This window comes from Nitrosomonas sp. Nm84, assembly GCF_003201565.1.
Lineage (GTDB): Bacteria > Pseudomonadota > Gammaproteobacteria > Burkholderiales > Nitrosomonadaceae > Nitrosomonas.
Genome location: NZ_QJJP01000011.1, coordinates 49,825 through 104,844, shown reverse-complemented (window position 1 = coordinate 104,844; position 55,020 = coordinate 49,825). Strand labels below are relative to the sequence as shown.

The window sequence follows — 55,020 nt, the reverse complement described above, 5'->3', positions numbered from 1 at the left end:
CCAGAGATTCTATTCTCTGTTAATTCTGCGCCTTCTTGATGTGTCGTTGTCGGTTTTCTGTCTTTCTCAGCTCTTTTGAGTTTCCCGACAAGCCCTAAAAGTATATTCGCGTATTCTGCTATCAGAACTTTCTTCAATTCCTGAGATTATTTCCATAACATATCCATTTGAATTAGTAGAGATTCTGCTTTATGTCACTATCTCAATAGCATCTGAATTCAGAGCGTTACCATTTAAGCAATACCGTCAATAACGCTGATAATGTCGACAATCTTATGTGAGCTTTCATTGACAGATCGTATAAGTACGTACAATCTGACCATTCACGCCATCTTCCATTGAAAATGCGACTTCTTTCAAGTTGAATGCCTGTTCTCCTTTACACTGGTTCAAACCTAGCCATTGCCAACTGCAAAATCCGCGTCATTAATGATGTGTATTGCTCATCCTTGATTTTAAGAGGTGCGATTTTTGGTATTAATCGCGTTGCTAGGAATTGCGCTCAAATACCTTGTGTCTGCTTAACCAATTTACGCCACCCTCAAGTCGCGTCTTTGCAAATTTCTGAGAATGACAGGTTCCATTGAGCTTCTACGGATTTGATACCAAATATCTGGAATTTTTCCTAATTGCACTGATGATCCGGACAGTACGATCTTCATGGCAGCTTTAAATCCAGTATTAGAGTAGTTAAAACTGTACAAACCCCAGTCTCCGATATCTAACCATTAATACCAATAGTATGCCCATTGCAAAACTTGATTAGTTAAGACTGCGATCAAGTAATCCCATATCGCTACTACCCATCAGCTTTTCGATATCGATCAATATCAGCATACGCTCGTCGGCAGTTCCCAGCCCCATGATATATTCGGTATCAATGACCGGTCCCAATCCTGGTGCAGGACGCATCTGCTCGGCATCCAGACTAATCACATCAGATACGCCATCTACCACAATACCCATCACGCGATTAGCCACATTCAGGATAATCACCACGGTAAATTGATTATAGTCCGCATCATCCAATCCAAACTTGATCCTCATATCAACAATCGGAACAATCACTCCGCGAAGATTAACGACGCCTTTGATAAACGATGGCGCATTAGCTATTTGTGTAATTGAGTCATATCCACGTATCTCCTGCACTTTAAGAATCTCAATTCCATATTCTTCGTTGCCTAATCTGAAAGTCAAAAATTCATTAACCGTATGGTCTTTGACTGATCCTGATGATGCTGTTACCGAAGCAGCTATTTGTTTTCGTAACATGATCTTTGCTCCTTACTACCAAAATAGTTGGTTTGGATATGAGGATTCATTTTTCCTACACAATTTCTTGCTGTGATGACAATACTAATGCAGCAGTATCAAGAATAAGTGCCACCTTACCATCGCCCATGATGGTTGCACCTGAAACGCCTTGTACTCGCCGATAATTACTTTCAAGACTCTTAATAACAACTTGATGTTGTCCAACCAGGTCATCCACAAACAGTGCCGCTTTGCAACCTTCAGCTTCCAAGATGACAAGAATTCCTTCATGAACTGCAGTTACATTTGGGCGTAGATTAAAAACTTCATACAAAGCGATTACTGGCAAATATTCTCCACGTACTTGTACAACCCGACCATGACCACTTACAGTCTTAATATCGGCAGCGCTCGGTTGTAACGATTCGGTTATATAGTTAAGCGGCACGATAAACATTTGATCGCCAACGGCTACTGATAGTCCGTCAAGAATAGCTAATGTTAGCGGCAAACGAATCGATATGCGTGTACCCACACCGAATACTGATTCAATATCAATGCGTCCCCCCATACTTTGTATATTGCGTTTCACAACATCCATACCAACACCACGCCCCGACACATCTGTAACGGCCTCAGCTGTAGAAAAACCTGCTTCAAATATTAGCAACCATACTTCCTGATCAGTCATCCCATCATGTACGGGCAAGCCACGCTCTCTGGCTTTTGCAAGAATCTTCCCTCGATTTAAACCTGCGCCATCATCACTGACTTCAATAACGATACTGCCACCTTGGTGAAATGCGCGTAATGTAATCGTACCCTGCGCTACTTTCCCTACTGCAATTCGCCTTTCGGGTGTTTCTATACCATGATCCAGGCTATTTCTAACTAAATGGGTCAGTGGATCAGCAATTTTTTCAATTAGACTTTTGTCTAATTCTGTACTCTCACCAACTGTTTTCAATTCAACACGCTTATTCAGTTTCGAGGCTAAGTCACGCACGACACGTGGATATCGACTAAATACAAAGCTAATTGGCATCATCCGGATTGACATGACAGACTCTTGCAAATCTCGAGTATTTCTTTCCAACTGACTCATACCACTGTGAAGCTTCTCAAAAACTACCGGATCAAATTGAGAAACTGTTTGAGCAAGCATTGCTTGTGTAATCACTAATTCGCCGACTAAATTAATCATTTGATCTACTTTCTCAACACTAACTCGTATTGATGAAGCTTCATTGGCGGGAGTTGCTGTATTAGCTTTATTAGAAGGCTTATTAGATGCAGCTTGTAACTCATTTTTATTGTTACTAACGCTATGTTGCTGGGGCAAATTTAAATTGAATTCCGAGCCGTCTATATCTTTTGGTGCCGCTGGTGCCCCAGGGAAGAACCCATATCCCGGTGCAGGTGGCATTGGGGTCGTTGCACATACATCCTCTTCGACTAATGACTCGACATCGGCATGAGTTGCATCTGGAATTCTAGTCTCTGTTACGTTAACCTTAACACTATCAGATGAATCTACTTCAATTCTCAGGTTCGCTGGATCGACTACAAATGCAAGTGTCTCCCAAACATCTTCTTCGCTATTACTCGTAATAAGTTTCAGTTTACATAATTCTTTTTCATTCTTTGGTGTATTGTTTTCTACAATACCCAGTTGTTTCAAGTTAGCAAATAAATTTTCTATTGCCATATTACTCATGCCGTCGTTAGAAAATTCTATACAGTAAGTAAGTTCCGAAGAATCATCTATTAGAACTGGTCGAATTTCATCTATTGCAATTTCATTTTCCGCTGACAATATCTCAGCTTTGGTATTGATAATTGGAATCTCTCTAGCAGGTGCTTGTACCTCTTCACTCAGCTTCTTTAACTCCTCACAAATGGCGGCGGCCGCTGCAGGATCTGCTTGACCTTCTCCGCGATGCCCTGCCAACTGTTCTTTAATGACATCGCCAGCTTTCAAAAAAGCATCGACCATCTCACTTCGTACTTCGAGTTCTCCTTTGCGCAATTTATCCAGCAATGTCTCCAACATATGCGTTGTCTCCGTCATATCTGTAAAACCAAATGTGCCTGCCCCACCCTTAATAGAATGTGCAGCACGAAATATAGCGTTTAAATCCTCTAAGTCGGGTGAATTTACATCAAGCCTCAGCAAACATGTTTCCATATCCGCGAGTAATTCAGAGGATTCCTCAAAAAATATTTCATAAAATTGTTCGAGATCAGTACTCATAGGTAATCCTACTTTCAGTTGAATTGTTAGCTTAGCGCTTTAGGAAAATAAGCAAATTAAAAAAACAGAAATATAAAAATCACTTAATCTCTAGAATCAACCCGGTCACTCATATCAATCCGATCACTCATAACCAATTAATATTACACATAAAGTTAACCGATAACCTTGCTAATTACTTCGAGTAAACGCTTAGGATCAAAAGGCTTAACCAGCCAACCTGTTGCGCCAGCTGCCCTACCTTTTGCCTTCATTTCATCGCCAGATTCAGTAGTCAACATTAGAATTGGTATCGCCTTGTAATGAGATAATTTGCGCAATAACTCAAGTAACTTTAGTCCGTCCATGCGGGGCATATTAATATCTGTCAATACTAAGTTAACTTTATAAGCATTTGCTTTATCTAATGCATCTTGACCATCAACTGCTTCAATCACTTCATAACCTGCACCTTTAAGCGTAAAAGCGACCATTTGTCGAATTGATGCAGAATCATCTACCGCAAGTATCGTTTTAGCCATTTACCCCACTCCTCTTACTAATATTGTTAAATCCTTAGATAAAATGTGCATATCGCAAGCTCGCTTTATGTTAAAAAAGTTCGATATCGCCCATCTGCATGCCTTGCTGTACGACAGGCTTTCTTTTGCTTTTAGTATTTGCTAGATTAACTGCTCTTGAGATTCCTTCGTGAGTCACTTGCATCGTTGTCTTCTCACTCTTCCAATTACTTTGCCGATCAATGCGCTGTAGTTCCATGTTAAGTGTTTCAACTTGCCTCGCTGTATGTGCAAGCAACTGAGTAACTAAATCTCCAAATTGCAATGAAGTAATTGCCATCTCTAACTCTTGCTCAATTTTGTCAGCAATGATCATTTGTTTCTCTAGTAGCTCAATAATGGGTTTACTTCCTTCAGGAGCAGCCATTTTCTCAATAGCCAAGACCATATCATGATGTGATTTTGTCAATTTGCTGATATATCTAAAATTAATAACAAGATTATTTACCGCATCACTGATCAATCGATCAATCTGATTGAGTTCTACTTTAATACTCATAAAGTATTCGTCGGCTTCAGTATTACATAGAGCTTCATTTGGTAGGCCTACTGCCACTAATTGATCCGAGTTCTGATTGTCAGTTTTGCCGTCGCCTGGTTGCATCTCAACCATACTTTTCTCCTCATTGCTCAATAAAAACGCCGATGGATCAAATCTATTGAAATCCCTAAAATGCCTTATTCCCCGCAATTGCTCCGTTACCGATCACTCAAATCACGTTAAAATAATTATTAATCAATGCATTAACGGCATGACATAAAATAGCTTTAGCTCTAAAGAGCGGCAAAAAATATACTCAATTAGTCACTTCACCGATTCGATTCGCCCATCCAATTGCTTGTATTTCTATATCTGCCAATTCGCTTAAACTCAGGAAACCTAGCTGACTCAATATGGACTGAATTGTAGTAATTTCACCTTTCTCATTAGCTTCAATTAACTTCAGCTCTAAACCCAAACGTCCATCTCGGGTTAGTAATGCTTGACTCATATCATCGGGAATACCCAGTTTGTCTACTATTTGCTGCATCTCAATGCCTAGCAATGCATCAAGTAGCGATAAGATCCCAACCATAAATGCTCTTTCATGGTGATTTTTATCATGGGGACGTTCGGCCGTTGCAATTAATTCCATCAGTTTCCCGCGCACTGCAGCTGTTTGCATTAAAGCATTGGACATACCATCATCTGATTGATTAGCGCTATAAAGCAACAGCTGTACCCATCTCTGCAGCTGTTTACGTCCCAATATCATAATTGCATGTTTGATAGAATTGATTTTTTGTGGTAGGCCGCTGGCGACTGAGTTCACCATACGCATCAAGTTGTAACTAAGTCCTGGTTGATGTTTAAATTCCTTCTCGATCTCTTCAATTTCACTATCACTCATAACTAATGTCAGCAGCTTTAATAATGACATCTTTCCTGGATCAGCACGTTTTACTGACAAAACCTCAGGTTTTGCAAAATAATAGCCCTGAAACATCTGGAAACCCAATTGCATGCAACGTGCTTCTTGTTCACGATTTTCTACTTTCAGAGCCAAAAGCAGGACTGGCCAACGATTTAGTTCACTTACAAGTTCTGCGAGTTGATCTTTCTCAAGCGCCAGGATATCCACTTTCACTACACTGACTATAGGCAACAGTTGTTCAATTTTGCTGTTCATTGCGACAACATTATCAAGAGCAAATTGATATCCTTTTTGTTTTAATTCGTTACACCGCTGCATAAATTCCGCAGTAATTGATGGGGACTCTTTTATTTCTAGAATGACATGCTTGCAAGGTAATAAACTAATAATGTCGCTCATAATCAGGTCGGGATCTGCATTAACAAAACCGCGCTGCCGACCCAATACATTCTGGATACCTAGCTGACCGTACGCATTAACGATAACATTAGCTGATGCAGATAAATCATTTGTGACATGTGCTACCTCTTCAGTTTCCTCTTGTCTAAAAAGCAATTCAAATGCTACTAAATTATGATTACGATCTAGAATTGGTTGTCGACCAAGAAAAAAACCTCCCATTTGTTCCTCCGCTGTAATCTATTGTCCCAGACAAAATGTTCTAGCTCATCGGCTTCATTGAATCTTTCTTAAGATTATTTTGTTCCTAATAAAAATATATGTGCAGAACCTTTATCTTTTAAAAAAATCAAACGATTGAATAAAAAAGAAATGCGATTTTTTGAACTGCCATGCATTGCCCGAACCAACAATATCAACAGAGTATATTTTCGTCACTACAAATGATTGATTACACTAATGCCGGAATTGCGCGATTCTTCCCTGTACGTTTTGCCTGGTAAAGCGCCTGATCAGCACGATTTAATACTGAATGTTGATGCTCACCAAATGAACGTAATGCAACACCAGCACTAAACGTTATTGAAGTTAATTGATTATCGATCTGCAGCAAGCTATTCTTTATTAAATTATTTTGCAATCGATTAATAATGGTTAATGCCTCTTCCATTTCTACATCAGGCAATAGAATCACAAATTCCTCACCCCCAAAACGTGCCACAATATCTGTAGGACGCAATGTTTCTTTAGCAACAGTAACCAAATTAACCAGTACACTGTCTCCATAGGGATGGCCCAAGCTATCATTGATCTGTTTAAAATTATCCAGATCGATCAAAATCACACCAAGTGACTGTGCATTCCGATCAGCACGAGCTGCCTCACGTTTAAAAACATCATCTAAGCCACGACGATTGAACGCACCGGTCATTTGGTCAGTTTGTACGAGTCCCCTCAGCTGTTCTAGTTCACTTTTTAACGATTCAATTTTTTGCTCTGCATGTTTTACCTGTTCCTGTGCGGCAAATACTTCATCACTAAATCTCAAGCCCCTGGTTTCAGACAATACAATGTCAAGAATTCTAATAATTTCATCCGCGCTATTTGTTTTGCGAATCTGTTCAGCATAACATTCTACTTGCTTATAATAGTCTTCAGAATCAGCCATAGGTTTCTGCTCACTTTTAATAGCACCTGGTGATGATTTAACCAGTCTCAGCATTCCTCTCTGTTTTTGTTTAATAGCTTTTTGCATCGCTATCCTCCTCATTTGGCATCATGGAATGTCAGGCTATGCCAGTTCAGGGATAATTTGTTGGATTGCGAAGGAGAACCCATTCCGGTATAGACTGCCACGTGAACAAAGTTAGCAGAGCAGGTCAGAAATAGATTGAATGAATAAAAAGGGAAATCGGTGCTATTTACTGAAGAATATTGCAAACACTATAATTAACATTCAGTTACAAAAGTTACTCGGATATGAGTATTTGATTCTTTCCACCTTTTTTTGCACGATATAGTGCTTCATCGGCACGCTTAAAAGTATTTTCTTGTGATTCTCCTGGCTGGTGTTGAGCAACACCAGCACTGAAAGTAATCAATAAGCGCTTATTTTCATGTAGGAAAAACTTCTTGGTTAAATTGCGTCGTATTCTGGCCAGAACCTCAACAGCTTCTTTAAGCTCTGTGTTTGGTAGTAAAATCACAAACTCTTCGCCACCATAACGTGACACGATATCTTCAGGTCGCGTCGTATTTTTGACTGACTCAGCTAAATATACCAACACGTCATCTCCGACTGTATGACCATGTGTATCATTCAATTGTTTGAAATTATCAATGTCTAGTAGTGCATAACATAAAGGAATTTGGTGACGTGTCGCACGAGAAGTTTCACGTTCAAAAGCACTATCCAGGCCCCGTCGATTCAGTACACCAGTTAAATGATCTTCATGCACTTTTTCGCACATTCTTGATAACTCAGCTTCAAGCTGATTAATTTTATCCTGCGCTGAGCTGACCTCTGCACGGGCAGCGAGAAAGTCATTACGGTAATTTGATGCACTCTCTTGCATCTGCTTAGTCTCTTGCATGATTTCCACAAGAAATTGATTGAGTAGTTTTATGTCATCTACTTGATTAATTTGCTCGGAATAATATCCAAGTTTGTCGTGATATTCCCCTGTTGAGTCAGATAATTCCTCAATATTACTAATTAAGGAATTCACCATTTGTCTCATGATCGACTTGGCTTCATTCAGGCTTTGTTTTATGATTTCTTGATTCTGGATAATTTCTTCCAAGTAATGCTCAGCTTGCGCGATATTGCGCAGATCCAATGGGTTAGATATTGCTTCCTGCAACATCAGGATCTTATTCATAACCCACGGATCCTCCGACAATAAATAACCAGTACTATTTATCAGCAAATTCAATAACCTTAATAGGCCTTGTTGTAACTTGGTACCATTATCACTCAATAATTCTAATTTAAGACAAAATTGCTTAAACCTAAAAATACACCGTTCCATCTCCTGCTCATCTTGAATTTTCCTTAATTGCTGTGCAAGCAGTTTGGCTTCTTCAGCTAAGACAGGATCATTCATCTGAGAATCGGCAATGCTCTCCAGCATTTGTGCCTGTGGCTCCAGTAGTTGGGCGATAAAATAAGTAGCTGCATGCTGTTTCTCGGACTCAGTATTATCTGAGCTCTGGTTTTGAACAGATAACGAAACTGCTTCTAAATTATCAACTTGCTTTTGGGGAGATGCCAAGGGTTTTATCCATGAATCAATTAAAGCTTCCAGCTTGATATATAACTGTTCTGGATTTTGAGAAAATCTTGTGAGTACGTGACTGAGAGATGCTCGTTTTTTGGCGATAGTCAAAGTACCGTGGTTGCTCTCCATTTGCTTGAATAAAGCTTCTATTATGCCCCCCCATGGAACACGCGCTTTATTATCAAGCTCATTAAGCTTATTTTTTGAGGTAAATTCAGTTTCAACAAACTTAATGAACGTGGCTTTATATTTGTACCAATTCTTAGCCTCTAAAGCCTGTTCCAACGCATTAGCATATTTCAGTAAATTGGGTGTATGTCGTGGAAACTCTGATATTAATTCCTTCAAAATTTTTGCAGCGTTCTCAGAAATAGCACTCTCTGATTTACCTGCAATCTGATGATAGACCCTATGATAATTATCAGGAGTGGGAGGGATCTTAAGTGACGAAAGCTGCTGCAATGTTTCACGAGCAAGCATTAGAGGAGTCAGATTCCTATCTTGATTCATAGATATCATTCAAACACATAAAAAAATGAAAACCCTCTCAATTAAAACAAAATCAGCACAACACTTAATCAACTAGCTTATTTTTTATTGCATAGCGAATTAATTCTGAATTATTCGTTAACTTAAGTTTCTCCAATAATCGTGCACGGTAGACACTCACTGTCTTTGGGCTCAGAAACATTTCTGCCGATATCTCTGACAACGTCTTGCCTGCAGCAATAAAACACAATGTTTGGTACTCTCGGTCAGATAAAGTGGTGTAAAGTGGCTTATCTGCATCAATGTTGATAGTGTTAGCAAGTTCTTGGGCAACCGCTGGGCTCACATATTTATCACCTTTTGCTACCTGACGAATAGCGATAACAAGTTGCGCTGGTGCACTTTGTTTATTTAGATAACCCGCCGCCCCTGCTTTTAATGCACGAATTGCAAATTCGTGCTCATTGTGCATACTGAGCATTAATACTGCAAGGTCTGGCTTATCCTTTTTAACTTGTTTGAGAATTTCAATGCCATTTCTGTCCGGCAAAGAAATATCCAATAACATAACGTCGAAATGTTGTTGCCGTGCAATCTTGATTGCTTGAAATCCTGTCTCTGCTTCACCAGTTACTTTAATATCATCAGTTTCACTGAGTATCTGCTTTAAGCCTTGGCGAACAATTGCATGATCATCAGCAATCATTACACTTATCATGTATATCTCCAGCTACTCAAAGCCACGCAACTTTCTTTTCTTTCATCATATATTCAAATTGTGGTTTTTTTTAATTTACTCTCTAAACCAACCACATACCCAGTTTGTTGTTCCAAATTACCAGTAGGAATAAGAATAGTTACCTTAGTACCCTTTTTCGGATCTCCCGAAATGTGAAAACTCCCTTTTAACTGTTGACAACGTTCACGCATGCCCCGAATTCCAAAAGAATCCTGCTTCTCCATGTCAACACTCGCAATTCCACATCCATTATCGATTATTTCCAGAAGAATCAACTTATCCAACTCCACAAGCTTAACTTGAACGTGAGAAGCATGTGCATGCTTTGAGATATTCGTGAGAGTTTCCTGGAAAACACGAAAAATTGCTACTGCCAAATCCGAATCCAAAGGTATTTCTTCATTCCCACAGGATACCTTACAAGCAATACCGGTTCGGTCACTAAATTCTTTTGCCTGCCATTGAACAGCTGCTACGATGCCACAATCAAGAATACCTGGTCGCAAATCCAAGGAAATTCGACGCGTGCTATCAATGACACGGTCCACTAAACATTCAATAGACTTCGCTTTTTGCTGATAAAATTCAGGCTTTCTTAGCGTTGTATCCATACACGGAAACAGCTCACATTTAATTGCAGTCAACGTTCCCCCAATATCATCATGAATTTCTCGTGCAATTCGAGCACGCTCTTGTTCTTTGACTTTCTGCAAGTAAGAAGATAATTCGGCCAATTGCTCACGTGAGCGCGCAATTTCGCGCTCAGTCAATTTATTTCGCGTAATATTGATCATGATACCATCCCATATCGTCGCACCGTCAGTCATTTTTCTGGGTGTCGCACGCAAACTGATCCACTTGATATCAGTATCGCCTTTTACTTGAATACAGCCCTCCCAATTCCAAGTTGCAAGCTGCTCAGCTGATCTCATCATTAACTGATGGTAAGATTCTCTATCATCCGGCAAGATCAATGCCGGAAAGAGCCGTGGATTATCCATTAGCTTTTTTGGAAGCAATCCCAGCAATGTTTCACTGGCATCACTCACATAAGGAAAACCGATTTGATTCTTAGCGGTTAACAAGAATTGAAAAACCACACCGGGAAGATTGGATGTGATAGCCTGGAACAGTGTTTCACTTTTTTGCAGTGCGTTTTGTATAGTTATAAAGCGCTGGTAATTCTCTACTTCATGCAGGCTGCGCCGTATTGCAGGCACCAGTCTGGCAAGATTTCTTTTCGTCACAAAATCATAGGCACCTAAAGCCATGATGTGTTCTGCAGCCTCTTCACCCACGTGACTCGATACAATAATCAGAGGTATATCTAAATTTTGCTCTCTTATGGCTTGCAATACATCTTGAGCATTGAGTTGCGGCAAATCGTAATCAGATAGAATCACGTCCCAGTTTCTGATCAGAAGTGCGTCATGTAAAGCAATGGCAGTTGAAACACGCAGACAATCTGATTGGAACCCACCTTGAACGAGCATATTCGATACCCGTTCCGCATCCTCTTCAGAATACTCCACCATTAGTATTTTCAGTTTTTCTTCATTGACCATCTCAGACCTTTGCAGGTTGAAGCCGATAAACCACCAACCAGAATTAACTGCACCAATTAACTAGCTGAATCTTATCTTATTTTACAAGATAATCTGATTGCAAAGAAATAATTTTTATCGCAAACAAATGAGACAAACCAATTCATTAGACAAAAACATGAATTACAGAACTCTAAACTTTCCAAAACGATGTCCGATAACTGCAATCAACGGCGGTTATAAACCTTCTTGGATTGCAGGGAAAACCAACGGAACTGGCAATTATGCCAACACACATAGTCATTAAAAAGGAGAACCCAAATGCCACAAATTATTAACTCTAATGTAGCTTCATTAAACGCACAACGGAATTTAAACACATCTCAGACATCATTGAATACTTCGCTAACACGTTTGTCATCTGGTCTGCGTATCAATAGCGCCAAAGATGACGCTGCTGGTCTGGCGATTTCAGAAAGGATGACTTCACAAATTCGTGGTCTGAATCAAGCTGTGCGTAATGCAAATGACGGTATTTCACTATCACAAACGGCTGAGGGCGCATTAGGTGAAATCGGTAACAACTTGCAACGTATTCGTGAACTAGCCGTACAATCAGCCAATGCAACCAACAGTGCCAGTGATCGCGCATCACTTCAGGCTGAAGCTACACAATTAACGGCTGAAATAACCCGTGTTGCCAGTCAAACCCAGTTTAACGGCACGAACTTGCTGGATGGCTCTTTTCTGAATCAGAGCTTCCAAGTTGGAGCCAATGCCAATCAAACGATCAGCATCTCTTCGATTGGTGATTCACGTGCTACCGCGCTGGGCAGCCATATTCTTAATACTACTGGAACTGCCATGGGTACAGCAACAGCAGCCGCTGCCGATGTATCAGCCGGTAACGGCGTCACTGTTGAAGCTGATTTGGCACTAACAACTAACAAAGGCACAGCAACTGCAATCTCATATTCAGTCGGTGCTGATGCAAAAACCATTGCTGCAGCCATTAATACCGCAGCCTCCAACATTGGCATTACGGCGACGGCCACCAATAGCGCCACATTAGGCAATTTAGGCAGTGCCGGCACAATATCCATGACATTGAATGGCAGCTCGGTATCCGCTGTTGTCGACGACAAATCAGATTTAAGCAGCCTAGCCGCTTCAATTAATGGTTTGCAATCAACCACTGGTGTTACCGCTTCATTCGCAACCCCAGGCGATAAATCTGTCATCACCTTATCAACCACTGACGGCAGAGACATTACTGTTTTGGATTTCAACAACTCCGGCGCCACCAAAACAGCAGATGTTGTTGCAGGAACAACTACCAGAACATTAACAGGTGGTGCTGCAACTGATTCAACAACCATAACCGGTAAAATTGAACTTGCTAGCTCTGCGGGTCAGATCACCGCAGGTAACGGAAATGCGGATGTATTTGGAAGTGCAGTGAGTGCTTTCAATTCAGTAGCTACGCTGGATCTATTATCCGCAACCAATTCACAAGCTGCACTGAAAACTCTTGACGCCGCTCTGGCGCAAATTAACAGTTCACGCGGTGATCTGGGTGCGATTCAGAACCGCTTCAGTTCAACTATCGCGAATCTGCAGAGCACCTCTGAGAATCTTTCCGCTTCTCGTAGTCGTATTCAAGATGCAGATTTTGCAGCTGAAACAGCCAACATGACACGTGGGCAGATTCTGCAACAAGCAGGTACAGCGATTCTTGCACAAGCAAATTCATTGCCCAACAATGTTCTTTCATTGTTACGTTAAGCAGTGCGTAACTAATGATATAGGGAATTAAAAGTAAAGCTGATGACACGCGGGATTGTGAAGAAACACTCCCGCGTTCATTTCAACTTTAAGGAATCATATCATGAATATCAATCAGTTAAACGGAACAGGTATATTTCCATTGCCTTCGACAACAATATCGGTTGCTCCAGAGTTTGTGTCTGGTATAGATATTGCGCGTCCAGCTGCTCCAACTATGCAACCTCGAATTGGTAATAAGTCAGAATCTGAAGAACAGATTAAACAAGCTGTTCAGAAAATCCAGGAGACAGTAGATAACTTGGCACATAATCTGCGTTTCTCAATTGATGAAGACACTGGCAGAACAGTCATTAAAGTAATGGATGCCCATACTGAAGAAATCATTAGGCAGATTCCAACAAAAGAGGCTATTGAAATAGCTCGTACATTGGATAAAGTGCAAGGGCTGCTATTCAGCGATAAAGCATAACTAAGAACATCATATAAAGGCGGGACTTTAAAATGCTTGCATCTCCAGGAATTGGGTCGGGTTTGGATGTCAATGGTATCGTTAAACAGTTAATGACCTTAGAAAGCCGCCCTCTATCGGCTCTCGATAGCAAAGAAGCTATACAGCAAACCAAATTAACTGCTTTTGGGAGTTTAAAAGGAATGATATCTTCGTTCCAAAATAACCTCGTTGCATTAGCCAATCCGGCAAAATATGCTGCCATAACAGCCAATTTTGCCGATACAACATTGGCCAGTGTAAGTGCAACTTCCGCCGCGGTAACAGGAAGTCATTCTGTAGAAATTCAGACGCTCGCGCAATCGCAGAAATTAAAATCTGCTAACTTTGCCACTACGAGCACCACAATTGGTAGCGGTACTATAACTATACAATTTGGGACTTATAACAATGGCACATTTACACTAAATCCTGATAAAGCGGCGCAATCAATTACCATCTCTCCCAGCAATTCATCGTTGGCCGGCATTCGTGACACAATTAATGCAGCCAATGCAGGGGTAACTGCCAGCATTGTGAACGACGGTACCGGCAATCGCTTGGTAATCGCTTCAGAAGATACAGGATTGAGCAACGCCTTAAAAATAACCACAGCCGATGCTGATGCCAGTAATACAGATAATGCAGGGCTATCTCAACTTGCTTACGATGCTTCCTCTGGTGGCGCATCAAACCTTACCGAGACTGTCGCTGCTGGCAACGCTACCTTGGTTATTGACGGCATTTCGATCAATAAAGCATCTAATAAAATTACAGATGCCATTGAAGGCGTTACGTTAGACTTATTAAAAACAAACTTGGGTAGTACAACAACTTTAAATTTGTCTCGAGACACAGCAAGTATCCAGGGTGCAGTTTCATCATTTGTTAAATCTTACAATGATTTGAACAAAACTATCACTGATCTCTCAAAATACGACGCAGCAACGAAGCAAGCATCTATTTTAACGGGTGACTCAACGCTTCGATCAATTCAAACAAAAATGCGTAGTGCGATTTCCGATCCATTAACCACAGCGGGTGGCGGTTTAAGCTTATTATCGGAAGTAGGCGTTTCTTTTCAGAAAGACGGCACACTTAGTCTTGATACTACTAAGCTATCTGCGGTACTAAGTGATTCAACAAAAGATGTTTCTACATTGTTTGCTTCAATTGGAAAAACTAGTGACAGCTTGGTGTCATTTGTCAGTGCAGAACCCGATACAGCTAACGATAAATACTCACTAAATATCAGTCAAATTGCAACACAAGGCACCGCGATAGGTAGCACTGCGGCGGCATTGACTATCGGTGCGGGAGTGAATGATACACTCAACCTCACTATTGACGGTGTGGAAGCTAGTGTAAAGATTGCAGCAGGCACATATACGACCACATCATTAGTAGCTGAAATTCAGTCAAGAATCAATGGTGAATCAGCAATCTCTTCCGCTGGCATTAAAGTAACACTCAGTGAATCTGCTGGAAAACTAACCATTACTTCCGATCAATATGGTTCTGCTTCAACTGTATCTATTACAGGTGGTAATGGCAAATTGGATTTATTTGGCGCACCAGTTGAAACCAGCGGCAAAGACGTGGCAGGTACGATTAATGGCATAACTGCAACTGGTTCTGGTCAAACATTAACCGGCGCAGCTGATAGCAGTGGACTAGTTCTCAAAATAACTGGGGGCGGTATAGGTGCTAGAGGGGATATCGATTTTGCACACGGATTTGCTGCAAAATTGAATAACTTATTAGGGGAAATGCTAGATGGCCGTCTAATTGACAGCCGCATTGATGGTATTAATTCATCAATTAAGGATATTGATGCTCAACGAGAGACTCTGAATCAACGACTCGTGGACACAGAAAAGCGTATTCGGGCTCAGTTTACTGCGCTGGATACAACACTCGCGAGCATGACGCAGACAAGCAATTTTCTGCAACAACAATTATCCAGGCTACCTACCATAAGTTAGTAAAGTTTATAAAATAACTCACTATATTGAGAGCTACTAGATGTATGCAACTATGAATAATGCAATATCTGCCTATCAACGCATTGGTGTCGAGACAAGCATTGAATCAGCTGATCCACACAAACTTATTTTAATGCTATTCGAGGGTGCACAAGAAGCTTTAGCGAAGGCCCGAATGCATATGCATCATAATGAGGTTGCTGAAAAGGGACAAATGCTATCAAAAGCTATTATGATCATTGATCACGGTCTAAAAGCTAGTTTAGATATGAATGCAGGGGGTGATTTAGCTATAAAACTCCAAGCACTCTACGATTACATGACACATCGATTAGTGGTAGCCAACATTCAGAATAATCTTGAGATAGTTGATGAAGTTAATAAGCTTCTAGCTGAATTGCATGATGCTTGGAAAAATATTGGAGAATCTAATAAAACTCTAAAGTCTCAGTGACAACAACCACAGTCTAAATAAATAAAATTCTGTTTTAAGAGCAAAGGTATGAAAAATATGGATAGCACTTACACGATTATGACTTATGAAGCCATTTTAGCAACTACCGGTAAAATGTTAGTTGCTGCTCAGAATAAAAAATGGGATGAATTGATATCTTTAGAACAAGAGTGTAGACAGTTAACTGGAATACTTATAAAGAAAGACTTGGAACCCATACTAGATAAAGAATTACTACAAAACAAGATAAGAATTATCCATCAAATATTGGATGACGATGCTCAAATTAGAGCAATTACTGAACCTTGGGTGATGCGATTACAGGACATGCTTAGTGCCAATGGTCGAACACGAAATCTTCAGCAAGCATACCAACCAATTGATAATATATAACAAGTAAGATCATTAAGATATGTTGCGTTTGAACAAGTATAAAAAAACAAACTATTGTGATTCCAGCTATCAATAAAACTAATTCAATCGCACCTTTAACTCAAGTAAAACTTGTTACGCCAGTAATAGCAATTCCAGACTCACAAAATTCTTCTATTCAATTTGAGCAAGATCAGAAATATCAAGCATTAGTTGAGGCTCGTTTATTCAATGGGAAGTCTAGAGTTTTAGTTGCAGATAGTCTCCTACAAATGTATTTGCCAGAGAAATTCCAACCTGGTACCAAGCTAGAACTTATTTTTATATCTCATGAACCGAACTTAAAATTTCTTATCCACAGCGAAACATCATTAGAAACTAACGAAAATCACGCGTCAATCAGCACCACTGGACGCTTTCTTAATGTTCTGCTGCAAGATGCATTAAAGCACTCACTATCAGGCATAGCTCAAATTACTAGCACGTCTCCAATTCTGAATGGGGTGCCAATAAATAGCACTGAATTACCTAGTTTATTACAGAAAGCAATCGTTCAAAGTGGATTATTCTATGAATCACATCAAGCCCAATGGATTAATGGAGAAAATACACTTGAGAATTTACACCATGAGCCTCAAAGCAAGTTAATGTTGGTAACTGACATGTCTGCCACTAAATCAATTGCATCTGCTCCACTTGGCACCGATATGCCCGTAAATACTCAGAGTATCCCCCTGGTACTACAACAATTAACCACCTTAGAAACGGGTCATCTATTTTGGCGTGGAGAAATCTGGGAGAATCAACACATAGAATGGGATATTTATGAGGAATCTCATAGCAGCAAGAAAAATGAGCCTACTACACGATGGCACACACAGATACGTTTGTCGATGCCAGAACTTGGAGATATTACAGTCAAGATTGCACTGGACTCTCAGAACATCCATATTAAACTAAATGCCTCACAACTAGACATCGCTAGTTTATTGAAGAATAATCAATTATCACTCGCAGTAGACATGCGATCAGCTGGATTAATTATTCAATCAATAGAGGTCCAACATGATGACGGAAAGTGAATCTTATCTCACCGCAGTTGCACTTGCCTATCGAGAAGGCCAGATAGCACCTAAAGTCGTTGCAAAAGGTCGTGGTCTTATTGCCCAGGAGATTATTAAACGTGCAAAAGAAGCTGGCATCTATGTTCATGAATCAAGTGAACTGGTTTCATTACTCATGCAAGTTAATCTTGATGAGCGTATTCCACCGCAACTTTATATTGCAGTCGCCGAATTATTAGCATGGCTTTATCATCTGGATCAGGAAAGAGCAAAACGTTTAACTAAAGGTAGCCTTAACCCAAAGACAATTCCAAAAAATCTGGGGAGCAACTAACAATGCAAGAATCTAATCAAAGAACCGAAGCGCTTGAAGTACTAGAGCCAAGCCGGCTTTCCAGAGAAGAAAAAGATGAAAACTTTCGTGTTTATTCAGAAATTGATATTCTCTTTATACTTCGTGGAATAATGCAAGCAAATTCGCTAATCACTCTATATCTCGGTTATGGAGATAGTTTCATCCTAACTTCTATCCTCGCCATAGATGTTGATAAAAAAGAAATAATAATAGACTATGGCACTAATGCAAAAGTAAGTCAGCAAGCACTACAGTCTAAAGAACTAATCTTTGTTACCACGCAAAATAAAGTCAAAATAGAATTTATCTGTACTCACATTAACAAGACAGAATTTAAAGGGGAGCATGCCTTTTCTGTCAATATTCCAAAATATTTACTGCGCATCCAAAGAAGAGACAATTTTCGCATTTCTACTCCAATTACAAAACCGCTCAAGTGTATCATTCCTGTCCTTATAGAAGATAAATCTATAAAAGCCGAAATTACGTTACTCGACATAAGCTGTGGTGGTATTGGAGCAATTGATCAACATACCACTATCAACCTTGAACCAGGAACAATTTATGAGAATTGTCAAATTTCACTCCCTGAAATCGGCATTGTAAATACGACTATCAAAGTAAAAAATACATATGCAATGAAATTGCATAGTGGCGACTCTTACCACCGCGTTGGATGTGAATTCATAGACTTACCATCAAAAACAGAAGCAATGATACAACGCTATATTGTCAAACAAGAACAAATAAGAAAAATAAAATAAACTCTAGATAGAGACCTTGCACAGCAACGATCCTAGGGAAACTATGCCCATTTCTGGTGTATGACAAGGGAGGAATAAGCGGTGTAACCTGTTGGTAAAGATCTCGGCAGATCGACCAGTGAAAAAGGAAACACCACATGACAGATAGTAATGTTTTTAAGCTGAATAAACCAAAGAGACCTTTGCAAAATCATGCGAATCTTTATTTCGATGTAATTTCGCGTTTATTTTTACTTGATCGAGTGATTTTTAGTCATTTTCCCGCAAATGAGCCAGGGATAATCACTCTAACCCGGGTATTTCCGGTCAAGAGGACGCAATATCCCTATGTTTGCGTGATCAATTGGCGATCGGCAAAGAGTTGGGGTAGTCTTTTTAAGTTGTATGTACTTTGCTGCCAAACCAGCGCGCCTGACTGCCGAAGGTACGTTCTACCACATAGCGAACCTTTGTAATCAAACGATTGCGTTGCAATTGCCGCTTCAATAGCGGTTTGTTCTTCACCGCTTTATCCTGCTTTTCGGTTTATGCGCACTGTGCGTAATGCTCGCGTCAACATGGCAACCTTGCTTGATGGTAATGTTGTGCATTTGTATCTGTGCATTAATTTGCGCTAATAAACCATCCCACGCGTCCGCAGCCGTCAACCGAGTTCTGAAGCGCGACAGCACCGAATGGTCAGGAACATCATCTTCCAAACTCAGTCCCAGAAATCGCATCACGTGCAGATTCGAATTAGCCATGTCTTCGACCGATTCATCACTTAGGCCACCGTTCCAAATTCCTACCAGCAGCATCTTGAATAACAGTAGTCCAGAATACGCTGGACGACCCGCTGCATCCGATCCAGGCGCATAATGCTGTGCAATTTTTCGCTCTATCGTCTTCCAATCTATCAGTTGGCCTATTTGGCTTAGAAAATTCCCTTTGCGCGTGCGGCGATTGACATCGTATTCCGAAAAACTCATAAGATTTACTCAACCCAATGATTCAAAATCGTATTCTAACATCTGATCAGATGAAACTCTCTCTGACCGTGCAAAGGCCTCCAGAAGATGATAGCTATAGTCAAACCTGGTGTAGAGACTGTAAAATAAACAACCCCGTGGCAAGACCACGGGGAATCGCAAGTTGAGAGTGTAGTAGTTCAGATCTTAATCCAATTTATTTAATACACACCGTCCGCACCTGATGAATATCGGTAATTCCCTGTAGCACCTTCTCGATGCCGTCCTGCTTCAGCGTACGCATCCCATCGCCCAACGCCGTCACCAGCATTTCCGCCACGCGGGCACGCTCCTGGATATTCTTTTTCAATGCGTCACTTGCCGTCATCAGTTCATGCAATCCTACTCGACCGGAGAAACCTGTACCGGTACAATCATCACAACCGACTGGCTTGCACAATGTAATTTCACCTTTGTCATTACCATATTGCTTAATCCAATCGTCGTGGATTGTCTTACGCGCAGCTTCCGGATCCACTTTAAATCGTTCAATATGACTCAACTCTTCGCAATATTCCGTCAACAATGCCTTAATCTCACGTTCACTGGCTACATACGATTGCTTACACTTACACAAGCGTTTCGCCAGCCGTTGCGCCAGAACGCCCAGCAGTGCATCAGAGAAATTGAAGGGATCCATCCCCATATCCAGCAAACGAATCACCGACTCCGGCGCGCTGTTGGTATGTAGTGTGGCAAAAACCAGATGCCCGGTTAACGAAGCTTCGATACCGATACTGGTGGTTTCCTTGTCGCGCATCTCGCCGACCATGATGATATCCGGGTCTGCGCGCAAGAAAGACCGCATGATCACGGGAAAGGTCAAGCCTGCCTTGACATTGATTTGCACCTGACGTAATCCCTTTTGCGTGATCTCAACGGGGTCCTCCGCAGTCCAGATTTTGGTTTCCGGGCGATTAAGATGTTTCAAAATGGAATGCAGCGTGGTTGTTTTACCTGAACCCGTAGGACCACACACAAAAAACAAGCCATAAGGTTTACTGATGATTTTTTTCAGCTCTTCCAGGTTGCGGGCGGTAAAACCCATTTTATCCAGCGGGATAGGTTCTCCAGCCGACAGGATCCGCATGACAACATCTTCCATACCACCCGCAGAAGGGATGGTGGCAACACGCAGCTCAATATCCAGTGGAGCAAATTTTCTAAACTTAATCTTGCCGTCCTGTGGCCTGCGTTTCTCGGAAATATCCAAATCACACATGATCTTGATCCGCGTCACCAGTGGATTGCGGTAACTGGCTGGAATCTCGATATAGGGCATTAATGAACCATCCTTACGGAAGCGGATTTTGGTTTTCTCTTTTCCTGTATAAGGCTCTACGTGGATATCCGACACGCCCATCTTATAAGCGTCCACAATGATTTTATTGACGAGCTTGACCAGCTCATTATCCGAAGCTGCTGAAGATTCTTCTCTTTCGCTGACAATTTCCTCAGCAGTTTCTCCTTCAAGATTAAACAGCATTTCGGTAATATTGCCCGTAGCCATCTCATCCTGGCTACCGCCATAGAATTGCTCAACGATTGCACCAAATTCACGCTTGGTAGTAACCACATAGGTAATCTTGTGTTTGGGAAAAATCTTGCTCGCAATGCGCTGAGATTTAATCCGCTCAGGATCCAGCGTTAAAACCACCAGGCCATCCTTCGTTTCATCAATAGGCAGCCAGGCATTACTTTCCACATAATCCTTTTTTAAATTTCTAAGCAGATCCATCGGTTTAATCCGATCTTTCTTAAAAGGCTCATAACGAGTATCAAAAAATGCAGAAAGTGCTTTACCGATGAGCGGCAAACCAATCTGCAGCTCGTCTACCAGTACATCTTCCAGATCACACCCTTTCTTGCGCGCAGAACGTGTGGCCAATTCCAGTTCAGCCGCGGAAATCACCGCATCGAAAATCAGATAATCATATTTTGATTTAGCTACTTGAGCGGATTTTGAACGTTGTTTAAATACCGTTGCAAGTACTCGGCAGATTTCAATCACACCGTCAACAGCGACCGCTGTAAATGGCTGCCCGCCTTTATGATTGATAACCTGAACTACGCCCATTAATTCTTGAGTGTCCACACTTAGAACCGGTGCAACGAGCATTTGTTTGGTGCGATAGCCAGTACGCTTTTCCGCTTCATATGAAAAAATAATCAATGGATTGATCTTTTTCAATTCACTTTTGTTGTAAACATCTTCAATATTGACCACTTCCTTCTTCAAACTCACGTAACCTGTAATCGTGCTTTCAAGTACCGGTAATTTCAAATCTTGAATCGAGTCAAATCCTGTTTTAACCCGGGTGGTCAGAAATGTTTGATCCTCACTCAGGGTATAAATAATCAGCCGGTCTGCATTGAACAAAGCACACAGATCTTTACTCACTTCCAACATGATCTCATCCATATCACTAGCAGCATGTATCTTACCGATAGCGGATTGTAGATTGCCGGAAAAACTCGATTCACTGTTATCCGCAGCATCGTTTTGCATCAGTGTTGTAGTGGTTGTATTCATGACATCAATTCTCCGGAATTCTCTAAAACTCAAATAATTGATTGTTCTCAAGCTTACGCGGCTTAAATTTCGCCATACATTGCTGTATTTCATCCATGGTTATTTCAGCTTCACCCGGCTTCAAGTGAGAAATAAATATTTCAGCATTTCGTTCGAGTTTCTCCAGTTCCTCTGCTAGCAAACTGGGGCAAAAATGCTTGGATCTAATGGCAATCTCTCTTTTCTGATTGCAAAAAGCTGATTCAACGATGAGATATTTTAAATTTTCAATTTTATTGACTTCAGCCCATAACGCATCATTGGTTGTCGTATCTCCGGTGAATACAAGACTGGCTTGACCTGAATCCAACTGATAACCAACCGCCGGAACGGCGTGATTTGCGGGTAATGGCGTAATTCTACGTTCCTGCAAACTGATGGTATTATTCAGTGACAAGGCTTCATAGCGCATATAGGGTGAGCAATCATTAGGAATTTTTGTAAAATCCGGCCATAGATGCCAATTAAACAAATGCTTTCGCAAACTATCCAATGTCGCTTGCACCGCATGAATCGTTAGAGGTTTGGTTCGTATAGAACCGACGGTATCAACCAAAAAAGGAATACAAGCCACATGATCCAAATGTGCATGCGTAACAAAAACATGATCAATTTTGATCATCTCATCCACACTCAGATTACTCACGCCAGTTCCTGCATCGATTAAAACATCATCATCCAGCAACATGGCACTAGTCTGCGCACCGTCTCCTATCCCACCGTCGCATCCCAAGATTCTGAGCTTCAATCCTATTGGCCCCAGAAATAATTTACCTAACCAGTAAAACCGGAATAGTCGATGACTTCATTACTTTATTCGTTACCGACCCCAGTAACAAGCCTTTTATACCACCTTTTCCACGTGGCCCCATGACAATCTGATCATAGTGCTTCTCGACAGCAAAGCGGACAATCATTTCAGCCGGATCGCCAACAGTAATATGATATTGGTAGGCAATCCCGGCTTGATCAAGTAAATTGCGGACATTTTGCAGGTTTTCCAGTCCTCCTTCCTGATGATATTGTTTGATATCCGCCTGATTGATAAATAACGACACATTACCATCCAGTGGATGTTGAACACTTAGCAAGTGCAGCTCCGGTTTTTCTTTATACCAATCCAGCAAATGAATGAAATCAGCCACTGCTTGACTGGAATGATCGGAACCATCGACTGGCAGTAAGATTTTTAGCATGATCAATCTCTCAGTTTTATATAACGATAAGTAAATAGTTACTGTTTGGGGATTGTGTCGTCGACCAGATCAATCACTGGCTTGACTTTAACTTGTCGCCGGGCAGCCAATACTTTGCCCACTGTAATTACAATTAATGCAGCAACAACCGGTGCAACCCAATGCAAATACTTCGCTTGTGTACTGACCCATTCTTTGGTAGTCACATCAGTCACCACCATGTCACCAGCAATCCATCCTAACAAACCGGCACCAATGGCGATCGTTACCGGATAACGATCCATGATTTTCATTACCAATTGACTCCCCCATACAATGATAGGCACGCTGATCACCAAACCAAAAATCACCAGACTGATATCATCCTTGGCGGCACCAGCAATGGCAATCACATTGTCCAGACTCATCACGGCATCAGCCACAATAATGGTTTTGATGGCGCCTATCAAAGTTGTGCTGGCATCAACCTCATGCGCACCTTCCGGTTCAGGTTGCAGTAACTTGATGCCGATCCATATCAATAAAGCAGCGCCGACAATCTTTAAGTAAGGCACCGCCAGCAGACTTAATGCAAAAAAGATCAGCACCACACGTAACGTAATGGCGCCCAAAACGCCCCAGAAAATTCCCAGCTTGCGTTGCTGTTCAGGCAACCGCCGGCAAGCAAGCGCGATCACCACTGCATTATCCCCACCCAACACAATATCAATCGCGATGATTTGTACGACAGCAATCCAAAATTGCGGACTATCAAAACCCATTTAATTTTTTCCTAACAAAATACAATTCGATCAAAAGAAACATTACCTTAGCTTAAATTACCTTAGTTTCAACAATATTTGCTACGCTTCCGTCTCAACTTCTATGAACTTCAACAGCTCATCTTTTTGCTGCAATGTATCGTTATAACCCAGCTCTATTAAATCCCGGCAAAAAGGCGCCTCAAATAACACATAACTTAATAAGGTCGAGCCATTGGGCCCCATTGCACCGATCGCACGATAGAGATAACGCATGATCCACGGTAAGGTGTACGCATATTTTTGTGCAATTTCGTTAATACCCTCGCTGGGCGCTATCATCATCGCTTCAACGGGGCGTAGTGATATATTCTTTTCTTTAATCAGCTCATGAGGAATCAATTTAATTGTCTCATTGATGCGTAACAAACGTTCTAGATCAACATCCAGGCTATCGACAAATATACTGTTCAGTGCATGACCGGCAATCTGCGCAAAGGGCGGATAATTCGCAGCGCTGACACGTTTAGGTTCATCCGTAACCGGTTTACGTACTCCAATAATCAGCACCTTGTCAGCCCCCAAGTGAAGCGCCGGACTAATCGGCGCTAACTGGCGCATTGACCCATCGCCAAAAAACTCACGGTTCAATTTCACGGCAGGAAAAATAAAAGGTATCGAGGAAGAAGCCATCAAATGCTCCGCACCAATATCAACGGGAACACCCAGCCGCTGCGCTCTTTTCCACGGCATTACCTCTCTCGCTGCCTGATAAAATGTGACCGATTGCCCGGAGGTATAACCCCATGCGGTCAGCCCCAATGCATGTAATGCACCAGAACGAATACCATACTGAATAGCACGAAACGGAAAGCGGTTTTTCAGTAATGCTGCTAAGGGTGCGTTATCCAGTAAAGAAATCGCATTATGTTGACCATATTCACTCGATACCAATGACAATAAGCAGCGTAAAGTATTATGCATCACACCCATAAAGTCTGATCGATGAATCTGCTCTACATGGAAATTTGACCAAACAGCTTCGAGTTGTCGCACGCCTTCTGCAAAATTATTCGCTGAAACCGCAATGCTGGTTGCGTTAATGGCACCCGCTGAGGTTCCACAAATCACGGGAAAGGGATTACGTGTCTTATCAGGCAATAATTCAGCAATCGCCCGCAATACACCTACTTGGTAAGCTGCTCGCGCCCCACCACCGGTTAGAACCAACCCAACCTTCGGCATGGCTATGGTTGTATTCTGCTCATACACGGATACGAACTAAAAACTCTGCTTTCACTTTCTCCAACGCGTCCCGCAAGGTTTCTTCAGGTAAATTATTTAAAGAGCTTGATAGCATCTTTGCCGCTTGACAGGCGGAATTCGGCAATACCGCACTGTCCAGATTGGCAACGAAAACCGCGGCAGCTCCTGCAGCATTCAATAAACTTTGACGCTCATTCATTAATATTTCCACTTCTTCTCTTAACATGAAAATTTCTTGTTCTTTCAGTATAGTATTAGGCATACGATGACCCCTCATAACAACGAAACAGTGTTCAACTTGTCAAGCACTATATCAGAACTATAATTCATTTAAGTTTTGAACTCTGTGCTGTTTGCCACCTTTTTTATTATTTCCAGAATCAATCAATCACTCAACCACACTATCTATATGATGAACAATCGCTTATATACTACACTATATCCAGAAACTGCACCTTATCAGCAAGGATCACTCCCCCTGGACAAGCTACATACCATGTACTGGGAGGAATCCGGCAATCCCTCCGGCATGCCCGTGGTATTTCTCCACGGCGGCCCTGGCGCTGGCGCGACACCGGCGCATCGACGCTTCTTTGATCCGGCACATTACCGTATCGTCATTTACGATCAAAGAGGTGCGGGACGTTCAACGCCACTGGGTGAAATACGCGATAATACAACACCCCATTTGATTAATGACCTGGAAACACTGCGGCAACACTTGGCAATTGATCAATGGTTGATATTTGGCGGCTCCTGGGGCAGCACACTGGCTCTTGCCTATGGTGAAGCACATCCTGAGTGTTGTTTGGGTTTCATTCTTCGCGGAATTTTTCTTTGCCGCACAGAAGAAATAGACTGGTTTCTATACGGATTACGTAATCTATTCCCGGAAGCCTGGCGCGAATTTGTCGCGCCACTGTCAGCCGCAGAACGCAATGACATTCTTTCCGCTTACTACCAGCGTTTAATGCATCCTGATCCGGCCATCCACATGCCTGCGGCACGTACCTGGAGCACCTATGAAGGCTCCTGTTCAACGTTATTGCCAAACCCGGACACAGTTAGCTATTTTGCCAGCGATACTGTCGCACTGGGACTTGCGCGCATGGAAGCCCATTACTTCAGTCACAATATTTTCTTACCGGAAAATTCATTGCTGGATAACGTACATAAACTGCACAACATTCCCGCCACCATCGTGCAAGGCCGCTATGATGCGGTCTGTCCGATCGTCAGTGCCGACGACTTGCATCATGCGTGGCCGCAGGCTGAATATATCATCATTGACGATGCTGGTCATTCCGTCTGGGAACCTGGCATACAAGCGGCGCTGATCAAAGCCACCGATCAATTTAAAACACGCAACCACTAGCGGTTGTTGAGAAACGTTTTCAAGGCGGCTGATACAGGGCAAGAACAGGTGAAGGACCACAGTTTATGTGTTGTGATCAATGAGCAGTCTATTTTTTAACACCGTAGCGGCAATGGAGATGTCTTTCGACAGCCTGCTAGAGATGCAAACCACACTCGGTTTTAGGTTTTCCCATCCAGCGGCCGCTACGGCCCTCGCCTTTCACCGTACAATGCGTGCATCCAATGGAAGAATAGCCGCCTTCCACTAGCGGATGAAATGGCAGATCATGCTCGCGAATATATGCGTCACGCTCTTCGCGCGTCACATCAATCATCGGATTAAACTTAATAATCCCACGACGTTCCTCAAAAATATCCAGGCCCGCACGGTGATCAGTCTGCCAGTTCATCAAGCTCGACACCCAAATATCGTAATTGGGTTTGATCGCTTCCAGCGGATTGATCTTATTAATGGTGCAGCAAAAATCCGGATCCGTTTCATACAGCTTTTCTTTTTCACTATATTGATGCTGGTAATCATCTGCCTTCAGATCTTCAACTCTCAGATGGTAGAGCTTGGTCAGATAATCGCGATACATGATGGTTTCCGGAAAATGAAATCCGGTATTAATAAAAAAAATAATCTGTTCCGGTCGAATGCGGGAAATAATGTGCAAAAAATATGCAGAGGTTGCCGCAAAGGACGACGTCACCATAATTTTTTCAGGTTTGAAATCGGTGTAAAGCTTATGCAAACGCACTTCGAAATTGAGCGGCCGGTAACGCTCATTCAACTCATTGATGGCTTGCGCACTTAAACCTGCAGTATTGCTGGGACTTTGAACTATGGATGCTGCTTCAGACATAAGGAAATACTCATTCATTAAATAACACAGAATACACTGCATGGATCGATTCAGATTTGCTCACAACTTGACCGGTTGATCATAAGTGTCTGAAACGACACCAACACCGAGTGGACAACAGATTCATTAAGCAGTAATGCAAGGTGAGGAAACATTCATCTTTTTTCTCTCTGCAATCTACCGAGTATCCGCTGGGTTGTCAAACACGCTCAATCATCTTTCCAATAATCTTCTGGTTCAGGTTGCTCGAATTTCAGCCTATCACACAATTCACGAAACTTTAATAATGTTGAAACACCACTGACATCAGCGCGTCATCAGGGATTGCTAGCATGTCGACAGCATAAAGAAGCTAGTTTGTACGACTTATGCGCGCATACAGTCGATGCATTTATGACCACGCTAGCGTGACTGTAATGTATCTCCTGATACTCATAAACAATATATTAGAGGCCACACCTATGAAAATGCAAAAAATATCATCATTATTAGCACTTGCTGCATTGTGTTTTATCAGTTTCAACGTCATGGCAGCATGCGCGCCGCAAGTTCAAACTAAATTAGCTGCAGCACCCTATGATACTTTGAATGCAGTACTTACCCCCGCCAAGATAACCAGCTTTAAAAATAAACTGAGTGCGGTCAAAGATCAGCCTACTTACGCAGCCTTGCTCACTGAAGCCAATGCAACAGCAGCGATCGTTGCCAGTGGCCGTGTCGTTGTCACACTACCGGACGGAACCGTGGTTGTGGATACTGCCAAAGGTGCAACAAACACATTTGCTAATTTTGAAGCCAAAGCAATCAATGAAAATCACAATACCCGTGTTGCTATTTTAGATGCTCAAATCTATGACTGTGGCGTCGGTTTGGAAACCAAAACCAGCTCGACCACAGGCGTTGTCGAAGTTTACTTGGCCAAACGTCTCGGTGCCTATCTGAACAGTGCCGGAACAGTCAGACTGTCACACAAATAAAAGCTGATCTCAATGAGGAATGGTGGGTTACCGTCCGGTAACCCACTCAGTTTTTCTGCGGTAAGGAAACGAAATTTGAATTTCCAGAAGATATACCTCGGGTTATTTCATCCATAGGTTTCCAAAATAGCCGCCTATCTCCATCATCCAGGCAATTCCCAGGTGTATGGCCAAACCACCCACGATGGATTGTGTTCGATGGGCAATAACCCCCAGTATCAATCCACCAAAGAAAGAAGAAATACACTCAAACAAAGGCTTGCCGAAATGAGCGCTGCAATAAAAGGTGGCCATTGGCAAAATAGCCGCAGGCCCGGCATAACGGACGAATGCAAATACCAAAAATCCGCGGAAAAATAATTCGATGGTCACAAAGTCAATTCCGTAGCCAATCTCATACAGCAACTGATACCCCAGAAGATTGTCTGTGTAAGGTACGATAAAATCGATCTGCTTTAATCTGGGATAGACACTCAGGAAATCGGATTGCGTACTGGCAAAAACGATCAGCGGCACCATCACAGCCAGCATCAACAAATAGGGACGCCACCGCAAGCCCTGAACGGTCATGCCCCAAAAGCGCTGCTGGGCAGGCAATATCTTATATAAAACGATCAATGGAATCAGCACGACCAAGAGCTTAAACGGCAGTGTGGTAATCACAGTCAGATAATTTCCCCACATTCCTTCCATGATATTTTCCAGTGGGTTGGCAACGCTCACTTTCAATGCAAATAAAACAGGCGCAATCACCAGCAGCAGCCAAAACATTGGCGTGGCGGCTACCAATTGCCGCTTGAATACAATGGCAAACACATAAGGAATAATGAAAGCACAGCAGTAAACCAAAAACAGCGCAATGAATTGTTTAAACCGGGAATCAAGGCCGGCAATGATTTCACGTTCGATACCCAATTGATAGTTCAGGGCGATCAGAATACCTATCCATACACTGCAAAAAAGTAACAGCCATTTATCAATTACAGAAATATATTCGCGCAGATATGTCAGGATGATTGTCATGTCCAGGATATTATTGGTGATAACGACATTCTGAGGATGGCAACTCAATCAACAGGTTCATGGCTTATGCAGTTGCAGTAAAATCATTGATCCCTCGTAACTTCACGATAAATCGCTTCCATAACGTCATTATTGTATTCCTGAATCAGAATCTGCGACCTAAACAGCGCTTTGAGTTCAACTAGGCTGATGACGATCAGCAGCAGCACTCCAATGATCGCCAGTCCGGTGAACAATAAAACTACGCCGAACAAAAATATGAAAAGATTGATTGAACCCCAGACCCACTTCCCCAGATAAAAATGATGTAGCCCAGCAATGAACAAATAGTTTAATGTGGCGTAGGTATCCGGATCCTTGAGATTTCTCTCCGCTCGTTTGAAAAATAGTAATCTTTTCTCGTCGGGTAATTCACGCACCAGTTTCCTGATACGCTCTTCATTTTCCTGAATCGCTTCTTTCGATTTCATACAGTGACTCAGCGAGCCAGCGTGATAATCACTGCCTCGCGTTTCCAGAAAAGTAGAAAACGCTTCTGCTCGACAAACTGAAATACCAACGTCCAGCCATCTGCGGCTTCTTTGTTGAGAGTTACTTCCAAGCGTTTGATTGGAATACCGGATGCCCCCAGAAAAACCGTTCCCAGTCCTCCTTCAGTTACATACAACACTTTATATTCCTTATAAGCCATTATTTCATCCTCCTCGATTTAATCAGAATTCTGAATTATTGATATCCGAAACTCAGTACACTGCAAAGTAAAAAATCCACGCCCAATAGCAGATTATTGCAATAGATTGGCGAATTATCAAAAATAACGATTATGTTATGCTCTGCATATTATGGAAAAAGATCAAAAATAATGAAATTTCAGCAATAAATCCATACAATGAACGGGCTCAAACCTCGCCGCACTTCTATTGGATTATTTTCTTAATTCAGAAATTGTCTGTTTATGTACGAAGGGGTAGACTTTCGATAGATTTCTGTTTATTTCTTAGCCGGAAACAGAAATTTAATTTTAAAATTGGATAAAGGAGTTTTTTTGATGAGAAGAATTGTCAGGCTGTCTTTAATATTTTCAATATTTTTCTTTTTCTCTACTCAAGCAGCCGCTCAATCGGGTGCTTCCGATAGTTATTTTGGTAACGCGAGCGAGAAATTTGTCAGCGGCATTGCAAATGCAGCTACCGGTTGGGTAGAGTTACCCAAGAACATCATCCTGACTTCTCAAAAAGAGGGACCGCTTTACGGCATTACAATTGGAACCGCGATGGGCATTATGCACACAGTCGGTCGTAGTCTAGTGGGCGTGCTGGATGCGGCTACTTTCTTTATTCCAACCAAACCATCCGTTAATCCGCCATATATTTGGCAAGACTTTTCGAGAGAAACTTCTTATTAATGTAAAGATTTTTCTTTCTACGTAACAAATAAAAGCAGAAAAATACCGCATGATGGAATCATGCGGTATTTTTTGATAGCTTTCTAAAAAATCCTAACGTTGCGCTTCAAGCGCTGCTATTCTTTCTTCCAATGGCGGATGTGACATAAACAAGCTTCGAATACCCGAACCAATGCCTCCAGCAATACCGAATGCAGCAAGTTGATCTGGCAAATGCGCTTGTTGACTGGTTAATTGCAAGCGTCGCAAAGCGGCGATCATTTTATTTCTACCCGCAAGGCTTGCACCACCGGCATCTGCACGAAATTCACGCTGACGGCTAAACCACATCACAATGATACTGGCCAATATCCCCAAAACAATTTCCGCAATGATGGCGGTAACCCAGAATGCAGGACCATGACCATTTTCAGTTTTGAATATCACGCGATCAACCGTATGGCCAATGACACGTGATAAGAAAATGACGAATGTATTGACCACACCTTGTATCAGTGCCAGTGTCACCATATCACCATTGGCGACATGACTGACCTCATGCGCCAGAACCGCTTCAGCTTCGTCTTGACTCATGGTATTTAATAAGCCTGTGCTCACAGCAACCAATGCATTGTTTCTTGACATACCGGTAGCAAAAGCATTGACATCCGGTGCATCATAAATAGCCACTTCCGGCATATCAATACCGACTGCTTTCGCCTGACGCTGCACAGTGGTAACCAGCCAATGCTCTTGCGCATTGCGTGGCATCTCAATAACTTGTGCGCCGGTAAATCGTTTCGCGGTCCATTTCGACATGGCAAGTGACATGAACGAACCGCCAAATCCAAAGACCGCAGCGAATATCAACAAGGAATTGATATTCAGACCCGCGCCTTGCTCATCCAGGATTCTTTCAACGCCCAATAATCGTAAAGTAATGCTTAAAACAACAATAATGGCTAAATTTGTCGCTAAAAAAAGCAGTATTCTTTTCATCGTTTTTTTTACTCCATGTTCTCAATAATCCAAACAGATCGTTATATAAGATCCAATTAATTGTTTTCAAGGCAACCAAGCTTGAATTTTCTTGCCAGATTGAATAATTCTTCTACACTGATATTTGAAATGTGTTGATACTGAATTCATCAGCATAAAATTAGGTACGAAATTCCAAAGAGAGTTCAGGTAGAACAAGACCCATCATAAAGAAATTGATTTTAGGTAAACTAGCGGGCAGGAAAATAAGATGTTTGACTAACAGAGTTAAGGCTGTGCGCCTTTAACAATCTGGAATAATATTTCATTCTGCTTGGTCATGCCGAGATCACTGCGAGCACGTTCCTCGATTGCCTCCAGGCCTTGTTTTAGGTCATTAACCTCAGCTTCAAGCATATTGTTGCGGTTTTGCAAAATCAAATTATTCTCACGCGCCGCAACAACCTCCTGCTCTACTTGCCAGACTTCCTTCCAGCTTGCTTTGCCAAACCACAATGGATATTGCATTGAGGCTATCAGCAGCAGTAGTATAAAAGCCAAAAGTTTCATTATTTGAGTTGGTAGAATGCCTTCCGGCCTGCATAGTTTGCTGAATCTCCTAAATCTTCTTCAATGCGTAATAATTGATTGTATTTGGCAAGACGGTCGGAGCGAGAGAGTGAACCTGTTTTGATTTGTAATGCGTTCGTAGCAACAGCGATATCCGCAATAGTGGTATCTTCAGTTTCTCCAGAACGATGTGAAATGACGGCGGTGTAGCCGGCACATTTCGCCATTTCAATCGCAGAGAAGGTTTCAGTTAATGTACCGATTTGATTGACTTTGATCAGTATAGAATTGGCAATGCCACGGTTAATTCCTTCTTGCAGAATTTTGGCATTGGTGACAAAAACGTCGTCCCCAACGAGTTGAATCGATTTTCCTAATTTGTGCGTCAGTAATTCCCAGCCATTCCAATCATGCTCACTCATACCATCTTCAATGCTGATAATGGGATATTTATCGACCCACGAAGCAAGATAATCCACAAATTGCGCCGACGTTAGATGCATCCCATCCGATGCCAGATGATATTTACCATCCTGGAAAAATTCGGAACTGGCGCAGTCAATGCCAATGGCGACTTCTTTACCCGCTTGATATCCCGCTTGATCGATGGCTTGTACAATCAATTGCAAAGCTGCTTCATTATTGGCCAAATTAGGTGCAAATCCGCCTTCGTCGCCAACGGTTGTGGGCATATTTTTATCATTGATGAGTTTTCTCAGTGCGCTAAAGACCTCTGCGCCACAGCGAATGGCATCATGAAAATTTGCAATTCCCAATGGAACGATCATGAATTCTTGCATGTTGATATTGTTATTGGCGTGCGCACCGCCATTAATCAAGTTCATCAGTGGCACCGGCATCGACATCAGACCAGCGCCGCCTAAATAACGATACAGCGGCAATCCTGACTCTTCAGCAGCAGCTTTGGCAACCGCCAGTGATACCGCTAAAATTGCATTGGCACCCAGCCTGGATTTGTTTTCAGTGCCATCCAGGTTGATTAATTCTTGATCAATAAAGCTCTGATCAACGGCATCCAACCCCATGAGTGTTTCAGAAATTTCGGTATTCACATTTTCTACCGCTTTTAATACTCCCTTACCCGAATAGCGTTGCGCATCCCCATCTCTCAGCTCTACCGCTTCCCTGGTTCCAACGGACGCTCCGGAAGGAACAGAAGCGCGGCCTAACACGCCTGACTCCAGCAATACGTCTGCTTCAATGGTTGGGTTGCCACGAGAATCAAGAATTTCACGGGCGATGACATCTACTATTGCACTCATGCTACATTTTCCCTGTTATTTAGTTAGTATTATTTCTGTTGCTGCAATTACGAAAAATTTAATATTTTAGCTAAAAATAGCTGTGTTCCGGATGATTAAAGTCACATGCAACAAGTATTTATGAGTTATTACGCACGGCATGTAATTTTTCATCACTGATATATTGGCGATTATCAGAAAAACGAATGGCTGCTTGCACATAAGATTTGAATAGCGGATGGCCCAGTCGCGGCGTAGACGTAAATTCAGGGTGGAATTGACAACCTAGGAACCATGGGTGCTCGGTCTCAGGCAGTTCTATCATTTCACACAAACTTTCTTCCTTGGATAAACCCCCAATACAAAGCCCTGCTTTTTCCAATTTAGGGATATAAATACTGTTGACTTCGTACCGATGGCGATGACGCTCGGTAATCTTATCCGCGCCATAGGTTTTCCAGGCTAGCGAGCCTTTTTTCAGCAGGCATTCCTGTCCTCCCAGGCGCATACTGCCGCCAATATCGGAATGTTCATTTCTGGTCTCAATGTGCCCGTCGCGGGTACGCCACTCAGTAATCAATCCTATCACCGGATAGGGAGCTTCAGGATTAAATTCAGTGCTGTGCGCACCTTTCATGTTGGCCTTATTGCGCGCATATTCAATCACAGCCAGTTGCATTCCCAAGCAAATACCCAAATACGGAATGCGGTGAGTACGCGCAAAATTGATGGCCATGATCTTGCCTTCCACACCCCGCTTGCCGAAACCACCAGGAACCAGAATTGCATCCATATGAATTAAACAATCGGTACCTTCTTTTTCAATATTCTCAGAATCGACATAAGTAATATTGATTTGGCTGTTGGTATGAATACCGGCGTGAATCAGTGCTTCCGATAATGATTTATAAGACTCGGTTAAATCGACATATTTACCGACTATTGCAATATCGACGGAATACTTGGGGTATTCCAATGCATGGACCAATTTTTTCCAAACACTCAAATCTGCAGGTTTGGCAAGGATATTCAGCTTATGGCAGATGATTTCATCGAGCATCTGCTCATGCAGCAATGCGGGGATTTTATAGATACTGTCTACATCAATTGCCGAGATGACAGCTTCTTCCTGCACATTGGTAAAAAGCGCTATTTTTCTACGCTCTTCCTTGGGTACTTCACGATCTGAACGGCACAGCAGGACATCAGGCTGTATGCCGATTTCGCGCAATTCTTTGACAGAGTGCTGTGTGGGTTTGGTTTTTAATTCACCGGCCGAACCAATATAAGGCAATAGCGTCAGGTGAATAAAGCAGGTGTCATGACGCGGATGCTGTACAGCCATCTGGCGAATCGCTTCGAGGAAAGGTAGCGATTCGATATCACCCACAGTGCCGCCGATTTCGATAATCGCAACTTGTGCATCGCCCACACCGGCTTGAATATACCGTTTTATTTCATCCGTGATATGCGGAATGACCTGTACTGTACCACCGAGATAATCGCCGCGCCTTTCTTTGCGGATAACACTTTCGTAAATTTGGCCCGTGGTAAAATTATTAAGCCGGGTCATGCGCGTGCTGATGAAACGTTCATAATGGCCCAGATCAAGATCGGTTTCAGCGCCATCTTCAGTCACAAACACTTCACCATGTTGAAACGGACTCATCGTGCCGGGATCCACATTAATGTAAGGATCCAGTTTCAGCATAGTCACTGTAAGCCCGCGCGTTTCAAGCAATGCAGCCAAGGATGCGGCAGCAATGCCCTTACCCAGGGAAGATACAACACCGCCAGTTACAAAAACATACTTGGTCATAAGTAACTACAGTAATCAGAATAACTCAAAGAAATAATCAGATAGTTTTTGTATGACATGTGAGTGGACGGTGTTATCCAATGTTTGTTAATGAATTTCAACAAGTAAAACATTCATCATCTGTTCGGCTTGATGGCGATAACTACTACCAAAAAGATTTAAATGATTAAGAATATGATAAAGATTATAGACTATTTTGCGAATATTATACCCGGAATCCAGTGGATATTCGTATCGATAGGCAGAATAAAAATCGGTTGCAAATCCACCAAACAGTTCGGTCATGGCAATATCCGTTTCACGATCGCCGTAGTACACCGCGGGATCAAACAACACCGGATTCCCCATTTCATCGTAAGCATAATTGCCGCTCCACAAATCGCCATGCAATAGTGAAGGAGATGGCGATGTATCCGAAAGAATCTTATCCAGATCAATTAATAATCGTTCTCCCAGCGTTTGCAGTTTTCCATTAAATCCATTCGCTTTGGCGAGATCCAATTGATAACCTAAACGCTGCGTGCGCCAGAAATCTATCCAGTCTGAAGAAAGCGCGTTTATTTGCGGCGTTTTCCCGATGGTATTGTTACGAGTCCAGCCAAATTGCTGCGCAGTGACGCGATGCATGGCGGCAAGTTGCATGCCCAAATCGGCTGCTTTGCCACGCGCACCATGATTAATAGCCAGATATTCCAGCACCAGCCAAGCAGTGTCATCATTCCGACCACAACAAATAGGCAACGGAACACGTAGCGCATGCGATCGATGAATCTCCATCAAACCATCGGCTTCTGCGGCAAACATGGCAAGGCTGCTTGGCGTATTGAGCTTAACAAAATAGCACTGCAAGCCATCGACAACACGGAATGCCTGATTAATACAGCCACCTCCGATGGGATAGTTTTCTTTTACTGCAAACTGGCTATTGGTAGCTTCCGAAATTTGCGCACTGATGTCATGCCATACCTGCATGGTGCGAGCCTACCGGAGAATTCTGCAAATATGAATTACGATAACCATTGCCTGGCTTGGTGAATGGCTGCCTGCACTTGATCCGGTGCGGTGCCGCCGATATGCCTGCGGCTTTCCATCGAGCCTTCCAGCGTTAAAACAGCAAAAATATCCGCTTCAATTTGAGCGGAAAATTGTTGCAGCTCATTGAGCGCAAGATCGTTGAGATCACAGCCCTTTCGTTCGGCAAACTGTACCGTCTTTGCCACAATCTCGTGTGCATCACGGAATGGAATGCCTTTTTTAGTCAAATAATCAGCCAGATCGGTCGCCGTAGCATGGCCTCGCAACGCCGATCGGCGCATCATTTCCTGATTCACCTGAACACCAGTCAGCATGTCGGCGTAAATTCGTAGCGTATCCGTTAATGTATCGACAGTATCGAACAGGGGTTCCTTATCCTCCTGATTGTCCTTGTTATAGGCCAGCGGCTGCGCTTTCATGAGTGTCAACAACGCAACTAAGTGGCCATTAATGCGACCGGTTTTACCACGCACCAATTCGGGCACATCCGGGTTTTTTTTCTGCGGCATAATGGACGAACCGGTGCAAAACCGATCAGCCAATTGAATGAAACCGAAGGATGGATTCATCCATACAATAAATTCTTCCGACATGCGCGATAAATGCGTCATGATCAATGCGGCGCAGGCGCTGAATTCAATGGCAAAATCCCGATCTGAGACGGCATCTAAGGAATTCCCGCAAACCCCTTCAAAACCCAGTATTTCCGCCACTAATTCGCGGTTGATCGGGTAGCTGGTGCCAGCCAGCGCAGCCGCTCCCAGCGGCAATTGATTCACGCGCTTTCTACAGTCAATCAAGCGTTCGATGTCGCGTTTCAGCATCTCAAAATAAGCCATCAAGTGATGACCGAATGATATCGGTTGGGCCACCTGCAAATGTGTAAATCCCGGCATGACCGTACGAATATGCTGCTCTGCCAGGTTTAACAAGGCATGTTGCATGGCTCTGATTAGATCAATAATTTCATCAATCGCAGCACGTAAGAACAAGCGAATATCGGTTGCGACCTGATCATTACGTGATCGGGCAGTGTGTAATCGTTTACCGGCGTCACCGATCAGTGCGGTAAGGCGTTTTTCGATATTCAAATGCACATCTTCCAGTTCCAGCAACCAAGTAAATTGCTGATTGCGGATCTCATCGCGAATTTGCTGCAAGCCTCGCTGGATTGCCGTTAAATCCTCATTACTGATAATTCCTTGCACTGCAAGCATCTGTGCATGCGCCAGTGATCCCTGAATGTCATATTCGGCCAGGCGCCGATCAAACGTAATCGACGCGGTATAGCGTTGCACAAGCTCTGAAACCGGCTCATTGAATCGACCCGACCATGTTTTTTTATTGCTGTCTGATGCTGAGTTGTTATCCATTGGGTTACTCTGATTTCCGATTCACTGGGAAAGCGAGATTATAAAACATAAATGGCCGGTCAAATGCATCACCGGTTATTTTGCATCATTGCAATCCTTCCGATTTTATCGACTACCTAATTTATCGACTACCTAATTGACGTTGAGATTAAATTTTGGCGATAAAATAGCAATCAACCGATTTAATTGATACGCTTTTACTTCGATAAGGAATTAGTGGATAATTCGGCCTTTCCCCTCTTACATCATATACACAAGGAGTTATCCATGACGGATCGAAACAAGCAAGACCAGAATATACAATCCCAAGCTAACACTTTATTTTCAATGTTGAGCGCCAAGTTTGAATGGGTGGGTAAAATTCCAACCATGCAATTGCCTGCCAAGTATGCTGCGATACTTGTGGGAATCATCGTAATCATCTTCGCTTGGAAAATCATTGCTGTCAGCAAAGTGGAATCTGACATGGCCAAGAAACTTGAAAATGAGCGCGTATTGATTACCCAGCAAGCGCGTGAATACGCTGATCTACAGTATATGAAGGAAGAAGAGCGTTTTGGGCAGATTTTGTCGTGGGCAGTGCGCGGCGAATTGATTCGTCACAATCTTGATCAAATCGATCAATACTTAAGCGAAATCGTCAAGATGAAAGATACGGAAAGAGTTGTACTGATTGACGACGAAGGTCAATTATTGGTTTCAACCGACAAGCGACTTGAAGAAACGAAAGGAACGGAATTATTTCCTAAGGAAATTCTCAACTTGCAAAAGGTAACGGTCAAATCCGATGTCGATGGTAAAAAGATTCTGGTGGTCCCTGTTATGGGATTGAATAAGAAGATCGCCACTGTCGTTGTCAGCTACAAGTTGTCAAAACTATAAAGATCAACCCTTGACTCAGTAACAACAAGCAGGCCTTTGAGTATATCAAAGGCCTTTTTGTTTTTTTAACAAGCTGTTAATCGCTACGTCTAATGTGCGCACCCAGCGCAGATAGTTTCTTTTCAATATGCTCGTAGCCACGATCCAAGTGATAGATACGGTCAATGACTGTTTCGCCCTGCGCAATCAGCCCAGCAATCACGAGACTGGCTGAAGCGCGCAAATCGGTCGCCATGACATGCGCACCATCCAGTTGCGGGATACCACAAACAATCGCAGCATTGCCTTCCACTTCGATATTGGCATTCATACGTTTCAATTCTTGCACATGCATCAAGCGGTTCTCAAAAATAGTTTCCGTGATGATGGCAGTGCCGTCGGCGATACAATTCAAGGACATGAATTGCGCCTGCATGTCGGTCGGAAAAGCCGGATGGGGAGCTGTGCGCACATTCACCGACTTGGGTTTTGTATGCATGCTGAGATCAATCCAATTTTTACCGGAATCAATGCAGGCACCCGCTTCGGTCAGTTTATCCAGCACGGCATCCAGCAGATGCGCATCGGTATTGTTTAAATGAATCTCACCGCCGGTCGCGGTGGCTGCAACCAGGAAAGTTCCCGTTTCAATCCGATCGGGCATGACCGTGTGTTCTGCGCCATGCAGCGCCGGCACGCCCGTAATCGTAATGATGTCAGTGCCTGCACCATGAATGTTTGCACCCATCGCAATGAGACAATTGGCAAGATCGACGATTTCCGGTTCCCGGGCAGCATTCTCAAGAATCGTTGTACCGTCCGCCAAAGTCGCTGCCATCATTAAATTTTCTGTACCGGTAACAGTGACAATATCAAAAACAATGCGTGCGCCATGCAATTTTTTCGCCACCGCATGAATATAACCGTGTTTAATATGGATTTCCGCCCCCATCGCCTGCAGACCTTTGATATGCTGATCGACCGGCCGCAAACCAATCGCACATCCACCCGGCAGTGAAATATTGGCTTCCCCGGCACGAGCGAGTAACGGTCCGAGCACCAGAATTGCGGCACGCATGGTCTTAACCATTTCATACGGAGCAACCAGATGGGTGAGCGCGGCGGCTGACAGCACAACCTCGGATGCATGATGCGTCGTGATGTCTGTTCCCATTTGCTCGAGTAATGACAGCATGGTGGTAATGTCACGGAGCATCGGAACATTATTTATTTTCAAAGACTCTCGAGTCAGAAGCGCGGCACACAACACAGGAAGCGCCGCATTCTTCGCCCCAGAGATGGTTACTTCACCGTGCAGTGGCATGCCACCCTGGATAATCAGTTTTTGCATTGCATGAAAGATTCAACTAAAAGTTTTATTAAAATTCCTGTTGGCCAGACATCCGGCAAATAAACAGCTTCAGCCGGTTGAAATGTGCCATGGTTCACTGCATGATACTGCTGTAGCGTACTTACTATATTGTTGTGCACTAGCACCTACTATAACAAAAAAATATTGCGTAAATTCATCAGGAGAAAAAATGACAAAGCAAATAATCCACACCGCGGATGCACCACAGGCAATCGGCACCTATTCTCAGGCAATCCGGGTCAGTGGAGGGGATACCGTTTATCTGTCAGGCCAGATCGGATTGGATCCCGTCAGCATGCAAATGGCCAATGGGATTGAAGCACAAATTCAACAAGTATTTTCCAATCTGAAAGCAGTGGCGGCAGCCAGCGGCGGCAGCCTGAATGATATTGTAAAATTGAACATATTCCTAACCGATCTCGATAATTTTGCATTGGTCAACGAAATCATGGCCAGTCATTTTGCACAACCTTATCCGGCACGCGCAGCGATCGGCGTTAAATCCTTACCACGTGGCGCTCTGGTGGAAATGGATGGGGTCATGGTGCTGCAGCAATAAAAATCCAATCAAACGACAGATGCGATATCACCCGACACTGCAATGACTGTTAGTGCCAATGTACAGGAAAAATTATCCCGCTTAGGCATCCGCCACGAACTGGATTTGATATTGCATCTGCCGATTCGTTACGAAGATGAAACGCATCTGTTTCCAATCACTGACGCACCGCAAGGACAGACAGTGCAAGTTGAAGGCGTGATTGTTCATAATGAGGTGGTTGTCCGTCCCAGACGGCAATTGGTCTGCCAGGTTGAAGACAGTAGCGGCATCCTGGCAATGCGTTTTTTGAATTTCTACGGCAGCCAGATCAAAACCTACGCGGTAGGAAAACGCGTGCGGCTGCTGGGCGAAATCCGCCATGGGTTCTTTGGCGCGGAAATGGTGCACCCCAAATGCCGTATCGTGCGTGAAGGCGAATCCCTCGCCGATACCATGACACCGATTTATCCCACCACTGCTGGTTTGACACAAAAAACCCTGGGCAAGCTGATCGAACAAGTGTTACAGGATACGCACGCGATGCAAACGCTAACCGAAACATTGCCTGAGAAAATTATCAACACATATCGATTGGCCGGTTTGCGAGACAGCATCCTGTGCCTGCATAATCCGCCGCCGGAAGTATCGATAGCAGCGTTGCAGGCCCGCACACATCCGGCATGGCGACGCATCAAGTTTGATGAATTGTTGGCGCAGCAATTATCCATGCGCTTACACTACCGGCAGCGGCGCAGCCATTCCGCCCCAGTGCTTACGCAAAAGAATACGCTGACGACACACTTTCTCGAGCAGCTTGCTTTCAAACTGACGGCTGCACAAATCAAAGTAGCCGCAGAAATCAGCCGTGATCTGGCTGCCGTTCATCCGATGCAACGCCTGCTGCAAGGCGATGTCGGCAGTGGCAAAACCATTGTAGCCGCACTGGCGGCGTTGCAGGCGATTGAAAATGGCTTCCAAGCAGCCATCATGGCGCCGACGGAAATTCTTGCCGAGCAGCATTTTCAGAAATTATCCACCTGGTTTGAGCCGCTGGGCATTAGTGTTGCCTGGCTGTCCGGCAGTCAGAAAAAGAAACACAAGCAAGCGATACTGGATGACATCGCGCTTGGCACTGCGCAACTCGCCGTGGGGACGCATGCCTTGTTTCAGGAGCAAGTGCTATTTCATCAGTTGGGATTGGCCATTATTGATGAACAGCACCGCTTTGGCGTACACCAGCGTCTGGCGCTACGCATGAAAGGTGCGCAATCCAATAATCTGGTGCCGCACCAGCTCATGATGAGCGCCACGCCGATTCCGCGCACCCTGTCGATGAGTTATTTCGCCGACCTGGATGTGTCGGTCATCGATGAATTGCCGCCCGGCCGAGCACCAGTCGTAACCAAATTAATCGCCGATGATCGCCGCAGTGAAATCATTGCGCGCATTCAGTACGCTTGCCGGCAAGGTAAACAAGTGTATTGGGTATGTCCGCTGATCGAAGAATCAGACACCTTGCAGCTGCAAACCGCCATGGAAACCTATGAAAATTTACACCAGGTGTTCCCGGATTTAAATATCGGCCTAGTGCACGGACGTTTGCCAACGCAAGAGAAAACCGAAGTGATGGCGTCGTTTAAACAAGGCGACATTCAATTATTGGTCGCCACCACCGTCATCGAAGTGGGTGTGGATGTGCCGAATGCGTCCTTGATGGTGATTGAAAATGCCGAACGCATGGGATTGTCGCAATTGCACCAATTGCGCGGCCGTGTCGGGCGCGGATCGGAAGCCAGTATTTGTATTTTGCTGTATCAAAAACCTTTGTCAGACATTGCCAGAAAACGACTCAGAATCATTTTTGAACACACGGATGGTTTTGAAATCGCCCGCCAGGATCTAAATTTGCGCGGCCCCGGTGAATTTTTGGGAGCACGCCAGAGCGGCGTGCCGATGCTGCGTTTTGCCGATCTGGAACAGGATGGCGCGTTACTGACAGCGGCACAAACCACCGCAGATGAGATGCTCAACGACTATCCAGATTTGGCGCAACGGCATATTGAACGCTGGCTAGGGGATAAAACGGAATATCTGCGGGTATAAATGGCCTGCTAGCGAACGCTACATGATGATTCCGCCACCCAAGCACACCCTGCTTTCATAGATGACAACGGACTGGCCCGGTGTAATTGCCCATTGATCTTGCGCAAAATCCACCTGGCAGCAATCCTGAGCAAAGTTTGCAATCGCACAAGGTGCATCTGTTTGGCGATAGCGGGTTTTAGCAGCGTACACCCAGTTGCAATGCGGTTGTGCTCCACTGATCCACGTCAGGTCAGTTGCTTTGAGAGATGGGCGAAGCAAGTCAGGGTGGTTGTGACCTTGCACTGCAATCAATACATTGCTGCTGGTATCCTTGGCTGATACAAACCAAGGCTCGTCATTGCCATCGCGTGTACCGCCGATTCCCAATCCTTGTCGTTGTCCGATGGTGTAATACATCAGCCCGATGTGCTGGCCGATCACTTTTCCTTCAGGGGTTTGGATTTCTCCGGGTTCATGTGGCAGATAGCGACTCAGAAATTCCCGAAATGGACGCTCCCCGATGAAACAGATCCCCGTACTGTCTTTTTTAGAGAAATTGGGCAACTTCAATTCCTTGGCAATTTTCCGCACTTCGCGTTTATACAAATGCCCGATTGGAAATAGTGTATTGGCAAGCTGTGCTTGATTCAGACGGTACAAAAAATAACTCTGATCTTTGGTGCCATCTTCACCTTTCAACAGTTGAAACAAGTCGCCAACCTTCCGCACCTGGGCATAATGCCCCGTCGCTATATAGTTGGCACCCAATTGAGTGGCGTGATCCAGAAATGCCTTGAATTTGATTTCAGCATTGCACAGCACATCCGGATTAGGCGTTCGCCCAGCCTGATACTCGGCAAGAAAATGTGAAAAAACACGATCCTTATATTCTGCTGAAAAATTCACCACTTCGATCGGAATATCAATCACATCGGCGACTGACACCGCATCCAGAAAATCCTGACGGGAGGAGCAATATTCGTCGGTATCATCATCTTCCCAGTTTTTCATGAACAAACCGACCACTTCATGGCCCTGTTGCTTCAACAAATAGGCCGCAACGGAAGAATCCACACCGCCCGACATACCGACAACCACGCGCTGTTTTTTCATTGGCTCATGATTCATAGTAAGTCAGCAGTTCCAGTGGATAACGTTTGCCGGCGATATGATCCTGAATACACTGCATGACCAGCGGACTGCGATGACGATGGATCATGTGATGAATCTCATCCAAACCAAACCAGTCTGCACGCAAGATGCCATGATCCAATACACGTTCAAGGTCATGGCTTGCGGCACGGCCGCCAAATGCAAAACGGAGATAGGTCGTATCCACGCGCTGAGAGTGCCATTGATAAATACCCAGCAAATATTCAGGCACAAAGGTATACGCTGTTTCTTCCAGTGTTTCCCGTATGGCCCCCTGCATGATGGATTCTCCAGGATCTAAGTGGCCTGCCGGTTGATTTAAAAACAAACCGGAGCCCGCTTCCGGCTCTTCCTCCACCAGTAAGTATTTTCCATCTTTCTCAATAATGGCTGCTACTGTTACATTGGGCTTCCAAATCATAGTTTCTTGTTTGATAAATAGTCATGAAGAATTAGCAATAGTGTCCGTATCCTACATTTGCCAGCGCTTATTATCGCATTGGTGCTATCCATTCGGTTAAGATTCATCGCGTAACACCGCGAACTAGTAGCATCTTTGCCATACAAATAGCTTAGAATAGCCGTGCAATTATTTTGCTATATGAATAAGCCATTGTTCAACATAGCTCCACACACAACCAAGTTGTCAATATATTTTATCTTTCCTATTCCCATGTTTCTTATTGATTTCATTCTGCACATTGACAAACACCTCCAGCAACTCTCCTCAGAATACGGGTTATGGATTTATGGCATTCTCTTCCTGATCATATTTTGTGAAACCGGGCTGGTTGTGCTGCCTTTGTTACCCGGAGATTCGTTATTGTTCGCCGCGGGTTCGCTGGCATCGTTGGAAAATTCGCAACTTAATCCACATGTCTTGTTTGTCGGATTATGCATTGCAGGTATTTTGGGGGATAGTGTCAATTACTGGATCGGCAAAAAAGCCGGCCCCAAAGTTTTTAACTCGCAGGAATCCCGTTTCTTCAAACGCGAATATCTCGACAAAACCCGCGCGTTTTATCTCAAATACGGCGCCAAAACGATTATCATCGCACGCTTCATTCCCATTATTCGCACCTTCGCGCCGTTCGTCGCCGGCGTTGGAACCATGCCCTATCGCACCTTCATCATTTATAACATCGTCGGCGCCATACTATGGGTCGGAATATTTATTTATGCCGGTTTCTATTTCGGGCAACTGCCGATGGTACAACAAAACTTCAAGCTCATTATCCTGGCCATCATTATTCTATCGATAACCCCACCCGTGATTGAATACCTCAAGCACCGTTATAAAAATAAAAATGCATCCAAATAAATTGATCCATCTCCTGTAAGCACCACATTTTCAGCAATATATTTCGCAGTGATGGTCTACACCAAGTATATCAATCTCTTATAGTAAGTCGATATAGATCAACACGTTTGTCATACCTTTCCTATTCCTGCCAAGAATTTCTCTAAAAAATTCGATAGTTATGTCGCTATAACAATTCAAATTTTTAAGCAGCATGTTTGATCTCACTGATAACCAAATTTGCGCAAAAGGGAGCATCAGAATATGGAAGGACTTGTCGTTGAACCATCCAGAACATATCAAAAACTTCTATCGTCTGCGATTGAATCGGGCGGGCTTGAAACCCAGCAGGTATCAAGTGGTAGTGAAGCTTTGATGCTGCTGAGAAAACAATCTTTTGATCTGGTGTTTGTTGCCATGCATTTACAAGACATGGATGCCTCGATGTTTTCCTCGCACTTGCGGGCTGATTTGCGTACCCGGCAAATACCCGTGGTGATGGTCACTTCGAATGAAGACAAGAAATTATTGGATGAGGCATTTTCCGCAGGCGTCACAGAAGTATTTGCCAAACATGAGCTGGATAAAATCACCAGCTACGCCGCCCAATTTTCCAGGAAAAACGGTAGCAAAACAATGTCAGGGCGAATATTGTATATCGAAGATAGCCCATCAGCTGCAAGCATGACATCCACAATATTAAGAGATAGCGGATATACGGTTGATCATTTCGCTACCGGCGAGGAAGGTATCGCGGCGTTTCAGGAATACGCTTACGATTTGGTCCTTACCGATATATTACTCAAAGGCAAATTAAATGGTTATGGCACTGTAAAGGCGCTACGACACATCGAGGATGAAAGTAAAAAATATGTACCCTTGCTGGTATTTTCAGTTCTCAATGAAGTTGCACACAAAGTCGAATTGTTGCGCTTAGGAGCTAATGATTATGTGACCAAGCCGCTCATCCAGGAAGAATTACTTGCCAGAGTCGGCAACCTAATCACCAGTAAAAAATTACTGGATAAAGCAATCACACAACAAAATCTCTTACAAGAATTGGCAACGAAAGACCCGTTGACCGGTCTATATAATCGCTATTTCCTGATGGAGGCCGCGCCTTCAAAAATGCGCGAGGCGACGCGATATAATATTCCATGCAGTCTGATCATTGTGAACGTAGATCAATTCAAGTCAATCAATGAAAATTATGGCCACCCAAAAGGTGATACGTTACTGCGAGAAGTAGCTTCCCTATTAATCAAGTCCATCCGTCAGGAAGATATCGCCGCTCGTTTTGATGGAGAAGAATTTGCATTGTTACTGTCGCACTGCACTATTCCGAATGCGGCGATCGTTGCAGAAAAGATTCGTAAATCCATCGAAAATTTGCATTCGTCAGATCTGAATGTAACCGCAAGTCTTGGCATCGCTGAAATATGCCAAGACTCAACAGAAAATTTCTCTGAAATATTCAAAGCAGCTAGAGAAGCCATTCACCAAGCACAATCAAATGGCGGCAACCAGGTGATTACACGTTTATAAGGAGTGTGATAGCACCGAATGATCGGAAACCTCATTCTCTAGATTTAAGCATAGAAAACGCACTACATGCAGATTCGAGTTGGCTCTATCTTCAACTGCCCCGTCACGACCACCATTCCAGATGCCTACCAACCGCATCTTGATTAGCAATAATCCAGAATAGGCAGGACGCCCTGTCGCATCCGATGGAGCTACTTAGTACTACACGGTTCTTTGCACTACCGAGCTCCAATCAATCGGTTGATTCATCTGATCTAAAAGCTTCCTTTGCGTGCGGCGGTTGACATCAAAATCTGAAAAACTCATAAAGAAAATACAATCTATTGATTAATAATATGATTCCATCATCTATCAGCTTTATCCTGCTTCCTACCATACAAAGATCTCTAGTCTGCATATATAAATTAAAGATGTGAATTTTATGTAAAAATAATGTGAACTTTTTGTGAATTTTGTTACCTTAAATATAACAACGTCATATTTAAATAGTTTTATAAACTTCCAACCAGGAGACTCACATGGAAACAACTCGAAATACTATTTATACAGCCGCAAAAATCACTTTCGTTTTATTTGGCATTGTGCCTCTGATTGGATTTATGATATTTGGTGATTTACCTTCGTTTTCATTAATGGGAATTGAAGTAGACTGGGTAGAAGCTGATGTCGTTTTAGGAAGTCTATTTTTTATAGGCTACCTTATATTTGCCAGCATATCTAGGAAAGCGCGCGTTTCACAACAGAAAATTCATTCCTAATTTTTTAGGTTAGAAGAAGGTCAATGTTGTTATACATTGACCTTCTTCTATCTAGAAACAAGAGAATGTGAAATTTCTTTGCAAGAATGATATAAATATGGCTCTGGATTAGCAGAGACAATCTGTTAGTTTAGTAAGATGCAAGAATTTCTAGCGTTGTTCAGCATTCAGGGGAATTACTGCAGATGAACAAGCATAAACGCATCCGCTTAACCTTATTAAACCGCTAGGAAATCTGGCGGCTCTATCAAAACCGGCTCTGGAAAATTTGATATGTGCTGTCAAAATGTAGTCCGTCGGTTTAAGCAGCAAGTAGATTTGCATAATACTGCTGCGTAAATTGTACTGGCGACAGATAGCCCAATCTTTCTTACTTTCTCTGTCGGTTATAGAAGATTTCGATATATTCGGCAATCTCCTGAATGACTTGTTGCCGTATTCTGAATTTTCCATGATGCACCAACTCGGTTTTAAGTATTCCCTTGAAACTTTCCATCGGTGCAAATTGTTGTAATAGATTCTGGTAATCATTCGCACAGTATTAACCACCTCGGTCTGACCAAGTCAATTGTCGCCAACATTGTACGGCACACGTGCAAACTGTGAGCGTATCGTATTATCGCTTGGCGCAATACCTGTTGACAAAGTATCAAAAAAACTCAATTATCTAGTGATAGGCACTTTCATCGAACCATCCTGATCACAAAGCATGTACGGAAATAAAATTACCCAGACTGTTAGCCATAGAGATTCAGGATCTGAAATATGCTTGGTTGGATAGATGCGATAACAAATACCATCAGATAATAAGATGAACAGCAATGACGTGAATCAAAAGAATACAAATGTAAAAATGGATAAATCTTAAATGTTTTCAGCAACCCTCCTCTGTTTCGTTCTTTTTGTAATCGATGGCGATAAATTGGTTGCAACCTGCGATCATAAGCAAATAGTTGTTCGTCTAGCAGAAATTGATGCACCCGAGCAGCGGCAAGATTTTTGGCTTAGGTCAAAGCGATCCTTAATTGAAATGTGTTTATATAAGAACGCAACAGTGACTCCTAAAAAAATTGACCAAAATGAACGCGTGATAGCCTACGTTAATTGCTCTGGTACTGATGTCAATAGCGAACAGATTAGGCGCGGCATGGCATGGGTGTTTGAGCGCTATGCCACTGACAAGAGTTTATACACCATACAAAACACTGCACAATCATCTCATATAGGCTTATGGGAATATTCCTCTCCAACACCACCATGGGAATGGCGTGAAACACAACAACGTGCTTCAAAAGAAATGGAATCCGCAATATTAAGGCATGAATTAAAATGAAAGTAAGAATATCTGACGCTTACACCAACCAAGAAATTTTTACGTATTCCATAAACTTAGGAAGCGCTAATCACCACCTGTTAGATCAAGATTACTTCGAAGAAGCATGGACAAATGCGGTCAAGGATAAATTAGTCAATCAAGATCGTCGCGAAGAATATAAATTCGAAATAGTAATTGAACAAAACCAGGGAACGCATTAGTGGTAATACACGCCTTAGGCATTACAGAGATCGAAGGGAATGGCGACGCAGCGCTTCCAAGACGGATCAACTTAATAAAAGTTATAATGTCAACCAATAGTATTCATGATGATTGGAAGTCGCACGTCCCACCGCGACCAATCCCACCGCCAGCACCACCGCCGCCACCTAAAAAATGAGGCAAATATGAAAGAGAGATATCAATTAATTGGCGAGATACGCTACGCTATCAGGCTCACGCAAAGGACCGCAAGGCTCTATCGCAGGGTGCAAACTGCTGGCATATTTCTATCGATACTCGGCGGCAGTGCAACAATGGTATCTCTCGCAGACGGAATGCCTAATTGGGTTGCATCTTCGGGGGGAATTATATTAGCCATTGCGGGCGCCATGCTCATCGCTGTGCGTCCGGCAGACAAAGCCGCTCAGAATGAATCTGATGTCAAACGCTATCAATCTCTCAGCGCACGCGCTGTGAATATGAATGATGCAGAACTAGAACAAGCCATCGAAGACGCCCACAATGGAGACGCACCAGAAATAGAATCTCTGCGTGACGTAGCTTATAACGATATTGCTCTGGAATTCAACCGCCCGGATGTTCTGGTACCACTATCTCCTGTCCAAAAGATCCTGAGAACATTGGCCTGACTAGGTCATTGTGTATATTCATTTACAGTACTCAGAAAAATGCTGTAAACAACGCTAGAGATTCTTACAACTTACCCAATATTCTTTCATATTGATCCTTAACAACCCCATAACACTCACACGTGAAAGCCAGCATACCCTTCCGGTCAAGCAATTCTATTTTACCGCGAGTATATTTGATGAACCCTTTGTCCTGAAGTTGTGCAGCCGCAGCAGAGATGCTTTCACGGCGAACACCCAAAACGTTTGAGATCCGGCTGTGCGTTATATGAATGGATGTTGTTTGCAGATTGTCATTAATGACCAGCAGAAATCGGCATAACTGCTGTTCGATAGTATGGAGACGATTACAGATCACATTTTGAGAGATCTGGGCAAGTAGTGTCTGTGTATAAAGCATACAGATTTCCCGAAAATCGGGTATTTCTTCAAAATATTTTTCCACATCCTCAGCTTTCATCACATAGGCTTGACCGGGATTTATGACGACAGCTCGTTTAGCCATCTTGGCATCTCCGATAAAAGTGACAACACCAACCATACCTAGTCTGCCGGTCATTCCAACCTCGATTGAATCTCCATCTTCTGTTTCGTAGAGCAAACAGATCATCGCGGTAGTAGGGAAATAGACATGCTTACGCTCTTCGTCCATTTCCCATAAGATCTCGTGCAGTTTTAGATCGATCAGTTTTAGCGAAGGCTCCATCTTGTCGAATACTTTTTTTGGCAAAACTGCCAGAAGCAAATTCTGTATTTTGACGGAAGTTTCTTTGACTACGGGCATAATGGTTATCCTAATCATTCCGGCATTGATTTGCATCGTCAATTCTCCGGGAAATCATTGATCTATCGCAGAAAATTTTTGACAATCTAATCTGGATATTAGCATAAATCTGTGTGTAAATAACGGCATAAAAATGTACCACTGAGGCGCACCAAATTTCGTGGCGATCGAGGATGAATCGCCCCGGTTTTTCCGGAGATAAAATGATTTGAGAGGAGGAGTAGATGAAGAATCAAATCAGTTATTCACCGGAAGTACGAGAAAGAGCGGTAAGATTGGTGTCCGAGCAGCAAAAGGAGTACGCATCGCAGTGGGCGGCGATCAAATCGATCGCGTCGAAGATTGGCTGTACAGCGGAGACATTGCGCACTTGGGTAAGACGAACAGAGGTTGAGGAGTTCGGGGTGGCATGTCGACTGCGGATCGTGAACGGCTCAAGGAATTGGAACGGGAGAATCGAGAATTAAAGCGGACCAGCGAGATTTTACGTAAAGCATCGACCTATTTTGCGCAGGCGGAGCTCGACCGCCGGCCGAAATGACAGTGGCGTTTGTCGATCAACACAAGGAACAGTACGGGGTCGAGCCGGTCTGCAGACAAATACAGATTGCCCCGTCGAGTTATTACAAACACAAAGCGCGCGAGCGAGATCCGGATCGATTACCCGATCGCATCAAACGGTACATGAAGCTGGAATTTAATATACAACGGGTATGGGAAGGCAACTTCCGGGTTTATGGTGCTCGCAAAGTATGGCGGCAGTTGTTGCGAGAAGGCACTAGCGTTGCTCGCTGCACGGTCGAGCGGTTGATGAAGAAGCTTGGGATACAAGGTGTCCGGCGTGGCAAGCAGTGCCGGACGACAATTGCGGATGGTTTGCTTGATCGACCAACCGATAAAGTTAACCGGCAATTTGTGGCAACCCGATCAAATCAACTGTGGGTGGCGGATATCACCTTCGTTGCGACGTGGACGGGATTCGTTTATGTGGCTTTTATCACCGATGTTTTTGCCCGGTATATTGTTGGTTGGCGAGTCAGCCGGTCATTGCATACCGATCTGGTGCTCGATGCATTGGAACAGGCATTGTGGGCACGGCGGGAAACCAAAGGATTGATCCATCATAGCGACCACGGTTGCCAATATCTGTCAATTCGCTACACGGAACGCCTGATAGAAGTCAATATAGAAGCATCCGTTGGCAGTGTCGGTGATTCTTATGACAATGCGCTAGCTGAAACGATTAACGGATTATACAAAACAGAGGTCATTCGACATCGCGGCCCATGGGCGCAATATTGATGAAGTGGAATTTGCCACCCTGGAGTGGGTGGGTTGGTTCAACAATCGCCGGTTACTGGAGCCGATTGGAAATATCCACCAGCTGAATTTGAAATGGCCTATTATCGCCAATTAAGGGAGTCAGCTGATGCAGCTTGACTCAAGACAAACAGTCTCCGGAAAAATCGGGGCGATTCAATCGATGATATGACACCGTTAGAATTGAAAAAGGACTTAAGAAAATATCCAAGTTTATATGACCCCATCATAGGCTGTTTGATTCGATCGTTTTTACAAAATTACAACAAAATCAACCCATCATTAGCGAACAATGCATTTTGATATTCGTTGACACCTACTGCGGTAACAAACAAATCGCTTCTTTGGGATAGGCCTTGGTCAAGTTGATCAGTCCAGTAATTCAGGTCATCACCTGCCAGTGGTTGACCTAAAACCGCTTCGCTGAGTTGAACGACAAATTCCTGATTGGATAGTGCCGCCCAATCTTCCTGATGGCTACTGCTTTGCATCAGTGACTGCGAATATTCATTGATCGTCAGGTTTGACGATGCAAAGTGGTCGAGCTGCGTCCAGAGGTTTGCATTTCTATCCATGAGATGCGTGATACTGGCTACTTGTTTCAGCGTTTGCGCATCCAGATTGGCAAAATTGATATCGAGCGTCTGGTCAGAAAAGACAATTTTCTCTACACTCCGCAAGTCATTGATGGCTTGACCATCATTTCGCGCAATGCTAATTAAACCATCTTTGGTGAGTGCGATATGGTGAGCACTAAGCCCTTCCATTACATGAACGGTATCGATTCCATCGCCGCCATCGATAAAATTATGCCCGCCTCCACCCACCAGAACATCATCACCCAATCCACCGTTCAGTGTATCGTCTCCACCATCCACAGATATACCGACCTCACCAATCAAAAGATCCTGTGTCAATTGCAGATTTCCGTTTAAGTCGCGTAATTGATTCGTCAAGTTTTCATGGCTTGCTAAGTACAAGAGCGCATCACCCCAACTACCGCCATTGTCCAGAAATTCGATGCCCCTATTCACCAGGTCGTCATTGGCACTACCTGCGCCCCAAACATAATCTATTAACTGAGACAATTGTATTTCAGTAGCCTGACCGGCTACGCCACCTGAGACAACAAGATAGTGGTTATAAGCAATTTGGCTCGCCTGTGTAGCGGATATCTTCTGTGAGCTCCAGTAATTCATTTCCTCGGTTGTCGGTAATTGATGCGTGACTGCTTGATACAAAGTGGATATGATTTTAAGCTGATTGATATCTCGATAGACAAAAGCAACCCTGTCATCACTCGTGACACGACCCTTATCAGAATACCAGTCTGTCGACACAGGATCTGCGAGCGCCAGGTCCAGCGGATGCAATGTCGACAACACATTGCCTTGACTATCCAGCGAGTAGGTTACGTTTCCAGCATTACTTGTTTCGCCTTGAAGCAAATCGTTTCCATCACCGCCGTTTAATATGTCATTCCCTTCGCCACCAACCAGATGATCATTACCATTGTCGCCAAATAATTGATCATTTCCGCCTCTCGAACCAATGGTGTCATTGCCGTCACCACCGCGCAACACATCATCTCCTGCGCCCAGTGCGATAAATTGATCCGCCTCGTCGGCCACCACGTAATTTCTGCCGCTACCACCGACAAAACGACCGCTACCCACAATGATGGCGAATTCAGCATTATCCAGACGAATCTCGGTGCCTTTAGGCAGATTACGAGTATCGATAACCAGCGCTTCATGGCGCAACGGATTATTCGGATCATCCTCGCCAGCCCCAGATGCACCCTTAATAATAATAGCTTCCTCGATTGCCTGATTGGCTTTAGACGTAAATGTAATGGTGCGTATAGTAGCCTGATTTTCATCTACCACTGTTTCAACATACTTATCGATACCATTATGTAAGACGCCATCGAAAATTACTTCGTTATTAATTCTAGGTTGCGATGCATGTATCAAGTGATCGCGCAGAGTCAATAATTTCTTACTACTCATAGATTCCGAAGTAAAGCCTACCCCTACGGGCAAACTTGCCAGGAGCGTAGGCTGACCATTTTGATCGTTAGCCAATGGAATATCTGCAAGCGTTCTATGTTGAGTAGTCGTATCTTCAATGCGCGAGCTGTCAACAATGGATGCCGTTGTGGCAGTAACGATCATATCGTCACTATTTGTTTTAGTTATTCTGACGGTATCACCATCAACAATCGATGATGTAGTATTAGAGGATGTTTTCTGAATCCTAATTGAAAATACAGCATTGGTTGTTTGACCGTTGCTCTCCGATAACGCGAGATTAAAATCGCGCAAACCTGCAGTAGCACTTTTGTAACCGATACTTTTGATCAATTCGGATACATTGGCTACTGTCGCACCACCATTCAGCGTGATGGTCAAGGTACGGCCGTTTTGGCCATCATTGGTGGCATGCACAGTCCCGATAGCGACTCCACCGACGGTAACGGTTTCACCCGCTGCAAGCTTATTATTTCCACCGGAAGCGGCACTGACGCCATCCAGTGAGAAGCTGCCGTTGGCGGTACCGGATGTGGTGGTAATCACTAACGTACCCATATTGAAATCGGTAGCATCCACATCGGTGATCGTGGCCGCTGTGCCGGTATCGATCGGCACAGCCCGATTGACTGTCGTTGCGGCGACATCGCCGTTCAGGTTGTTCAAAACCGGAGCATCATTGACCGTATTGACCGTAATCGTCAGCGGTACGGCTCCCAGTGCGCCGAATCCAGTGCCGCCGTATTCGACCACATAGCCTTGTACACCCGGTGTGTTTTCGGGAAGATCGTTCCAGAACCCGTTGAGCGCAAGGCGAGCGTGATCTTCAATACCATTCAGATTATTGGGATCAGCTGATTCCCAATGGTTATACTGCCCACTTACAGAGCTTCCATTAGCCGCTCCTGACCAAAATTGCGTACCCGCTTCGGGTCCGGTTACCCAGCGCCAA

51 protein-coding genes, 4 pseudogenes and 1 other annotated feature are annotated in these 55,020 nt (G+C 43.5%); of the genes and pseudogenes, 21 read left to right on the top strand and 34 right to left on the bottom strand.

The window, feature by feature from the left end:
* Positions 1-762: 762 nt before the first annotated feature.
* The 9 genes from C8R34_RS07640 to C8R34_RS07600 all read right to left on the bottom strand — a co-directional run bounded on the left by C8R34_RS07640 (position 763) and on the right by C8R34_RS07600 (position 11,458).
* Positions 763-1,275 (bottom strand): chemotaxis protein CheW, encoded by a 513-nt coding sequence (locus tag C8R34_RS07640; protein ID WP_110339428.1) that lies wholly within the window; start codon positions 1,273-1,275, stop codon positions 763-765.
* A 55-nt stretch (positions 1,276-1,330) separates the two neighbouring features.
* Positions 1,331-3,511, bottom strand: a complete 2,181-nt coding sequence (gene cheA, locus C8R34_RS07635) for a chemotaxis protein CheA (RefSeq protein WP_110339426.1) — start codon at positions 3,509-3,511, stop codon at positions 1,331-1,333.
* Between the two features lie 155 nt (positions 3,512-3,666).
* Complete coding sequence (locus C8R34_RS07630) at positions 3,667-4,032, bottom strand: response regulator (protein ID WP_110339424.1); 366 nt, start codon at positions 4,030-4,032, stop codon at positions 3,667-3,669.
* A 70-nt stretch (positions 4,033-4,102) separates the two neighbouring features.
* A complete protein-coding gene (locus C8R34_RS07625; protein WP_110339422.1) occupies positions 4,103-4,684 on the bottom strand; it encodes a hypothetical protein in 582 nt (193 codons plus the stop codon).
* Positions 4,685-4,868: 184 nt separating this feature from the next.
* Complete coding sequence (locus C8R34_RS07620; RefSeq protein ID WP_110339420.1) at positions 4,869-6,107, bottom strand: EAL and HDOD domain-containing protein; 1,239 nt, start codon at positions 6,105-6,107, stop codon at positions 4,869-4,871.
* Between the two features lie 229 nt (positions 6,108-6,336).
* Positions 6,337-7,140: a GGDEF domain-containing protein gene (locus C8R34_RS07615; RefSeq protein ID WP_110339418.1), complete on the bottom strand. Its 804-nt coding sequence runs from the start codon at positions 7,138-7,140 to the stop codon at positions 6,337-6,339.
* Between the two features lie 214 nt (positions 7,141-7,354).
* Positions 7,355-9,145 (bottom strand): GGDEF domain-containing protein, encoded by a 1,791-nt coding sequence (locus tag C8R34_RS07610; protein WP_258364416.1) that lies wholly within the window; start codon positions 9,143-9,145, stop codon positions 7,355-7,357.
* Positions 9,146-9,239: 94 nt separating this feature from the next.
* On the bottom strand, positions 9,240-9,872 hold the full coding sequence (locus C8R34_RS07605; RefSeq protein WP_110339414.1) for a response regulator transcription factor: 633 nt from the start codon (positions 9,870-9,872) through the stop codon (positions 9,240-9,242).
* 53 nt (positions 9,873-9,925) lie between these two features.
* Positions 9,926-11,458: a histidine kinase gene (locus C8R34_RS07600; protein ID WP_110339412.1), complete on the bottom strand. Its 1,533-nt coding sequence runs from the start codon at positions 11,456-11,458 to the stop codon at positions 9,926-9,928.
* A 300-nt stretch (positions 11,459-11,758) separates the two neighbouring features.
* On the opposite strand from C8R34_RS07600, the gene C8R34_RS17260 reads away from it, so the two are divergent.
* The 8 genes from C8R34_RS17260 (at position 11,759) to C8R34_RS07560 (ending at position 18,706) form a co-directional block, all read left to right on the top strand.
* Positions 11,759-13,222 carry a flagellin gene (locus C8R34_RS17260; RefSeq protein ID WP_110339410.1) on the top strand — a complete coding sequence of 488 codons (1,464 nt, stop codon included), beginning with the start codon at positions 11,759-11,761 and terminating at the stop codon, positions 13,220-13,222.
* Between the two features lie 103 nt (positions 13,223-13,325).
* Complete coding sequence (locus C8R34_RS07590; protein ID WP_110339408.1) at positions 13,326-13,694, top strand: flagellar protein FlaG; 369 nt, start codon at positions 13,326-13,328, stop codon at positions 13,692-13,694.
* A 62-nt stretch (positions 13,695-13,756) separates the two neighbouring features.
* A complete protein-coding gene (gene fliD / locus C8R34_RS07585; RefSeq protein ID WP_258364415.1) occupies positions 13,757-15,697 on the top strand; it encodes a flagellar filament capping protein FliD in 1,941 nt (646 codons plus the stop codon).
* Positions 15,698-15,749: 52 nt separating this feature from the next.
* On the top strand, positions 15,750-16,151 hold the full coding sequence (gene fliS / locus C8R34_RS07580; RefSeq protein WP_258364414.1) for a flagellar export chaperone FliS: 402 nt from the start codon (positions 15,750-15,752) through the stop codon (positions 16,149-16,151).
* Between the two features lie 48 nt (positions 16,152-16,199).
* Positions 16,200-16,544 carry a flagellar protein FliT gene (locus C8R34_RS07575; protein ID WP_258364413.1) on the top strand — a complete coding sequence of 115 codons (345 nt, stop codon included), beginning with the start codon at positions 16,200-16,202 and terminating at the stop codon, positions 16,542-16,544.
* 56 nt (positions 16,545-16,600) lie between these two features.
* The gene (locus tag C8R34_RS07570; protein ID WP_110339400.1) at positions 16,601-17,605 is read left to right on the top strand and encodes a flagellar hook-length control protein FliK; all 1,005 of its coding nucleotides are present in this window, start codon (positions 16,601-16,603) and stop codon (positions 17,603-17,605) included.
* A complete protein-coding gene (locus C8R34_RS07565) occupies positions 17,592-17,921 on the top strand; it encodes an EscU/YscU/HrcU family type III secretion system export apparatus switch protein (RefSeq protein WP_110339399.1) in 330 nt (109 codons plus the stop codon). Before C8R34_RS07570 ends, C8R34_RS07565 begins: the two co-directional genes overlap by 14 nt.
* A gap of 2 nt (positions 17,922-17,923) precedes the next feature.
* Complete coding sequence (locus tag C8R34_RS07560; RefSeq protein ID WP_110339397.1) at positions 17,924-18,706, top strand: flagellar brake protein; 783 nt, start codon at positions 17,924-17,926, stop codon at positions 18,704-18,706.
* 375 nt (positions 18,707-19,081) lie between these two features.
* Here the strand turns inward: C8R34_RS07560 and C8R34_RS16960 are convergent, their stop codons facing one another.
* The 8 genes from C8R34_RS16960 to C8R34_RS07525 form a co-directional block, all read right to left on the bottom strand.
* Positions 19,082-19,210, bottom strand: a complete 129-nt coding sequence (locus tag C8R34_RS16960; RefSeq protein ID WP_146207585.1) for a transposase family protein — start codon at positions 19,208-19,210, stop codon at positions 19,082-19,084.
* Entirely contained in the window at positions 19,207-19,674 is a 468-nt protein-coding gene (locus tag C8R34_RS07555) for a transposase (protein ID WP_110339395.1), read from the bottom strand. The genes C8R34_RS16960 and C8R34_RS07555 overlap by 4 nt, the downstream gene beginning before the upstream one ends.
* Positions 19,675-19,870: 196 nt before the next feature.
* Positions 19,871-22,246 (bottom strand): GspE/PulE family protein, encoded by a 2,376-nt coding sequence (locus tag C8R34_RS07550; RefSeq protein WP_110339393.1) that lies wholly within the window; start codon positions 22,244-22,246, stop codon positions 19,871-19,873.
* A gap of 22 nt (positions 22,247-22,268) precedes the next feature.
* Positions 22,269-23,033, bottom strand: coding sequence for a 3',5'-cyclic-nucleotide phosphodiesterase (locus tag C8R34_RS07545; protein ID WP_110339391.1), 765 nt, complete (start codon positions 23,031-23,033; stop codon positions 22,269-22,271).
* 22 nt (positions 23,034-23,055) lie between these two features.
* Entirely contained in the window at positions 23,056-23,481 is a 426-nt protein-coding gene (locus tag C8R34_RS07540) for a universal stress protein (RefSeq protein WP_110339389.1), read from the bottom strand.
* A gap of 38 nt (positions 23,482-23,519) precedes the next feature.
* Entirely contained in the window at positions 23,520-24,242 is a 723-nt protein-coding gene (locus C8R34_RS07535; RefSeq protein WP_110339387.1) for a TerC family protein, read from the bottom strand.
* 81 nt (positions 24,243-24,323) lie between these two features.
* On the bottom strand, positions 24,324-25,466 hold the full coding sequence (locus C8R34_RS07530) for a patatin-like phospholipase family protein (RefSeq protein ID WP_110339448.1): 1,143 nt from the start codon (positions 25,464-25,466) through the stop codon (positions 24,324-24,326).
* A gap of 19 nt (positions 25,467-25,485) precedes the next feature.
* Positions 25,486-25,749, bottom strand: a complete 264-nt coding sequence (locus C8R34_RS07525; RefSeq protein WP_110339385.1) for a hypothetical protein — start codon at positions 25,747-25,749, stop codon at positions 25,486-25,488.
* 150 nt (positions 25,750-25,899) lie between these two features.
* On the opposite strand from C8R34_RS07525, the gene pip reads away from it, so the two are divergent.
* Entirely contained in the window at positions 25,900-26,862 is a 963-nt protein-coding gene (gene pip / locus C8R34_RS07520) for a prolyl aminopeptidase (protein ID WP_110339446.1), read from the top strand.
* A gap of 136 nt (positions 26,863-26,998) precedes the next feature.
* Here the strand turns inward: pip and C8R34_RS07515 are convergent, their stop codons facing one another.
* On the bottom strand, positions 26,999-27,709 hold the full coding sequence (locus C8R34_RS07515) for a phosphoadenylyl-sulfate reductase (protein WP_110339383.1): 711 nt from the start codon (positions 27,707-27,709) through the stop codon (positions 26,999-27,001).
* A 467-nt stretch (positions 27,710-28,176) separates the two neighbouring features.
* Here C8R34_RS07515 and C8R34_RS07510 point away from each other — a divergent pair, with 467 nt between their 5' ends.
* A complete protein-coding gene (locus C8R34_RS07510) occupies positions 28,177-28,686 on the top strand; it encodes a hypothetical protein (protein ID WP_132467078.1) in 510 nt (169 codons plus the stop codon).
* 102 nt (positions 28,687-28,788) lie between these two features.
* On the opposite strand, the gene C8R34_RS07505 is transcribed toward C8R34_RS07510, so the two are convergent.
* Genes C8R34_RS07505 through C8R34_RS07495 form a run of 3 tightly spaced genes read right to left on the bottom strand, consistent with a single transcriptional unit; the run spans position 28,789 to position 30,400 of the window.
* A complete protein-coding gene (locus C8R34_RS07505) occupies positions 28,789-29,757 on the bottom strand; it encodes a CPBP family intramembrane glutamic endopeptidase (protein WP_258364411.1) in 969 nt (322 codons plus the stop codon).
* Positions 29,758-29,792: 35 nt separating this feature from the next.
* Positions 29,793-30,179, bottom strand: coding sequence for a TM2 domain-containing protein (locus C8R34_RS07500; protein WP_110339377.1), 387 nt, complete (start codon positions 30,177-30,179; stop codon positions 29,793-29,795).
* 8 nt (positions 30,180-30,187) lie between these two features.
* Complete coding sequence (locus tag C8R34_RS07495; RefSeq protein WP_110339375.1) at positions 30,188-30,400, bottom strand: DUF4177 domain-containing protein; 213 nt, start codon at positions 30,398-30,400, stop codon at positions 30,188-30,190.
* 357 nt (positions 30,401-30,757) lie between these two features.
* Between C8R34_RS07495 and C8R34_RS07490 the strand changes: the two genes are divergently transcribed.
* Positions 30,758-31,114 (top strand): exosortase system-associated protein, TIGR04073 family, encoded by a 357-nt coding sequence (locus C8R34_RS07490; protein ID WP_110339373.1) that lies wholly within the window; start codon positions 30,758-30,760, stop codon positions 31,112-31,114.
* A gap of 93 nt (positions 31,115-31,207) precedes the next feature.
* On the opposite strand, the gene htpX is transcribed toward C8R34_RS07490, so the two are convergent.
* The 6 genes from htpX to argH form a co-directional block, all read right to left on the bottom strand.
* The gene (htpX, locus tag C8R34_RS07485) at positions 31,208-32,092 is read right to left on the bottom strand and encodes a protease HtpX (RefSeq protein WP_110339371.1); all 885 of its coding nucleotides are present in this window, start codon (positions 32,090-32,092) and stop codon (positions 31,208-31,210) included.
* A 267-nt stretch (positions 32,093-32,359) separates the two neighbouring features.
* Entirely contained in the window at positions 32,360-32,641 is a 282-nt protein-coding gene (gene ftsB, locus C8R34_RS07480; RefSeq protein ID WP_110339369.1) for a cell division protein FtsB, read from the bottom strand.
* Positions 32,641-33,924 carry a phosphopyruvate hydratase gene (gene eno, locus C8R34_RS07475; protein ID WP_110339367.1) on the bottom strand — a complete coding sequence of 428 codons (1,284 nt, stop codon included), beginning with the start codon at positions 33,922-33,924 and terminating at the stop codon, positions 32,641-32,643. The genes ftsB and eno overlap by 1 nt, the downstream gene beginning before the upstream one ends.
* A 118-nt stretch (positions 33,925-34,042) precedes the next feature.
* Positions 34,043-35,722 carry a CTP synthase gene (locus C8R34_RS07470; protein ID WP_110339365.1) on the bottom strand — a complete coding sequence of 560 codons (1,680 nt, stop codon included), beginning with the start codon at positions 35,720-35,722 and terminating at the stop codon, positions 34,043-34,045.
* 87 nt (positions 35,723-35,809) lie between these two features.
* Positions 35,810-36,694: a fructosamine kinase family protein gene (locus C8R34_RS07465; protein WP_110339363.1), complete on the bottom strand. Its 885-nt coding sequence runs from the start codon at positions 36,692-36,694 to the stop codon at positions 35,810-35,812.
* A gap of 35 nt (positions 36,695-36,729) precedes the next feature.
* Positions 36,730-38,130, bottom strand: coding sequence for an argininosuccinate lyase (gene argH, locus C8R34_RS07460; protein WP_110339361.1), 1,401 nt, complete (start codon positions 38,128-38,130; stop codon positions 36,730-36,732).
* 267 nt (positions 38,131-38,397) lie between these two features.
* Here argH and C8R34_RS07455 point away from each other — a divergent pair, with 267 nt between their 5' ends.
* Entirely contained in the window at positions 38,398-39,012 is a 615-nt protein-coding gene (locus C8R34_RS07455; RefSeq protein WP_110339359.1) for a hypothetical protein, read from the top strand.
* A 76-nt stretch (positions 39,013-39,088) separates the two neighbouring features.
* On the opposite strand, the gene murA is transcribed toward C8R34_RS07455, so the two are convergent.
* Positions 39,089-40,342: a UDP-N-acetylglucosamine 1-carboxyvinyltransferase gene (gene murA / locus C8R34_RS07450; protein WP_110339357.1), complete on the bottom strand. Its 1,254-nt coding sequence runs from the start codon at positions 40,340-40,342 to the stop codon at positions 39,089-39,091.
* A 190-nt stretch (positions 40,343-40,532) separates the two neighbouring features.
* Here murA and C8R34_RS07445 point away from each other — a divergent pair, with 190 nt between their 5' ends.
* Positions 40,533-40,922, top strand: a complete 390-nt coding sequence (locus tag C8R34_RS07445; RefSeq protein WP_110339355.1) for a RidA family protein — start codon at positions 40,533-40,535, stop codon at positions 40,920-40,922.
* 21 nt (positions 40,923-40,943) lie between these two features.
* Positions 40,944-43,007, top strand: a pseudogene (gene recG, locus C8R34_RS07440) (ATP-dependent DNA helicase RecG); the annotation flags it as partial.
* Between the two features lie 18 nt (positions 43,008-43,025).
* On the opposite strand, the gene mnmA reads toward recG, so the two are convergent.
* Positions 43,026-44,102, bottom strand: a complete 1,077-nt coding sequence (gene mnmA / locus C8R34_RS07435; protein ID WP_110339444.1) for a tRNA 2-thiouridine(34) synthase MnmA — start codon at positions 44,100-44,102, stop codon at positions 43,026-43,028.
* 4 nt (positions 44,103-44,106) lie between these two features.
* Positions 44,107-44,562, bottom strand: a complete 456-nt coding sequence (locus C8R34_RS07430; RefSeq protein WP_110339351.1) for an NUDIX hydrolase — start codon at positions 44,560-44,562, stop codon at positions 44,107-44,109.
* A gap of 252 nt (positions 44,563-44,814) precedes the next feature.
* Between C8R34_RS07430 and C8R34_RS07425 the strand changes: the two genes are divergently transcribed.
* Together C8R34_RS07425 and C8R34_RS07420 are read left to right on the top strand one after the other, a co-directional pair.
* The gene (locus C8R34_RS07425; protein ID WP_110339349.1) at positions 44,815-45,462 is read left to right on the top strand and encodes a DedA family protein; all 648 of its coding nucleotides are present in this window, start codon (positions 44,815-44,817) and stop codon (positions 45,460-45,462) included.
* Positions 45,463-45,705: 243 nt separating this feature from the next.
* The gene (locus tag C8R34_RS07420) at positions 45,706-46,986 is read left to right on the top strand and encodes a diguanylate cyclase (RefSeq protein ID WP_110339347.1); all 1,281 of its coding nucleotides are present in this window, start codon (positions 45,706-45,708) and stop codon (positions 46,984-46,986) included.
* On the opposite strand, the pseudogene C8R34_RS17350 reads toward C8R34_RS07420, so the two are convergent.
* Positions 46,981-47,148, bottom strand: a pseudogene (locus tag C8R34_RS17350) (transposase); the annotation flags it as partial. The gene C8R34_RS07420 and the pseudogene C8R34_RS17350 overlap by 6 nt on opposite strands.
* 356 nt (positions 47,149-47,504) lie before the next feature.
* Here C8R34_RS17350 and C8R34_RS07410 point away from each other — a divergent pair.
* The gene (locus C8R34_RS07410; protein WP_110339343.1) at positions 47,505-47,744 is read left to right on the top strand and encodes a hypothetical protein; all 240 of its coding nucleotides are present in this window, start codon (positions 47,505-47,507) and stop codon (positions 47,742-47,744) included.
* Positions 47,745-48,045: 301 nt separating this feature from the next.
* Here the strand turns inward: C8R34_RS07410 and C8R34_RS16955 are convergent.
* Positions 48,046-48,285, bottom strand: a pseudogene (locus tag C8R34_RS16955) (IS3 family transposase); the annotation flags it as partial.
* A 327-nt stretch (positions 48,286-48,612) separates the two neighbouring features.
* On the opposite strand from C8R34_RS16955, the gene C8R34_RS07400 reads away from it, so the two are divergent.
* From C8R34_RS07400 to C8R34_RS07390, 3 genes are all read left to right on the top strand, one after another.
* The gene (locus tag C8R34_RS07400) at positions 48,613-49,077 is read left to right on the top strand and encodes a thermonuclease family protein (RefSeq protein WP_110339339.1); all 465 of its coding nucleotides are present in this window, start codon (positions 48,613-48,615) and stop codon (positions 49,075-49,077) included.
* Positions 49,074-49,280, top strand: coding sequence for a hypothetical protein (locus C8R34_RS07395; RefSeq protein WP_110339337.1), 207 nt, complete (start codon positions 49,074-49,076; stop codon positions 49,278-49,280). The genes C8R34_RS07400 and C8R34_RS07395 overlap by 4 nt, the downstream gene beginning before the upstream one ends.
* Positions 49,281-49,466: 186 nt before the next feature.
* Positions 49,467-49,931, top strand: coding sequence for a hypothetical protein (locus C8R34_RS07390; RefSeq protein ID WP_110339335.1), 465 nt, complete (start codon positions 49,467-49,469; stop codon positions 49,929-49,931).
* 64 nt (positions 49,932-49,995) lie between these two features.
* Here the strand turns inward: C8R34_RS07390 and C8R34_RS07385 are convergent, their stop codons facing one another.
* A complete protein-coding gene (locus C8R34_RS07385; protein ID WP_110339333.1) occupies positions 49,996-50,751 on the bottom strand; it encodes a Crp/Fnr family transcriptional regulator in 756 nt (251 codons plus the stop codon).
* A gap of 188 nt (positions 50,752-50,939) precedes the next feature.
* Here C8R34_RS07385 and C8R34_RS07380 point away from each other — a divergent pair.
* Positions 50,940-52,155, top strand: a pseudogene (locus C8R34_RS07380) (IS3 family transposase).
* Positions 51,214-51,330, top strand: a sequence feature (AL1L pseudoknot). It overlaps the preceding pseudogene by 117 nt.
* Positions 52,156-52,295: 140 nt before the next feature.
* On the opposite strand, the gene C8R34_RS17255 reads toward C8R34_RS07380, so the two are convergent.
* Positions 52,296-55,020, bottom strand: a 2,725-nt coding sequence (locus C8R34_RS17255; protein ID WP_146207584.1) for a DUF4214 domain-containing protein, incomplete at its 5' end; no start/stop codon positions are given.

Bases quoted from the DNA above. Each gene is read 5' to 3' on its own strand.
- C8R34_RS07430 (WP_110339351.1), bottom strand. From the start codon at position 44,562: ATGATTTGGAAGCCCAATGTAACAGTAGCAGCCATTATTGAGAAAGAT.
- cheA (WP_110339426.1), bottom strand. From the start codon at position 3,511: ATGAGTACTGATCTCGAACAATTTTATGAAATATTTTTTGAGGAATCC.
- C8R34_RS07610 (WP_258364416.1), bottom strand. From the start codon at position 9,145: ATGCTTGCTCGTGAAACATTGCAGCAGCTTTCGTCACTTAAGATCCCT.
- C8R34_RS07495 (WP_110339375.1), bottom strand. From the start codon at position 30,400: ATGGCTTATAAGGAATATAAAGTGTTGTATGTAACTGAAGGAGGACTG.
- htpX (WP_110339371.1), bottom strand. From the start codon at position 32,092: ATGAAAAGAATACTGCTTTTTTTAGCGACAAATTTAGCCATTATTGTT.
- C8R34_RS07640 (WP_110339428.1), bottom strand. From the start codon at position 1,275: ATGTTACGAAAACAAATAGCTGCTTCGGTAACAGCATCATCAGGATCA.
- C8R34_RS17260 (WP_110339410.1), top strand. From the start codon at position 11,759: ATGCCACAAATTATTAACTCTAATGTAGCTTCATTAAACGCACAACGG.
- mnmA (WP_110339444.1), bottom strand. From the start codon at position 44,102: ATGAAAAAACAGCGCGTGGTTGTCGGTATGTCGGGCGGTGTGGATTCT.
- C8R34_RS07575 (WP_258364413.1), top strand. From the start codon at position 16,200: ATGAAAAATATGGATAGCACTTACACGATTATGACTTATGAAGCCATT.
- C8R34_RS07605 (WP_110339414.1), bottom strand. From the start codon at position 9,872: ATGATAAGTGTAATGATTGCTGATGATCATGCAATTGTTCGCCAAGGC.
- argH (WP_110339361.1), bottom strand. From the start codon at position 38,130: ATGGATAACAACTCAGCATCAGACAGCAATAAAAAAACATGGTCGGGT.
- C8R34_RS07615 (WP_110339418.1), bottom strand. From the start codon at position 7,140: ATGCAAAAAGCTATTAAACAAAAACAGAGAGGAATGCTGAGACTGGTT.
- C8R34_RS07515 (WP_110339383.1), bottom strand. From the start codon at position 27,709: ATGTCTGAAGCAGCATCCATAGTTCAAAGTCCCAGCAATACTGCAGGT.
- C8R34_RS07600 (WP_110339412.1), bottom strand. From the start codon at position 11,458: ATGGTCAATGAAGAAAAACTGAAAATACTAATGGTGGAGTATTCTGAA.
- murA (WP_110339357.1), bottom strand. From the start codon at position 40,342: ATGCAAAAACTGATTATCCAGGGTGGCATGCCACTGCACGGTGAAGTA.
- ftsB (WP_110339369.1), bottom strand. From the start codon at position 32,641: ATGAAACTTTTGGCTTTTATACTACTGCTGCTGATAGCCTCAATGCAA.
- C8R34_RS07465 (WP_110339363.1), bottom strand. From the start codon at position 36,694: ATGCAGGTATGGCATGACATCAGTGCGCAAATTTCGGAAGCTACCAAT.
- C8R34_RS07525 (WP_110339385.1), bottom strand. From the start codon at position 25,749: ATGCCTAATACTATACTGAAAGAACAAGAAATTTTCATGTTAAGAGAA.
- C8R34_RS07630 (WP_110339424.1), bottom strand. From the start codon at position 4,032: ATGGCTAAAACGATACTTGCGGTAGATGATTCTGCATCAATTCGACAA.
- eno (WP_110339367.1), bottom strand. From the start codon at position 33,924: ATGAGTGCAATAGTAGATGTCATCGCCCGTGAAATTCTTGATTCTCGT.
- C8R34_RS07410 (WP_110339343.1), top strand. From the start codon at position 47,505: ATGGAAACAACTCGAAATACTATTTATACAGCCGCAAAAATCACTTTC.
- C8R34_RS07400 (WP_110339339.1), top strand. From the start codon at position 48,613: ATGTTTTCAGCAACCCTCCTCTGTTTCGTTCTTTTTGTAATCGATGGC.
- C8R34_RS07560 (WP_110339397.1), top strand. From the start codon at position 17,924: ATGCAAGAATCTAATCAAAGAACCGAAGCGCTTGAAGTACTAGAGCCA.
- C8R34_RS07425 (WP_110339349.1), top strand. From the start codon at position 44,815: ATGTTTCTTATTGATTTCATTCTGCACATTGACAAACACCTCCAGCAA.
- C8R34_RS07390 (WP_110339335.1), top strand. From the start codon at position 49,467: ATGAAAGAGAGATATCAATTAATTGGCGAGATACGCTACGCTATCAGG.
- C8R34_RS07500 (WP_110339377.1), bottom strand. From the start codon at position 30,179: ATGAAATCGAAAGAAGCGATTCAGGAAAATGAAGAGCGTATCAGGAAA.
- C8R34_RS07395 (WP_110339337.1), top strand. From the start codon at position 49,074: ATGAAAGTAAGAATATCTGACGCTTACACCAACCAAGAAATTTTTACG.
- C8R34_RS07555 (WP_110339395.1), bottom strand. From the start codon at position 19,674: ATGAGTTTTTCGGAATACGATGTCAATCGCCGCACGCGCAAAGGGAAT.
- C8R34_RS07455 (WP_110339359.1), top strand. From the start codon at position 38,398: ATGACGGATCGAAACAAGCAAGACCAGAATATACAATCCCAAGCTAAC.
- C8R34_RS07510 (WP_132467078.1), top strand. From the start codon at position 28,177: ATGCAAAAAATATCATCATTATTAGCACTTGCTGCATTGTGTTTTATC.
- C8R34_RS07420 (WP_110339347.1), top strand. From the start codon at position 45,706: ATGGAAGGACTTGTCGTTGAACCATCCAGAACATATCAAAAACTTCTA.
- C8R34_RS07470 (WP_110339365.1), bottom strand. From the start codon at position 35,722: ATGACCAAGTATGTTTTTGTAACTGGCGGTGTTGTATCTTCCCTGGGT.
- C8R34_RS07445 (WP_110339355.1), top strand. From the start codon at position 40,533: ATGACAAAGCAAATAATCCACACCGCGGATGCACCACAGGCAATCGGC.
- C8R34_RS07535 (WP_110339387.1), bottom strand. From the start codon at position 24,242: ATGGGTTTTGATAGTCCGCAATTTTGGATTGCTGTCGTACAAATCATC.
- C8R34_RS07550 (WP_110339393.1), bottom strand. From the start codon at position 22,246: ATGAATACAACCACTACAACACTGATGCAAAACGATGCTGCGGATAAC.
- C8R34_RS07540 (WP_110339389.1), bottom strand. From the start codon at position 23,481: ATGCTAAAAATCTTACTGCCAGTCGATGGTTCCGATCATTCCAGTCAA.
- C8R34_RS07490 (WP_110339373.1), top strand. From the start codon at position 30,758: ATGAGAAGAATTGTCAGGCTGTCTTTAATATTTTCAATATTTTTCTTT.
- C8R34_RS07385 (WP_110339333.1), bottom strand. From the start codon at position 50,751: ATGCAAATCAATGCCGGAATGATTAGGATAACCATTATGCCCGTAGTC.
- C8R34_RS07625 (WP_110339422.1), bottom strand. From the start codon at position 4,684: ATGGTTGAGATGCAACCAGGCGACGGCAAAACTGACAATCAGAACTCG.
- pip (WP_110339446.1), top strand. From the start codon at position 25,900: ATGAACAATCGCTTATATACTACACTATATCCAGAAACTGCACCTTAT.
- C8R34_RS07620 (WP_110339420.1), bottom strand. From the start codon at position 6,107: ATGGGAGGTTTTTTTCTTGGTCGACAACCAATTCTAGATCGTAATCAT.
- C8R34_RS07565 (WP_110339399.1), top strand. From the start codon at position 17,592: ATGACGGAAAGTGAATCTTATCTCACCGCAGTTGCACTTGCCTATCGA.
- fliS (WP_258364414.1), top strand. From the start codon at position 15,750: ATGAATAATGCAATATCTGCCTATCAACGCATTGGTGTCGAGACAAGC.
- C8R34_RS07530 (WP_110339448.1), bottom strand. From the start codon at position 25,466: ATGCCGAAGGTTGGGTTGGTTCTAACCGGTGGTGGGGCGCGAGCAGCT.
- C8R34_RS07590 (WP_110339408.1), top strand. From the start codon at position 13,326: ATGAATATCAATCAGTTAAACGGAACAGGTATATTTCCATTGCCTTCG.